The organism is Paraglaciecola sp. L1A13 (assembly GCF_009796745.1).
Taxonomy (GTDB): Bacteria; Pseudomonadota; Gammaproteobacteria; order Enterobacterales; family Alteromonadaceae; genus Paraglaciecola.
This window is the reverse complement of sequence record NZ_CP047024.1, coordinates 2,998,010-3,055,680: the sequence shown is the minus strand read 5'-3', so window position 1 is coordinate 3,055,680 and position 57,671 is coordinate 2,998,010. Positions and strand designations below refer to the sequence as shown.

Annotated in this window: 39 protein-coding genes (1 of these 39 cut by a window edge); 35 read left to right on the top strand and 4 right to left on the bottom strand. The window is 44.1% G+C overall.

Going from position 1 to position 57,671, the window contains the following annotated elements:
- The 6 genes from speC to nhaD all read left to right on the top strand — a co-directional run.
- On the top strand, positions 1-641 hold the final stretch of the coding sequence (gene speC / locus GQR89_RS12770; RefSeq protein ID WP_158770398.1) for an ornithine decarboxylase. It extends 1,708 nt beyond the left edge of the window; the window shows 641 of its 2,349 coding nt (coding positions 1,709-2,349); the start codon falls outside the window, past its left edge; its stop codon occupies positions 639-641.
- Between the two features lie 51 nt (positions 642-692).
- Entirely contained in the window at positions 693-2,072 is a 1,380-nt protein-coding gene (gene potE, locus GQR89_RS12765) for a putrescine-ornithine antiporter (protein WP_158770397.1), read from the top strand.
- Positions 2,069-3,037: an amino acid ABC transporter substrate-binding protein gene (locus GQR89_RS12760; RefSeq protein WP_158770396.1), complete on the top strand. Its 969-nt coding sequence runs from the start codon at positions 2,069-2,071 to the stop codon at positions 3,035-3,037. The genes potE and GQR89_RS12760 overlap by 4 nt, the downstream gene beginning before the upstream one ends.
- A gap of 90 nt (positions 3,038-3,127) precedes the next feature.
- Positions 3,128-5,314, top strand: coding sequence for an Orn/Lys/Arg decarboxylase N-terminal domain-containing protein (locus GQR89_RS12755; RefSeq protein WP_233268961.1), 2,187 nt, complete (start codon positions 3,128-3,130; stop codon positions 5,312-5,314).
- On the top strand, positions 5,289-6,773 hold the full coding sequence (locus GQR89_RS12750) for a TorF family putative porin (protein ID WP_158770394.1): 1,485 nt from the start codon (positions 5,289-5,291) through the stop codon (positions 6,771-6,773). The genes GQR89_RS12755 and GQR89_RS12750 overlap by 26 nt, the downstream gene beginning before the upstream one ends.
- A 204-nt stretch (positions 6,774-6,977) precedes the next feature.
- Complete coding sequence (nhaD, locus tag GQR89_RS12745) at positions 6,978-8,213, top strand: sodium:proton antiporter NhaD (protein ID WP_233268960.1); 1,236 nt, start codon at positions 6,978-6,980, stop codon at positions 8,211-8,213.
- Between the two features lie 51 nt (positions 8,214-8,264).
- Here the strand turns inward: nhaD and GQR89_RS12740 are convergent, their stop codons facing one another.
- Entirely contained in the window at positions 8,265-9,185 is a 921-nt protein-coding gene (locus tag GQR89_RS12740) for a cation diffusion facilitator family transporter (RefSeq protein WP_158770393.1), read from the bottom strand.
- Positions 9,186-10,164: 979 nt separating this feature from the next.
- Here GQR89_RS12740 and GQR89_RS12735 point away from each other — a divergent pair.
- Positions 10,165-12,483 (top strand): PAS domain S-box protein, encoded by a 2,319-nt coding sequence (locus GQR89_RS12735; protein ID WP_233268959.1) that lies wholly within the window; start codon positions 10,165-10,167, stop codon positions 12,481-12,483.
- Complete coding sequence (locus GQR89_RS12730; RefSeq protein ID WP_158770391.1) at positions 12,473-13,087, top strand: response regulator transcription factor; 615 nt, start codon at positions 12,473-12,475, stop codon at positions 13,085-13,087. The genes GQR89_RS12735 and GQR89_RS12730 overlap by 11 nt, the downstream gene beginning before the upstream one ends.
- A gap of 341 nt (positions 13,088-13,428) precedes the next feature.
- On the opposite strand, the gene ppsA is transcribed toward GQR89_RS12730, so the two are convergent.
- Positions 13,429-15,867 (bottom strand): phosphoenolpyruvate synthase, encoded by a 2,439-nt coding sequence (ppsA, locus tag GQR89_RS12725; protein ID WP_158770390.1) that lies wholly within the window; start codon positions 15,865-15,867, stop codon positions 13,429-13,431.
- Between the two features lie 548 nt (positions 15,868-16,415).
- Here ppsA and GQR89_RS12720 point away from each other — a divergent pair.
- Entirely contained in the window at positions 16,416-17,102 is a 687-nt protein-coding gene (locus GQR89_RS12720; protein WP_158770389.1) for a 2,3-diphosphoglycerate-dependent phosphoglycerate mutase, read from the top strand.
- Between the two features lie 37 nt (positions 17,103-17,139).
- Complete coding sequence (locus GQR89_RS12715) at positions 17,140-18,111, top strand: 6-phosphofructokinase (protein ID WP_158770388.1); 972 nt, start codon at positions 17,140-17,142, stop codon at positions 18,109-18,111.
- A 77-nt stretch (positions 18,112-18,188) separates the two neighbouring features.
- Here GQR89_RS12715 and pta read toward each other — a convergent pair whose 3' ends face one another.
- Entirely contained in the window at positions 18,189-20,333 is a 2,145-nt protein-coding gene (gene pta, locus GQR89_RS12710; RefSeq protein WP_158770387.1) for a phosphate acetyltransferase, read from the bottom strand.
- A gap of 9 nt (positions 20,334-20,342) precedes the next feature.
- Positions 20,343-21,539: an acetate kinase gene (locus tag GQR89_RS12705; RefSeq protein ID WP_158770386.1), complete on the bottom strand. Its 1,197-nt coding sequence runs from the start codon at positions 21,537-21,539 to the stop codon at positions 20,343-20,345.
- A 725-nt stretch (positions 21,540-22,264) separates the two neighbouring features.
- On the opposite strand from GQR89_RS12705, the gene betI reads away from it, so the two are divergent.
- From betI to GQR89_RS12580, 25 genes are all read left to right on the top strand, one after another.
- A complete protein-coding gene (gene betI / locus GQR89_RS12700) occupies positions 22,265-22,855 on the top strand; it encodes a transcriptional regulator BetI (protein WP_158770385.1) in 591 nt (196 codons plus the stop codon).
- Position 22,856: 1 nt separating this feature from the next.
- Entirely contained in the window at positions 22,857-24,320 is a 1,464-nt protein-coding gene (gene betB / locus GQR89_RS12695) for a betaine-aldehyde dehydrogenase (RefSeq protein ID WP_158770384.1), read from the top strand.
- Positions 24,320-25,990 (top strand): choline dehydrogenase, encoded by a 1,671-nt coding sequence (gene betA / locus GQR89_RS12690; RefSeq protein WP_158770383.1) that lies wholly within the window; start codon positions 24,320-24,322, stop codon positions 25,988-25,990. Before betB ends, betA begins: the two co-directional genes overlap by 1 nt.
- Positions 25,991-26,093: 103 nt before the next feature.
- A complete protein-coding gene (locus GQR89_RS12685) occupies positions 26,094-27,311 on the top strand; it encodes a BCCT family transporter (RefSeq protein ID WP_158770382.1) in 1,218 nt (405 codons plus the stop codon).
- 68 nt (positions 27,312-27,379) lie between these two features.
- On the top strand, positions 27,380-29,728 hold the full coding sequence (locus tag GQR89_RS12680; RefSeq protein WP_158770381.1) for a TonB-dependent receptor domain-containing protein: 2,349 nt from the start codon (positions 27,380-27,382) through the stop codon (positions 29,726-29,728).
- Positions 29,729-30,188: 460 nt separating this feature from the next.
- A complete protein-coding gene (locus GQR89_RS12675; protein ID WP_158770380.1) occupies positions 30,189-30,836 on the top strand; it encodes a response regulator transcription factor in 648 nt (215 codons plus the stop codon).
- 322 nt (positions 30,837-31,158) lie between these two features.
- Positions 31,159-31,764 (top strand): hypothetical protein, encoded by a 606-nt coding sequence (locus tag GQR89_RS12670; protein ID WP_158770379.1) that lies wholly within the window; start codon positions 31,159-31,161, stop codon positions 31,762-31,764.
- 1 nt (position 31,765) lies between these two features.
- The gene (locus GQR89_RS12665) at positions 31,766-35,092 is read left to right on the top strand and encodes a hypothetical protein (protein ID WP_158770378.1); all 3,327 of its coding nucleotides are present in this window, start codon (positions 31,766-31,768) and stop codon (positions 35,090-35,092) included.
- A gap of 2 nt (positions 35,093-35,094) precedes the next feature.
- A complete protein-coding gene (locus GQR89_RS12660; RefSeq protein WP_158770377.1) occupies positions 35,095-37,773 on the top strand; it encodes a zinc dependent phospholipase C family protein in 2,679 nt (892 codons plus the stop codon).
- 2 nt (positions 37,774-37,775) lie between these two features.
- Positions 37,776-38,606, top strand: coding sequence for a hypothetical protein (locus tag GQR89_RS12655; protein WP_158770376.1), 831 nt, complete (start codon positions 37,776-37,778; stop codon positions 38,604-38,606).
- Positions 38,607-38,691: 85 nt separating this feature from the next.
- Positions 38,692-40,071: a phage tail sheath subtilisin-like domain-containing protein gene (locus GQR89_RS12650; protein WP_158770375.1), complete on the top strand. Its 1,380-nt coding sequence runs from the start codon at positions 38,692-38,694 to the stop codon at positions 40,069-40,071.
- A 13-nt stretch (positions 40,072-40,084) separates the two neighbouring features.
- Complete coding sequence (locus GQR89_RS12645; RefSeq protein WP_158770374.1) at positions 40,085-40,582, top strand: hypothetical protein; 498 nt, start codon at positions 40,085-40,087, stop codon at positions 40,580-40,582.
- A gap of 3 nt (positions 40,583-40,585) precedes the next feature.
- Positions 40,586-41,071 carry a hypothetical protein gene (locus GQR89_RS12640; RefSeq protein WP_158770373.1) on the top strand — a complete coding sequence of 162 codons (486 nt, stop codon included), beginning with the start codon at positions 40,586-40,588 and terminating at the stop codon, positions 41,069-41,071.
- Positions 41,068-42,243, top strand: coding sequence for a hypothetical protein (locus GQR89_RS12635; RefSeq protein WP_158770372.1), 1,176 nt, complete (start codon positions 41,068-41,070; stop codon positions 42,241-42,243). Before GQR89_RS12640 ends, GQR89_RS12635 begins: the two co-directional genes overlap by 4 nt.
- Positions 42,240-43,256 (top strand): hypothetical protein, encoded by a 1,017-nt coding sequence (locus tag GQR89_RS12630; RefSeq protein ID WP_158770371.1) that lies wholly within the window; start codon positions 42,240-42,242, stop codon positions 43,254-43,256. Before GQR89_RS12635 ends, GQR89_RS12630 begins: the two co-directional genes overlap by 4 nt.
- Positions 43,253-43,915, top strand: coding sequence for a phage baseplate assembly protein V (locus tag GQR89_RS12625; protein WP_158770370.1), 663 nt, complete (start codon positions 43,253-43,255; stop codon positions 43,913-43,915). The genes GQR89_RS12630 and GQR89_RS12625 overlap by 4 nt, the downstream gene beginning before the upstream one ends.
- A gap of 2 nt (positions 43,916-43,917) precedes the next feature.
- Positions 43,918-44,253, top strand: a complete 336-nt coding sequence (locus GQR89_RS12620; RefSeq protein WP_158770369.1) for a hypothetical protein — start codon at positions 43,918-43,920, stop codon at positions 44,251-44,253.
- A 50-nt stretch (positions 44,254-44,303) separates the two neighbouring features.
- Entirely contained in the window at positions 44,304-44,780 is a 477-nt protein-coding gene (locus GQR89_RS12615; RefSeq protein ID WP_158770368.1) for a hypothetical protein, read from the top strand.
- Entirely contained in the window at positions 44,777-46,639 is a 1,863-nt protein-coding gene (locus tag GQR89_RS12610) for a baseplate J/gp47 family protein (protein ID WP_158770367.1), read from the top strand. Before GQR89_RS12615 ends, GQR89_RS12610 begins: the two co-directional genes overlap by 4 nt.
- Positions 46,636-48,393: a hypothetical protein gene (locus tag GQR89_RS12605; protein ID WP_158770366.1), complete on the top strand. Its 1,758-nt coding sequence runs from the start codon at positions 46,636-46,638 to the stop codon at positions 48,391-48,393. Before GQR89_RS12610 ends, GQR89_RS12605 begins: the two co-directional genes overlap by 4 nt.
- 86 nt (positions 48,394-48,479) lie before the next feature.
- On the top strand, positions 48,480-49,199 hold the full coding sequence (locus GQR89_RS12600; RefSeq protein WP_158770365.1) for a carboxypeptidase-like regulatory domain-containing protein: 720 nt from the start codon (positions 48,480-48,482) through the stop codon (positions 49,197-49,199).
- 16 nt (positions 49,200-49,215) lie between these two features.
- Positions 49,216-49,833 carry a hypothetical protein gene (locus tag GQR89_RS12595; RefSeq protein ID WP_158770364.1) on the top strand — a complete coding sequence of 206 codons (618 nt, stop codon included), beginning with the start codon at positions 49,216-49,218 and terminating at the stop codon, positions 49,831-49,833.
- 66 nt (positions 49,834-49,899) lie between these two features.
- Complete coding sequence (locus tag GQR89_RS12590; protein ID WP_158770363.1) at positions 49,900-51,573, top strand: hypothetical protein; 1,674 nt, start codon at positions 49,900-49,902, stop codon at positions 51,571-51,573.
- Positions 51,570-53,963 carry a hypothetical protein gene (locus GQR89_RS12585; protein ID WP_158770362.1) on the top strand — a complete coding sequence of 798 codons (2,394 nt, stop codon included), beginning with the start codon at positions 51,570-51,572 and terminating at the stop codon, positions 53,961-53,963. The genes GQR89_RS12590 and GQR89_RS12585 overlap by 4 nt, the downstream gene beginning before the upstream one ends.
- Complete coding sequence (locus tag GQR89_RS12580) at positions 53,956-57,603, top strand: hypothetical protein (RefSeq protein ID WP_158770361.1); 3,648 nt, start codon at positions 53,956-53,958, stop codon at positions 57,601-57,603. The genes GQR89_RS12585 and GQR89_RS12580 overlap by 8 nt, the downstream gene beginning before the upstream one ends.
- The last annotated feature ends 68 nt before the right edge of the window (positions 57,604-57,671 follow it).

Here is a 57,671-nt window from a genome sequence, read left to right as displayed (position 1 = left end):
CTGACTTTGGTGTACCCGCTACAGTTATTGCCAACTACCTGCGTGAGCAACACGTTATTCCTGAAAAATGCGATTTAAACAGTATTCTATTTCTTATGACGCCCGCAGAGGACAAAAGCAAGCTCAATACACTGATCGCTAAACTAGTCGGATTTAAGGAATTGTGGGACAGAGACGCACCTATGGAGGATGTACTACCTACCTTGCATGCAGCGAACAGCGAACGTTATAAAGACTACACCATTAGACAAGTCTGCAATGAAATGCACGATTATTACAAACGCTCAAACATCAAAGAGCTTCAGCGTCTATGTTTCCGTGCTGAAAGTTTCCCTGAGCCTGCGATGTTACCTCAGGATGCTTCACGAGCACTGATTGCAAACGATGTCGATTATGTATCGCTAGATGATATTAATGGGCGCATTGCCGCAACGCTTGCGTTGATATATCCCCCAGGGATTGGTGTGATTATACCCGGTGAACGCTGGGATAAACGGGCTCAGCCGATGCTCGATTATTTTCACAACTTCGAAGAGTCTTTTAATCTATTCCCAGGCTTTGCCTATGAAGTGCAAGGCGTTTATCAGGAACATGTCGAAGGTAAGATTAAGTTTCATACCTACGTAGTATCCGAAAAATAGTGAGGTCGCAGTGGGCCATTAACCCCCATTAACGATTAACAGGAAATAATTATGTCAGAACAAAAGTCACATAAAAAAATGTCGGTCACGCAGCTCACGGTAATTGTGGCTGTGAACATGATGGGATCTGGAATTATTATGTTGCCGGCAAACATGGCACAGGTCGGCGCCATTTCACTGCTGTCTTGGTTTATAACCGCTATAGGCTCAATGGCCATCGCCTATGGATTTGCACAAGCGGGTGTTTTCGACCGTAAAGCCGGCGGCATGCCAGCATATGCAGAGCAATCTCACGGGCGTTCAGGCTCCTTTATGGTGTCCTACCTTTATTACATTTCGCTAGCGATTGCGAACGTAGCAATCGCCATTGCTGCCTTAGGCTATATTGCTCCTTTCTTTCCTTGGCTTAACTCTTCGCCAATGGCCATTGTAATAGGCGTTATTGGGCTAATTTGGCTTACCACGGCTGCTAATTTTGGCGGTCCGAAAATAACCGGGCAAATTGGTACATTTACGGTATGGGGCGTGATCATTCCGGTTGCCGGCCTGTCGATAATTGGCTGGTTTTGGTTCAGTACCGAGACGTTTATGCAAGGCTGGAACCCTGGGGGGCTCACCCTTGCTGAAGGCCTCGGCTCTAGTATCACACTTACTCTCTGGGCTTTTCTGGGTATGGAGTCAGCTGCGCAAAGTGCAGGCGCCGTTGAAAATCCACGTAAAAATGTGCCTTTGGCCTGCATGCTTGGCACTGCTGGTGCTGCGGTTATCTACATCTTATCTACAAGCGTCATTATGGGTATTGTTCCAAATGCGGAACTCGCTAATTCCACTAGTCCTTTTGGACTTGTTTATACGCAGATGTTTAGTCCAATAGTGGGCAGCATAGTTATGGCATTGGCTGCTATGGCATGTGTTGGCTCATTACTAGGCTGGCAGTTTACAATTTCCCAAAGCGGTAAGCTAGCCGCTGATGCGGGAATGTTCCCCGCGTTTTTGGGAAAAGTAAACAAGATGGGCGCACCTGTGGTGGGCATGATCTTGATTGGTATCGTGCAAACTATTTTCGCTTTTTCGAGTGCATCGGCAAGTCTTACCGAGCAGTTCGCCGTGTTAGTTGATTTATCAGTCGTGACCAATGTTATTCCTTACATAATTGCGCTAACTGGTTTGATGGTAATGATGCGCAAAGAGGAAGTGACGAAAAATGTCTATATACGCAACTCAATAGTCGTTTCTGTCGCAGTGCTGTACAGCATTTATGCACTATATGCTTCGGGTGCGAGCGCAGTGGTCGACGGTATCCTGATAATGATGCTTGGCTATCTTATTTACGGTTTCATGTCACCAAAATTCGAAGTTAAGGGAAGTACTTTAGCGAAAACAAACACAAAATCAGAATCAAAATCAAGCGAACAAAAGGACGCGTCATGAAACTTTTAAAACAACAACAATGGCAACAGTTTAGCTTATGCGTGATGACTATTTTTGCACTCGCAACTGCGCCAGTAGTTAGTGCACAGATGCCGAACGAGGAGATGGCAGATATACCATCTATTAAGAAGCAAACCTTGGATCGGGTTAAAGAAACCGGCGTTTTTCGTCTAGGGTTTCGGCTTGACGACAGGCCATTCTCATATCGTGATAAAGCAGGAAATGCTGCTGGGTATGCGATTGAGTTATGCCGAAAAATAGTAGAGGAGACAAAGGCACAGCTAGGAATACCTGAGCTAATGATTGAAGAAGTACCAGTAACAGGAGAGGAACGTTTCGGTGCAGTAAACAACGGTAAAATAGATTTACTGTGTGGCGCTGCTACTGAAACCATCGCAAGGCGCAAACTAGTATCCTTCTCCATACCTATTTTTGCTAGCGGTATCAGTGCGTTGACGCGTGTGGATGCTCCGAAAAAATTTCGAGCCTTACTCGCCGGAGAGGAGCCTGCATTTAGACCTCGCTGGCGCGCCTCTTATGCTCAAATTTTAGAACAGCGCACCGTATCGGTAATAGCCGGTACGAGTGCTGAGGCTTGGGTAAAAGAGAGAATTAAAGAGTTTGCGATAATAGAAACTATTGTTGAAGTTGCTGACTATAAAGACGGCATTGACAATGTACTCAAACGCAGCTCTGACGTTATGTTCGGCGACCGCGCCATCTTGCTCGACTCAGTCATGCGTAATCCTGACAGCACCGATTTGATTGTGATCCATCGATATTTTACCCACGAGCCTATTACGCTAGCGCTAAAACGAGGGGATGAAGACTTCCGCTTGCTAGTTGACAGTACGCTCAGTGATCTTTATCACTCAGGCCAGATAAATGAGATTTACAAACCATTCTTCGGTCAGCCTGACGCTACCGCTGAAAGCCTTTTCACTCATTCAGCCCTACCCAAATAAATTTAGGAATTAACGATGTTAAAGCATGATTTAAACTTCCCAATCGCGATTATCGATAACGACTATAACTCTGAAAAAATGTGTGGAATTTTGATCAGGCTGCTCGTTGAAGAAATTGAGACTCAGGGTGTTAAAGTAATTGGCGGTTTCAGCATTGAGGATGCTGGGCAAACTGTCTTAACCTATTCAGAAGTATCGGCCGTTCTTATTTCCTTAGAAGGCAGTGAGGAGGGTCCACATCAATTCGAGACGCTACGTAGCCTCATTGCGCATATGCACCGTCGCAATGATGAACTACCGATTTTTCTTTTTGGCGAGCGACATTCAATTGAAGGACTACCAAGCGATCTGTTACCCGATATCCGTGGGATCGTATATCTTTATGAGGACACTAAAAGATTTATTGCAAAACAGATTATACACGCAGCGAACGAGTATATCGATCAACTGTTACCGCCATTTTTCAAAGCCTTGTTAAAACACACAGAGGATTCGAATTATTCGTGGCACACACCAGGGCATGCAGGTGGCGTGGCGTTTACCAAGGATCCCGTAGGGCTTGCGTTCCATCAATTTTTTGGCGAAAACACAATGCGTTCTGACCTATCTGTATCGGTTCCGGAATTAGGTTCGTTGATGGATCACAGCGGGCCTATCAAAGAAGCAGAACATGAAGCCGCGAAAACGTTTGGCTCAGATATGACCTACTTCGTTACAAACGGTACCTCCACCGCCAACCATATTGTTTGGCACGCCATTGCCACCGAAGGCGATGTGGTGTTCGTGGATCGAAACTGCCACAAATCCCTGCTATATGGCTTAATTATGACCGGCGCAACACCCGTGTACTTCGAACCAAGTCGCAATGCCTTGGGTATCATTGGTCCCATTTCTTATGAACAGTTCACGCCCGAGCATATGTCGCAGCGCATAGCTGAGCATCCACTCATTGATAAAGCACCTAAAAGGGCGCGTATCGCGGTAGTGACAAACTCAACCTACGACGGTATTTGCTACAACGTGAGTATGATAAAACGTGCCTCAGCAGAGGCCGTGGATTACCTACACTTTGACGAGGCTTGGTTCGCCTATGCAGCGTTTCATGAGTTCTACAAGGAACGCTTTGGTATGGCTGATGTGGATGGAACGGACATTGGGCCCGCTACTTTTACCACCCAATCGACGCACAAATTACTTGCTGCCTTTTCTCAAGCATCAATGATCCATATTAAGCAGGGAACGCGCAGTCAAGTGAACCCCAATCATTTTAATGAAGCGTTTATGATGCACACGTCCACCTCGCCACACTATGGCGTTATTGCGTCGTGTGACGTTGCCACCAAGATGATGGCGGGTAAGAGCGGACCTTCCCTAATTGACGACATTCACGGCGAGGCCATGGCATTTAGGCATGCAATGACCAATGTTGGCAGTGAGCAAGACAGTTGGTGGTTTACAGTGTGGCAACCCGATATTATTCGCGCTAAATCTAATGCTACGCCGGAAGCACCGCAAACGGCAGATTGGGTGTTTAAACCCGACGATAAATGGCATGGGTTTAAAGACTTAGCCGATGACTATGTGCTTCTTGACCCCATAAAAGTGACGTTAGTGACACCGGGTCTCACTATTGACGGACTAATGGAGGAGGAAGGTATTCCCGCTGCGATCGTTTCTCAGTTTTTGTGGGAGCGAGGCATCGTGGTAGAAAAGACCAGCCTCTACTCATTCCTTGTTTTATTTTCGTTGGGGATCACCAAAGGAAAATGGAGCACCTTGCTCACAGAGCTACTGCAATTCAAAAGACTTTACGACAGCGGTGCGAAGGTTAAATCTGCATTGCCAACACTGGTCGCAAAGTACCCAGATGTTTACACCGAGATGACCTTGCGAAACCTTTGCGACAACTTACACAAGTTCTATTGCGATCATAAAACACCCGAGGTGATGAATACCATGTTCAATCAACTCCCTGACATGGTGATGACACCAGCGCAAGCCTACCGCAAGCTGGTCGCCGGCGAGGTTGAGATGGTGTCCATTGACAAGCTCGACGGACGCATAGCGGCAGAGATGATTGTACCATATCCGCCGGGTATTCCGCTGATTATGCCGGGTGAGCGTTACAACCAAAAGTGTAAACCTATTATGGAATACTTGGAAATGGCGCGCGAGCAAAGTACCGAGGTTCCGGGGTTTGAAGCTGAAACACACGGCCTAACAATTGATAAAAATAATAAGGGGATGGAATATGCTGTTTCAGTACTTAAAAAATAACCAAAATCGGGGTCAAAATCACTACCGTTCTTGGAGTCACTCTCGACTTGCACTGGCGGTAATTATTGGACTTGCTGTTTCATTGTCCGTGCAAGCGCAAGATTCAGGTAAAGATGAACGCTGGCGCGTATCAGGCACGTTGTCTACCGATGATGTAGAGCATGGATTTAGCCGTACATTGGGCGATCCTGGCGCACAAGCTTGGATCGCCTACAAAGATCCGTCTGGATGGATAGCAGGATTTCAGGCAAAGACTATCGATTTCGTTGCCAACGGGCTACCAAACCAAGACTTGTATGTATCACTTCGCGGATTTGCCGGTTACGAATGGGCGATTGCCGATTTATGGAAAGTAAGAGTCAGTGGGCATTATATTAATTTTCCAGGCTCGACAACGGATAATTCGAGCTATGAGGAGGTATTTGCTGAGGTGTTCTATAGTGACCTGGTTAGTTTCAAAGCGGACTACGGTCACGATCGATATACCTTAAAAGAAGACAGCATTCTGTATGAGTTGGCTGGGCATTATCCCCTCATGCTAGGCTACACGCTTGATGCCATGTACGGATATCATGACGCAGACGACCTTTTAGGGGGGAGTTATAATTATTATTCAGTGGGCGTCAATAAGCGTTTTGGCCCTTTCGATATTGGGCTGAGGTACCATGACACAAGCAGCCGAGGAGATGAATTATTCACAGAGCTAGGCGTTGCTAATGGACTTGATTTGAGCGATGTCACAGATTCAGGCTTGTTGATGAGTTTCAGTGCGCGTTCAGATGTCTTTGAACAGGCTGAATGGGAACGCTGGGAAGGCTTTAGGGGCTTTAGTTCCAGTGTGGATATTGTGTCTAACTACGTGAGTAAGGGGGTTAGTCAAACCGAAGATAATCCCGCGGTGCAGCTCTCAGTAGACTATGGTTGGGACAACGGTATCTATACCGGTATTTGGGTCTCAAACGTTGATTACGTACCCACCGGAAAACCTAATGACGGCGCCGACTTTGAAGTTGACTACTACTTAGGCTACAGCTTCGAGCCAATGGAAGGATTTGGCTTAGACATAAGCTATGTTTATTACAACTATCCGGGCATAGAGGCCTCCATTGAGACAGATTTTGATTATGGTGAGCTGATAGTTGGCGCAAGCTATGGTCGTTGGGGTGCTAAAATTGGCTATTCAAACGATCAAGTTGCCAGCGACGAGACTGGAACTTGGTACCAAGGCACGGCCGATTTTGACCTAATAGCAAAACTTTCTCTCAACGTTGAGGTAGGTCACTATGACCGATCTAACTTTGGCAACTCTTATAATTGGTGGGGTGCGGGCTTATCATATGATGTAGGTGAATTTGATATAGGCCTTACGGCAACGCAAACCAGTTCAGCAGCTGATCGCGACAACACAGGCGGGGAGGCCGACGATAAATTGGTTGCGAATGTTTCTTACTCGTTTTAACAATATGATAATGACCGCAGGATGCGCATAACGTGACAATACTGTTCGTTGCATAACATAATTAGACAGGGGCTAAAGATCCTCATCATCTTGTGCTGTGCTTCATTTCTATCTTTTAATGCATTTGCCATCGAACCGCGAGACCAACTGCCTATTCAAGCTACGGATGACCCTTGGGCTATATTCTGTCTATTGGTGTTCGTAATGTCGTACCTCTTCGTGATTACCGAAGAGAAAACGCAGATACGCAAATCGAAACCCGTGATGTTGGGAGCTGGCATTATTTGGCTAATCATCGCGTACGCCGCACCGCAGTTTGGTATGAGTCGTGAGCAACTTGGTCAAGCAATCACTCACGACTTAGATCAATACGCGAGCTTGCTGCTTTTTTTACTTTGTGCAATGACCTACATCAGCATGTTAGATAAAACGAATGTGTTCGCTGCCATGCGCGCCTACTTGGTTAACAAAGCACTAAGTTACCGGCAGTTGTTTTGGGTCACTGGACTTATTACGTTTTTTCTTTCGCCATTTGCTGACAATTTAACCACCGCACTGGTGATGGGAAGCGTAGTACTAGCCATTGGTGCCAATAAACCGAAATTCGTTAGTGTTGCTATGGTGAGTATTGTTTGCGCCGCTAATGCTGGTGGCGTATTTAGTCCGTTTGGCGACATCACTACCTTAATGGTATGGCAGTCTGGTCACGTAGAGTTTACTCAGTTTTTCTCTCTTTTCGTGCCTGCGCTAGTTACCTACCTAGTGCCTACCGTAGTAATGAGTTTTTTTGTACCGAAGGGCGTTCCGCTTCCAACAAAGGACTGCACGTTAATGACGCGCGGTGCAAGGCGTACTATTTTCTTAGGTATTGTGACTATTACAATGGCAGTGGCATTTGAGCAATTTCTAGGTTTGCCCCCTTTCATGGGCATGATGATGGGCATGTCACTTTTAATGTTCCTGACATATTACTTAAGGCGTACACGCGTTGATACAGAACCTCAATATGATATTTTCGAAGCAGTACGTGCTGCAGAATGGGACACGCTGCTGTTCTTTTTTGGGGTTATGTTTAGTGTTGGTGCGCTGACGTTTATTGGCTACATGGGGCTTGCATCGCACTACCTGTACGGCACATTAGGTGCTACCCAAACCAATGCCATACTGGGTACTGTATCGGCAGTAATCGACAACATTCCCGTGATGTTTTCTGTGCTCAGTATGCAACCTAAGATGGACGTAAATCAATGGTTGTTAATTACGCTCACCTGCGGAGTAGGTGGTAGCTTGTTGTCGGTAGGTTCGGCCGCTGGTGTCGCCTTGATGGGGAGCGCAAAAGGACAATATACTTTTCTCGGTCATTTAAGATGGACGCCAGTTATTATGTTGGGATATATCGCCGGTATTGGTACGCATTTTCTGTTAAATAATTATAGGTAAAGTTTGTCGAAGCGCAGCAAACGTCAAATTTTTTAAGCGCCTCTTTAGTTATTACCCTGCGAGCAAACGGTCTCTGACGAACAACATGTCGATCATGATTGCTGGGTTCCACTTTTTCATTTCTTTTTCACTGTTGCGGCGTATTTCATCGAGCTGACTAACTGTCTCATTTGCGAATGAATCTGAGACCACGACATGTACCAATAAATAGAGATCTCGACCTCTTTTACTCACGCGTAACTCGACGTGATCGTAATTAATATTTAGCAAAGATTTTTTTAATCGTCGTTCAATTTCCTTAACTACTGTTTCCGGTGGGGCTTTGTTAACAACTTCTTTTAAGCTTTCAAGCAGTATCTTCCCTGGGATTGGTAATATCGCTAGCCCCAATATAATCAACAAAATCGGATCAACTTGCGGGGCGTATATCGATAAAGTTGAGTGCTCGAAGGACCAAGCGATGATAAAACCGAGCAAAATAGAGCCACTTAGCAGTCCATCTATAAACCAAGTTTTGGCTTCAACTCCGACTAAGTCAGATTTAAAGTGCTGACTACGTCGTTTCATTATCCATGCGACCAAAAAACAACCAATTGTAGCCAATACGCCATAGACAATGGCAAGCCCATATTCGGCTGAATTACCGCCGGCTAATAAGCGATTGAAGGCACCAAAAACTGCAAATACGCATGTTACGATCACAATAAGTGATTTAAAAAGATTAAGAGTGGGCTCCATAGCGGTATAACCAAAATGAAATCGTTCATCATCTGGTCGAGCAACAAGGTTAGCTACTTTAACGGTAAGTACTGTCATGAAGAATGAAATAAGTGAATAGATACCATCAAACAATATTGACCCTGATCTCGTTAGTAATGCGAAACCGAGTGCCATTAAAACAAATGCACCAGCTGCATAAAGTGATAACCGCAATAAACGTTGTTCATCGAGTGAGGCTGTGTCGACAACCATCAGAATAACCTCTTATTATTTTGTATGAATAAAACACTGAGTGTTTTAAAAAAGTAGACCGGACAAGCAGATGTTTGTGTTGGCCGTGTGGGATTTGTTTTACTTATAATTAACGGCTAAATGACACCTTAACTCTTGATCTGAACGCCGCTTAATTAGAGGATATATTTTAAAGCTAATTAAGCCGGAAACCAAGATAATAAAACGGTTTTAGTCTCAAAATTAGAACTGTTTTTGCTATTGCGTTATTAAATGGTAGTTAAGAACTCTAAGGGTCATTTACCTAGATTATATAATGACTAACACAGTGCTAAATCTGCAGATTAAATGTTTTTATTGTGCGCCATGAGGTTCCACTATATCGGGATAATTAACGTAAATATTAGTGTGAATAATTTAATTTTGGATCTAGCGTAAGTTCAAAATCATACAGTTTTGTATCATGTTTGGTGAGCATGGGTAGTTATCTTAATAACGTCCAGATTTTGATTTTTTCACCTTGGTAAAACAGGGTTAAATACTTCTTCACTAATATTATTATTATTTAATTTTAGCTCTAAGTTAGTTGTAATAGGTACGAAGAACGACTTCGTTGTTGGCTTGTTATTTAACTTTTCTATTGATACACATCAATACACTTCCATGGATAAGTTGTTAGAATTTTTGGTTTTAATCATCAATTAACTGGGTGCTCTGGCGTATTTAATAAAAATATAGTGAAACTCAATTTGGGGGGCACCGTTGATTGGGGGTCACCGTTGAATTTAACGAATAATTAGCGAAACAAAAATAGAGTTATTTTTACCGCTATTTCGTGTTTAGCCCTATAAAACAAAGTGTTAAAGGAATTAATCCAAATTTTTTATTCAATGAGACGCCAGTCTACATGATCATTAATTTTAAAAGGAGCAGACGGAAAATCCCCTTTTCTCCGGAAACGATTATTTTGTGGTGTTCGATAATCGCGGGTGTATTTTCTGTGTTCTTAATAACATTCGCCATATTGTATATAGAGACACAAGAGCGAGCGCATATCGATCGCGTTACGACAAGCAACGCCAATGGTATTAGAATATTGCTCGAAGATGATATACAGCGACGCATCACATCGCTGACTGAATTTGCTAAGTTGGCTAAAGTTGCATCAGATATGTCTGATGACGATTGGGCATTAGTTAGCCAGACTTTATATGATACTCATTGGGGCTATCAGGCTATCGGTTGGATTGATAATTCTTTTCATATCCGCAAAATAACGCCCATTAGCGGAAACGAAGTCGCATTAGATTTTGATTTGGCATTAACCCCTCTCGCATTGTCAGCAGTATTGAAAGCGCAAAAAAGCGACAGCGCTGTTATAACGACCCCAGTTGAATCGGTTCATGGAAAAACTGGATTGGGTATGTATGTTGCTGTTTTTAGTACAACGAAAACAGGCAGAGAATTAGAAGGTTTTATTGGGAGTTTACTACTTTTCGATTTATATATTCAGGCGGTTTTGCCAACTTACTTGCTCACTGAACATAACCTAACGCTATACATTAACGATCGAAAGATTTATTCAGATAAAGACAGCGAGTCACCGCTTGATAGCAGATGGCACAAGCAAACATTCTTTGAACTACAAGGCCTAAGCTGGAAAATTGACTTGGTGCCTGACAATGAGTTTCTTGTGCATTCTCATTATAAAATGATCAAGATATTAATTCTGCTTGGTATTCTACTCAGCCTTTTTATCGCGATAGCCGCCTATATGGCAATGTATTCGCAATATAGGGCAAAGCTAATCAAAGACGACCGTAAAAAAACTGAAAATCTCCTTAAGAACTTACCAGGAATGGCTTACCAAGCGTTTAATAAAACGAATTGGCCGATGATATTGGTCAGTGACGGTTGTGAGGCGTTGACCGGTTATAACAAAACTGAATTTGAACAACATAATATTTTATGGGGTGATTTAATTCACCCAGAAGATTATGCGCAAGTATGTCAAACCGTTAGCCGAGCGATAAGAACAAAGAGCCTATATGAGCTTGAATATCGCATTTTAGATAAAAATAATGACGTTCGGTTAGTCTGGGAAAAAGGAGAGTCAGTTACTTCCAGTTATCATGAAGAGGCAATACTTGAAGGTTTCGTTACTGATATCACGTCTATAAAACAGATAGAGATTGACCTTATTCAAAGCCATGCCTTTTCTGATGCGGTAGTAAACTCTATGGTTGAAGCGGTTATCACTACGGATAACAAAGGGTTAATTCAAAGTTTTAATGAGGCGGCACAAAAAATGTTTGGCTATGCCTTTGATGAAGTGAAAGATAAGAATGCCACAATCTTGATGCCTCATCCCTGTAGCGAGAACCATGAACAGTATGTAGCAGAATATTTAAAGACTAAACAGAAACATATTATTGGAATTGGCCGTGAGCTTACCGCTAAGCACAAAGACGGAACAATTATCCCAATTCATATATCAATTAGTGAAATTTATAATTGCGATAACTTGATGTTTGTTGCATTAATCAGAGACATTACTCAACAACTTGCTTCAGAAGAACAAGCACGTTTGCATACAGAGCAACTTGCACACTCTCACAGGCTCAATTCTATGGGGGAAATGGCAGCTGGAATCGCACATGAGATTAATCAGCCATTGACGGCTATTTCTCTTTTCTCACAGACCGCTAAAAATTTCTGCCAACTTGGTAAATACGAAAAACTCCCAGTATTATTTGAAAAGCTAAGCCAACAGGCGCTTCGCGCTGGTCAGGTCCTTGAGCGTGTACAAGTTATGACTAGGCAAGGCGATAAACAAAAAGAAGTTGTTGATTGTAAGGCATTAGTGGGTGAAGTTAGACACCTTGCAGAATCAGAAGCTCGCTTACGGGATATCAATATACGGGTAGGCTCCTGTGATTACGCGATAAACTTATTTGTAGACCGAGTGCAAATTCAGCAGGTGATTTTAAATCTACTGCGTAATGGTATGGAAGCAATGCAATCAATATCGTGTGCGAAAGGAGCAATCATTGAGCTGCAAACAAAAAGAGTTGCGAAAAATAATGTACAGATATCAGTAACAGATACAGGGTGTGGATTATCGAAATCTATGACTGATAAACTGTTTACACCGTTTTCATCAACTAAAAAAAATGGAACGGGGATTGGGCTATCCATTTCAAAAAGTATTATTGAAGAGCATGGCGGGCACATTCACTTTTCTGAAAATAAACCAGCGGGAGCAATTTTTTACTTTACGTTGCCAATTTACGAAGAGAAATATTTAGATGAAAACTAAACAAACTGTTTATATCATTGATGATGATGAAGCCGTCCGTGATGGGTTAGAAATGCTACTTGAATCAGTTGGGCTAGAGTCCCGAGGATTTGCATCTGGTAAGGCTTTTTTAAGGGGATACTGCGATGAAATGTCAGGATGTATCGTTTTAGACATACGCATGCCCAAAATGAGTGGACTACAAGTTCAGCGACGACTGAAACAACTAGATTGCTGTTTACCCATTATTTTTATCACGGGCCACGGTGATATTCCTATGGCAGTAGAAGCCATGAAACTTGGGGCGCTAGACTTTATGCGTAAACCACTCAAGGAACAGGACCTAATTGACCGTATCAATGAAGCCATGGAATTTGATGAAAATCAACGCACAATGGCGATCGACAATAATAAAGATAAGTGCAAAATGGATTTATTATCAGCACGCGAACGCGAAGTGTTTGAGCGAGTGACCGATGGCGTTATGAACAAAGTTATTGCGGCAGATCTGCGTATTAGCGAACGCACTGTTGAGGTTCATCGTTCACATGTTATGGAAAAGTTAGAAGCTGGGACGTTTGCTCAGTTGGTACGAATTAAAATTATGTCTGAGCAATTTGATTAGTGTCGTCTCTGATGATTTTTTAATTAAAATACTATTTATTTCCTTAGAAAAAAGAGCCCATCGAAGATTATTATCAATAGACTCCGAGATAGTCAAAAAGCTATATATTGAAAGGCTTATCAATGTAGTTAATTGATAAGCCCTTATATTAACGGTAAATATAAACGACTAAAATTGGGGATTTCTACATATTGGTGTTTATTGAATAGGGGATAACCACAATAATAAAACCTGTTACATGCCCGTTATCTCCAGCATTTTCATTCGGTTTTAGCAACAAAATTGGCAGCACTATAGTGCTGCCACTTCATTGTTTACAACGGTTTAGTGAATAACGCTTTTCATGCGGATTTAGCGGTTTGTGCTAGGCGTTTTTCTACTTCCAGTACATGTCGAGTGGTGGCTAGCACCGTATCTGGATTGAGGCTCATGGCATCAATGCCTAGTTCCACGAGGTATTCGGCTATTTCAGGATAGTCAGACGGAGCCTGTCCACATATTCCGGAATGACGGCCGTTACGTTTGGCGCCTTCTATCGATAGGCGAAGCATTTCTTTCACACCAGGATCCCGTTCATCGAAATCAAACGCAACAATTTGCGAATCGCGATCCACACCTAAGGTTAATTGGGTTAAGTCGTTTGATCCGATGGAGAATCCGTCGAAGAGTTTAGCGAACGCATCGATTTGAATTACATTGTTGGGGATCTCGCACATAACGTAAACTTGTAAGCCATTCTCACCGCGCGTAAGTCCATTTTTAGCCATCGATTCCAGTACTTTTTCCCCCTCTTGTACGCGACGGCAAAACGGGATCATCAATTTTACATTGGTCATGCCCATTTCATCTCGCACCCGTTTCATCGCTTGGCACTCAAGGGCAAAACCATCGGCGTATGCAGGGTGTGCGTAACGTGATGCGCCGCGAAAACCTATCATAGGGTTAGCTTCGTCGGGCTCGAAAAAGGTACCGCCTAACAATGTCGCGTATTCGTTGCTTTTAAAGTCGCTCATGCGCACCACACAAGGCTTTGGATACACCGCTGCTGCAATCGTGGCAACACCTTCAGAAAGGGCTTTGATAAAAAAGTCTTGGGGACTTTCATAGGCAATACACCGGTCATTAATTTTGCTGCGGGTGACATCATCGGTTTTATCAGGATGTTGTAGCGCCATCGGATGCACCTTGATGTATTCATTAATAATAAATTCCATCCGAGCCAATCCAATACCGTCTACCGGTAAAGAAGCCAGACTAAACGCCTGATCAGGATTACCCAAATTCATCATAATTTCTGTTTTCGGATGAGCCAGTTGACTGAGATCCGTTTTTTCAATTTCGAAATGTAGAATACCGTCATGGATATTACCAAATTCACCTTCTGCGCAGCTCACCGTAACGGCTTGTTCGTTTGAGAGTAGTTCAGTGGCGTCATTGGTTCCAACAATAGCTGGAATGCCCAGTTCTCTGGCCACAATGGCGGCATGACAGGTACGGCCTCCTCGGTTTGTAACGATCGCTGACGCGATTTTCATGACCGGTTCCCAGTCTGGAGTAGTCGTATCCGCGACTAATACTTCACCGGGCTTAAAGTCACTTAGAAGCGCAACATCGTTGATAACTCTGACGTTTCCGGCACCAATTCGAGTACCGACCGCCTGACCTCTAGCAAGGATCTTGGACGTTTCTTTGAGATGATAGATTTCAAGAACCGCGCCATTTTTTTGAGACGACACGGTCTCCGGACGGGCCTGTACGATGTAGAGTTCGCCGTCGAGGCCGTCTTTAGCCCACTCCATATCCATCGGTTTATAATGGCCTGCATTATCAGAATAGTGATTTTCAATTTTAATCGCATAGTCAGCCAATACCATGACGTCCGCATCAGAAATACTAAAATGCATTCTTTCGTCTTCGGTGGTGTCGATATTGGCGGTATATTCCACTGCAATATTATCTGTGTTGAGACTGTCGGTAAAAATCATCTTTAATTCTTTCTGACCCAAGCGGCGTTTCAGGACCGTGCGATGGCCTAAATTGAAGGTGGGTTTGTGCACATAGAAACTGTCGGGTTCGATGGTGCCTTGCACAATATTTTCGCCTAATCCTAGGGCACCATTAATGAATACTACATCTTTAAATGACGTTTCTGTATCCAGGGAAAACATCACGCCACTGGCACCAATATCACTGCGTACCATTTTCATTACCACGACAGAGAGAAAAACAGTGTAAACGTCAAAGTTGTTATCGTATTTGTAATGAATTGAACGGTCGGTAAAGTTTGAGGCCAAGCAACGTTTATAAGCATCAAGCAATGCTTCGTCGCTGCTAATGTTGAGGTAACTGTCATTTTGACCCGCAAACGAGGCTTCAGGGGAATCTTCAGCGGTGGCCGAGGAGCGCACAGCCAAGGAAATGTCACTTCCATATTCTTCTTTAAGCTGAGCATATCCGTTTAAAATAGCGCTTTTAAGATCATCTGGCAGCACACAGTCTAATACGATCTGCCTTGCTTTTTTGCCCCCTGACTGTAAGTCTTTGATATTATCTGGGTCGAGTCCATCGAGAGCGCCATGTAATAATGGCCAAGCCTGATTAGATTCAAGTACATAGTTGTAAGCCTCAGCGGTCACTGCAAATCCGTTTGGTACGCGCACACCTTCTGCCGTTAGGTTTTGGTACATTTCACCTAATGAAGCGTTTTTTCCGCCTACTAAAGCTACATCAGAATTGTTTAGTTCCTTGAACCAGCGAACATATTGTGTTGAATCTGTCATAAAAGTGTACCTTGTGCTGAAGATTAGAATTTAGCTGGGCATTGTGTCGCCTGACGATGCCTAGAGCCGATACCCTTACAGCTTGATTAGCGTTTGCGATTGCTCTTTATACTGCACTGACTCCATTCACCGCATAAATCCACTTGCTGAAGCATCGAGCAATACTGCCGAGCCCGTCAAAATCGTTATGTATTACGAGTGCATGGGTAATATCAACGAATTTGTCGTCAAATTGACCTTAATTTAATAAGCGAAAGACCTAGGTAGTCAGCGGGTCGTTTCCTTACTCTATCCTCAATCCTCGGGGGTTTGCATTCGTAATTTCACTTAAAAACTAGTGGCTAATACCTAGAGGTTTGAGCGTCTTAAAAAGCGATTTATTCGGTATTATAAAACACGTCGATAGAGCTTTTGCTTTTGTCGCTAGGCAGGGGGCTTGTTTGTTTAGAAATTGAATGAATGAGCAAAATAGGTATAACCCCTCATTATTTTTACGTCGCTAGCACGGCATAATTGACGACTTGTTGAATTCATTTATGAGATAAAACATGTCGTTACTGACCTTGGTCCGCCACGGGCAATCTATCTGGAACCAGCAAAACCGTTTTACAGGATGGGTGGATGTCTCGCTGAGCGAGGCAGGAGTTAAAGAAGCGCAGCGGGCAGCGCAAATGCTAGCTGAACAACGGTTTGATCTGGCCTTTACTTCTGAGCTACTACGCGCGCAAGACACGCTATATGAGATACTCAGGCACAATCATTTATGTAACCAATATTTACGCATTCATGATGTTGGCAGTGAATGGTATGAGCATTTTGAATCATCGAAAACCAACACGCCAGAATTGAAAATCTACGTTTCTCAGCAGTTGAATGAGCGATTTTACGGTGATCTTCAAGGGCTCAACAAAGATAAAGCCAGACAGCAGTTTGGTGACGAGCAGGTACATACTTGGCGGCGCAGTTATGACGTAGCTCCTCCCAATGGCGAGAGCCTTGCAATGACTGCCAAGCGGGCGATTGCTTATTATCAGTCACATATTGTTCCGCATCTACAACAGGGTAAAAATGTGTTGGTATGCGCCCATGGTAATTCATTGCGAGCAATCATCATGCACATTGAAAAAATGACAGCATCACAGATTGCTGCGTACGAGTTAAAAACAGGCTGCCCACATATTTATCAGTGCAATGCACAAATGGAAATACTCAGTAAACAAGTACTTGAAGAATAAGTGGTCAACACTTCCCTAATCATTGTGGTGAAATAAAATGGCAAAGAAAATCAAACACATTGGTATATTTACCTCAGGCGGAGATGCCCCTGGTATGAATGCGGCTTTATATGCAGCGGTAAAAACGGCCACTGCCAATGGCATTGAAGTCAGTGGAATTCGCAAGGGTTTTGAAGGCCTGATAGACAATGACTTAATCTCGCTAACGACCAATCAATTGCAAAAAACAATGCACCTCGGTGGTACGGTTCTTAAAACGGCTCGCAGTGATCGTTTTCGGACGATTGAAGGGCGAAAAGTTGCACTACAGAACATCCATAAAAGTGGAATAGATGGGCTGGTGGCTATAGGGGGCGACGGCACTTTTCGGGGCGTTTCGCTCCTGGCAGACATCAGTGATATTCCATGTATTGGTATTCCTGGCACCATAGATAACGACACCGTTGGCACTGATTACACCTTGGGATTTGATTCTGCGGTTAATACAGCAATGGCGTGTATCGACAACATAAGAGATACGGCAGAATCCCATAACAGGATGTTTGTTGTTGAAGTCATGGGCAGAGACTCAGGGTATATTGGTGTGTATTCGGGTTTAACCTCGGGAGCTGATTCAATATTAATTCCGGAAAGTCCGCAAGATCTCGAGTACCTCTTGGATAAAATTAAGGGGTATAACAGCGAAGATGCGTTTATCGTTGTGTTGTCTGAAGGCAATAAATTAGGTCTTAATTATGTATCGTCAAAAATACGCCAAGTTAATGATGAAATAGACTTACGCTTTTGCAAACTTGGGCATATTCAAAGAGGAGGCAATCCTTCAGCCTCTGACCGAATGTTGGGTATAAGGCTGGGCGTAATGGCAGTCAATGCGCTTATCCAAGGTGAAAGCAATAAAATGGCCGGTATTTGTGATAATCAGCTCGTCTTGACGCCTTTTTCAAAGATAGCAAAACAACATAGTATCGATAAAGAGCTGCGAAGCTTAGTAGAGTTATTTTGTCATTAACGGTAGTAGTCAATACTCGTTGACCACTACCTGATTGCCTTTTGTTACGGTTTTTTACTTATTAGCTATTCAGCTATTCAAGTGTTTTGCTGGGTGGCCTGAATGGCCGTCAGTGCAATGGTAAAAACAATATCATCTACTAGGGCTCCACGACTCAAATCATTCACTGGCTTACCCATACCTTGAAGCATGGGGCCAATACTGACCAAATTAGCACTTCGTTGTACGGCCTTGTAGGTCGTGTTCCCTGTGTTGAGATCAGGGAATATAAAAACGGTAGCTTGACCAGCCACTTTGGAATTTGGGGCTTTTTTACTGGCAACGTTTTCCATAATAGCCGCGTCGTATTGTAACGGCCCATCAATCAATAGGTCGGGCCTTTTTTGCTGTGCAAGTTGCGTCGCTTTCTTAACCTTGTCTACGTCAACCCCAGTACCTGAATCGCCCGTACTGTAACTTATCATGGCAACTTTAGGTTCAATGCCAAAGGCAGCGGCTGAATCGGCAGATTGTATGGCAATATCCGCTAATTGCTCAGCCGTAGGGTCGGGGTTTATTGCGCAATCTCCGTACACTAATACTTGTTCAGGTAGCAGCATAAAGAAGATTGACGAGACCAACGATGCGCCGGGCGCTGTTTTTATCAATTGCAGTGCTGGCCTGATAGTATTTGCGGTAGTGTGTACTGCGCCCGAAACTAATCCGTCTACGTGACCTTGGTGCAGCATCATTGTACCAAGTACAACGTTGTCGAGCAGTTGTTCTTGAGCCACTACAGCAGTTAAGCCTTTGTGTTTACGCAGTTCTACTAGCGGCGCAACGTATTGGTTTCGCAGTTCTTCAGGTTGTTGAATTATTACGGAGTCGGGCAGTATTACACCTTGTTGTTCGGCGACTCTGAGGATCTCAGTCCTGTCGCCTAATAATACGCATTTAGCAATGCCGCGTTCAGCACAAATAGCGGCCGCTTTTATCGTACGCGGCTCATCACCCTCGGGTAATACAATGGTTTTATTAGCCGCTTTTGCCAACTGGGTCAATTTAAAGCGAAAAGCAGGCGGAGACAAACGCAACACTTTAGCTGCACCCTGCGTTATCGAGTTTATCCATTTAGGGTCAATGCAACTTGCTGCATGATCCATCACGCGGTTGATGCGCTGCTCATCATCGACAGGCACTTCTAAATTGTAAAAATGCAGATTTAATGAGGTTTGCCAAGTGTTGTCGTCGATTAACATTACGGGTAAGCCACTTTCCATGGCTTGTGAGCATAATGCCATCACTCTTGGGTCAGGCTCATATCCGCCCGTTAATAAAATAGCGCCAATCTTGGTACCATTTTGCGCGGCGAGACAGGCCATAACAAACATATCGTTACGATCCCCTGATATAACTAATAAGGCCCCTGGTTTTAGAACCCACACCATATTGTGGATTTCACGTGCACACAAATTCACACTACGCAATCTGCGATGTTTGTAGTCACCTTCATTTATCATTCTGGCATTGAGGTGTTTACGCACGTCATTCACTCGGGGCGCTATTAATTCGAAATTCCAATTTATACAGCCTAATAGCGCAAACGATTTGTTGAAAATAGCCAACTTCCCAAGTTTATCGATAATTTTTTCAGTTTGGCTTTCATCATGATGTTCGATCAGTTCGGTGCTCAAATGTCCTCGTTCATCAAGTGGTGCGTTGATTTTATTGAATATACAGCCAAGTACTTTTTTGTTTTTGTGACCGCCGTAGTTATCAGCGACAATTTCTAGTTTATCGTTTAGCTGAGTCGAACTTAAATTTCCCGGTGCGCTAACCAATACAATTTTGGCATCTAAGGCATTGCAAATTTCACGATTTAGCCGCACTGCGTAAGGATGGCTTGGGGTTGAAACAAGTCCCTCTATTATGCAGATGTCTTCGTCACTTGAATGTTGTTCATATAAGGCAATGATTTCTTCGAGCAATACATCCATTTTGTCATTGCTGATCATGTCTTCTACGTAGGCAGAGGTAAGCGGTATTGCTGGCTTTATTAAGCCTAATTGACTGATGATAGTAGTTGATTTTTCTGCTTCGTCATCACCATGACGCGGTTGCCCCATTGGTTTGAAAAAGTTAATTTTCAAACCTTGTTGTTGCATGGCTCTAACCAAACCCAAAGATACACTGGTAAGCCCAACACTGCTGCCCACTGGTATCAACATAATTCTGCGTGCCATGACTTCTCCTTACGCTTTAAATGCGTAGTTAATGGTCTCTTTTGCAATAACCCATTCTTCATTGGTGGCTATGGTATATATCGGTTTCGAGTGTTTACTGCTTATTAAGCCTGAGCGACCAAAGCGTATTTCGGAATTTAACGTGTCATCAATGGCTAAACCTAAGTGTCCCAATTGAATAATCGTTTGCTCGCGGATGTAACTAGAGTTTTCACCGATCCCACCGGTAAATACTAAAGCATCTAAGGGGCCAATCACGGCTAAATAAGAGCCAATGTATTTAACTAAGCGATAAATAAACATATCTAGGGCAAGCTTAGCTTGTTCGTTACCTTTGGCTTGCTCGTCTTCTAACGCTCTGCAGTCGTTCGTTAACTGAGAAATGCCCTGTAAACCAGAGTCTTTGTTCATCAGTGAACTGACCTGAGCCGCGCTATAGTCCAATTGCTCAATCATGTACGTGGCGATACTTGGATCAATGTCACCGCATCGTGTGCCCATCACGAGCCCTTCCAACGGTGTGAAGCCCATGCTGGTATCCACTGCTATGCCTTTTTTGATGGCAGTGATACTGCACCCATTGCCAAGATGAGCCGTGATTAAGTTACACTCTTCAATGTTTTTATTGAGTCGCTTGGCCGCTTCGCGAGAAACAAAATAATGACTCGAACCGTGAAAGCCAAACTTGCGTATGCCGTATTGCTCATAAAGCGAGTAAGGCAGGGCATATAAATAAACATGTTTAGGTAATGTTTGAAAAAAGGCGGTATCAAAAACTGCCACCTGTGGTAGCTCTGGAAAGGCCGCCTGTGCGCTTTCGATACCGGCAACATGGGCTAAATTATGTAACGGAGCCATTTTTGCTAAATCTCGGATCTGTTCTTTAACCGTGTCATTAATCAAACATGAATGAGTGAAAACCTCACCGCCTTGTACTACCCGATGCCCAACCGCAATAAGACTCGAATGCAGTTCATCAAATTTGTTTAGAACTGCGCCAATATTACTTAGCGCGTCTTTATGGGAGGCGTTATCTGGCAGTTCTATAATTGTTTTTTCTTGCCTAAAGGCATATCGCAGCAGACCATTAGTCGCGCCAAGATTTTCAGCAATCCCTTGCAAAGGAGTATCACCAGATTTGGCGTCAATAATGGCAAATTTAATAGATGAGCTACCACAGTTGAGCACGAGTACGTGTTGATTCATAAACGTTTTCTATCCTATTTGGATGAATGCGAAGCTAACAATATTAGCTTGTCTAATGCACTTTGGGTAATAATTGTTATTAACATCAACAGCTGAGTCCAGTTCAAGGGTGTACATTGTACAGGGCTGCATCAGTTGCCACTTGTCTATGATCAATAACGCTAGAAGAACGTACTTTGCTAAATATTGTGCTAGCTAATCTTAGTTAGACATACAGCGCTTAAAGCTGAGTTAATTGCTTAAAAAAGTTATTCAAATACCTTGTTTAGGCTTGCTTTACATACGCATTTATCACACCTATGTTCGACCGTAATGACTACTTCTTATCGATAATTTAAAGCTCGCATTAATGCGTACATTTCTGCCAATTCTTATTTCACTCATTGTATTAAAACTACTATTTAGAGCTGTTTTTATAAACACCATACTCATCATATTTAATAGATTAAATTAGTTAGTGCTCAATGTTATTTCTGGGTGTTTTGTTCGTGGCAAAAAATCTTTAAAAATCGCAGTTTTATTGGATGTTGCTGATTTTATTGGTTTTTGGTCATAAATTTGAATTTATTTTAATCTTTTTTAGATGACGGTATTTGTACGGCATTACAGTAACTTAGGTTCAATTCAACGCATTTGATATAGTCCATTCACAGTTTGTCAACATTGAATTATTAACTCTATTGCCCTAAGGTTTGTTTTTTATTGAACGTTCAATTAACAAAAATATGCCTAAAGTTGGAATGCAACCAGTTCGACGCCAGCAGTTAATAGACGCAACTATTGAGTCAGTGGCCGAATTTGGGTTACAGGCGACGACCATTAATCGCATCAGCAAAAAAGCGGGTTTATCGTCCGGCATTATCAGCCACTATTTTGCTGGTAAACAGGGCTTGATCGAAGCAACTGTGCGTTATTTGTTATCGAATTTAAAGAAGGTGCTGATAGAAGGGCTCACCCCGACGACGACACCAGAACAAAGGTTAATGCTAATCATTGAAGCGAATTTTTCTCGACTACAGCAGCAAAGCGAAACCACTAAAACGTGGTTAAGTTTCTGGTCGCAATCGATGCATGATTATGAATTACACCGTTTACAGATTGTAAATAGCCGACGACTTTTTAGTAACTTGGCCTGTTCATTTAAACAGTTAATGAGCGACGACGATGCCAAATTAGCAGCACAACTATGCGCAGCGATGATTGATGGCTTGTGGTTACGGGCAGTGCTAAGTAAATCTGATGAAAATGAATTTGAACACTGTGAATGTTTAGCAAAAAGCTATGTAAATTCACTTATCAAGCAGTATGGAGCTTAATTTGACAACACCGGTTTACCAAAACTTTATTCATGGCCAATTCTTAGGGAATCAAAGTGGCGACACTTTCGAGGTGAAAAACCCCGCCACCGATCAGGTGATTTACCGAGTTGAAGTGGCTGATGAGACTATTCAGGTCGCCGCCATTAAAAGTGCAAAGCAAGGTTTTGCCATTTGGTCTGGTATGACGCCCATTGAGCGCAGTCGTATTTTATTAAAGGCAGTGAATCTACTACGTGAACGTAATGATGAGCTGGCAAAAATTGAAGTGCTAGACACAGGTAAACCTTGGCAAGAAGCCGAGTGCGTTGATGTGCAAACCGGCGCAGATGTCATTGAGTATTTCGCCGGATTAGCTCCAGCACAAGTTGGTCAACAACAAATGGTGGGTGATGATTTTTACTACACCCGTAAAGAACCCCTTGGTATATGTGCTGGCATTGGCGCGTGGAACTATCCATTGCAAATTGCTTGCTGGAAGTCAGGTCCTGCACTCGCTGCAGGCAATGCACTTATTTTTAAACCGTCAGAAGAAACCCCGTTAGGCGCAATTAAGCTAGCTGAAATTTTTACTGAAGCGGGTGTGCCAGCAGGTGTATTTAATGTGGTGCAAGGTGCCGCAGAGGTGGGTCAATGGTTAACCCAAAGCTCCGATATTGAAAAGGTTTCGTTTACCGGCGAAGTAGGCACAGGTAAAAAAGTAGTCGCCAGTGCAGCTGGCTCGTTAAAAGATGTGACCATGGAGCTCGGCGGAAAGTCGCCCTTATTGGTATTTGATGATGCCGATGTATCTCAAGCTGTAAGCGCAGCTATGCTTGGTAACTTTTACACCCAAGGCGAAGTGTGTACTAATTGCACTCGAGTTTATGTGCATAAAGCCGTTTATCAGACCTTTATTGATGAGCTTAAAACCCGTACTGAACAAAATATTATCGCGGGCGATCCTCTTGATCCTAGCGTTAATTTAGGTGCGCTTATTTCAAAAAACCATCAAAATTTGGTGATGAGCTACATAGATAAGGGCATTGCAGAAGGCGCGACGGTATTAACTGGCGGCACAATGCTTAATCCTGAATCTGCTCCTAACGGCTACTTTGTTGCACCAACCGTGTTTGTGGATTGCCGTGATGACATGACGATTGTCAAAGAAGAGATTTTTGGACCCGTTATGTGTGTATTGGTATTTGAAGACGAAGAAGATGTTATTCAGCGTGCAAACGATACCCACTTGGGCTTAGCTGCCGGTGTGTTTACCCAAGACATAAAGCGCGCGCATCGCGTGATACACCGCTTGCAAGCCGGTATATGTTGGATAAACAGTTACGGTAACTCACCAGCAGAAATGCCTGTAGGGGGTTACAAACAATCGGGTATTGGCCGTGAAAACGGCATTGAAACGCTCGATCACTACACGCAAACCAAATCTATTTATGTGGGTATGAGCAACATTGAGAGCCCGTTTTAATGGCGGGACTTAATTACGATTACATCATAGTCGGTGCTGGCTCTGCGGGTTGCGTATTAGCCAATCGACTCTCAGAAGACTCTGATAAACGAGTTCTGCTGCTGGAAACCGGCGGTAGTGATAACAATATATTTATCAAAATGCCCACCGCGTTATCCATTCCCATGAACAGTGATAAATACGCGTGGCAGTTTCACACAGAATCAGAACCTTATTTAGATAATCGCAAAATGCATTGCCCCAGAGGCAAAGTGTTAGGTGGCTCGTCGTCTATTAATGGCATGGTGTACGTTCGCGGTCACGCCAAAGATTTTGACGAGTGGCAAGAGCACGGCGCCGATGGCTGGGATTACCAGTCGTGCTTACCGTACTTTCAAAAGGCAGAGTCATTCTATTTAGGCAAAGATGCGTACCGTGGCGATAGTGGGCCTCTTGGGGTCAATAATGGCAATGAAATGGCCAACCCACTTTATAAAGCCTTTATCGAAGCCGGACAACAAGCAGGCTACGCTGCAACTGATGATTACAACGCTGGGCAGCAAGAAGGTTTTGGCCCGATGCATATGACCGTAAAAGACGGTGTGCGCAGTTCGGCGAGTCGCGAGTACCTTGATCCGGTTAAGTCACGGAATAACTTAACCATAGTGACAGGTGCACTGGCTGAAAAAGTATTGCTCGATGGTAAACAAGCCGTTGGTGTCCAATACAGTGTTAACGGCAAAACGGTAGCAGCTAAAGCAAGTAAAGAAGTAGTGTTAAGTGCTGGCTCGATTGGCTCACCGCATTTATTGCAGCTTTCTGGTATTGGTGATAGTGAAATCTTAAAAATCGCTGGTATTGCAGTGAAACACCATTTACCCGGCGTAGGGCAAAACCTTCAAGATCACTTAGAGTTTTACTTTCAATATAAGTGCAAGCAACCCATTACCTTAAACGGCAAACTTGGTTTGATTTCAAAAGGCTTGATTGGCGCACGTTGGTTATTTACCCGTAAAGGTCTTGGGGCGAGCAATCATTTTGAATCTTGTGCTTTTATTCGCTCAAAACCAGGCGTGCAATGGCCCGATATTCAGTATCATTTCTTACCGGCAGCCATGCGCTACGACGGCAGGAGCGCGTTTGCGGGTCATGGTTTTCAAGTGCATGTAGGCCACAATAAACCGAAAAGCCGAGGTGCGGTGACTATTCAGTCAGCGGATCCTACGGTAGCACCAAAAATTCAATTCAATTACCTGCAACATCAAGATGATATTGAAGGGTTTAGAGCTTGCGTGCGTTTAACCCGCGAAATTATCGAGCAAAGCGCATTCGATGCATATCGAGATGATGAAATTCAGCCAGGTAAGCATATTCAAACGGATGAAGAAATCGATGCTTTCGTGCGTCAAGCTACCGAGAGTGCTTACCATCCTTCGTGTTCATGCAAGATGGGTGAAGACGATATGGCCGTGGTTAATTCAAGTACTCAGGTGCATGGCATTACGGGGCTGCGGGTGGTTGATTCTTCAATTTTCCCCACTGTGCCAAATGGCAATTTAAATGCGCCTACTATTATGGTGGCAGAAAAAGCAGCGGACATCATTTTGGGTAAACCAGCGCTTAGTCATTCACCGGTAAGTGTTGCTATTCCAAGTGATTGGCAAACGATACAGCGTAGTTCGAAGATTTAATTTGACCACATGAGTCGCAGCAAAATCGATATTTTGCTGCGTAATGTGAGTCACAAAACAGGAAGAAATATGCAGCATTATCGTTTATTTTGGGGGAGTTTAAATGACCTTATGGCTTAACGCAGGGATCATTTTTACGCTCTTAGCCATTGTGGTTATTTTGATTAAGTGGGGAAATGTACAGTGTATCGGCGTGACGCCGGTTAGGTTGTTTACCTTTATCGCGATCTTATTCACATCAGGCCTAGATGTTGGTTTGATTATGTTCCCGCTCACTGAGTTCGCCGGTTATGCCGACTTAAAAGCAAGCCCAGAGTATGCATTTACTAATCCAATGGCTATTGAGTTTGGTTATTGGGGGTTTCTGATTTGGGGATTTTATTTTGTTACCTGTTTCTATTTCTGCGTGGTTGAACCCAAAGTTAGATTTTTTGAAATTCCCTTGGTCAAATTTATCAATAATGTGGTGATTATTGGTACCTGCGCATTTACTGCTTCTTTGTTACTGGCGAACTTACCTTGGTATATCCCGGCTATTGGTGATGGGGAATCTGTTGTTCCTACCTTCTATTTCATCGTGTTCGCGGCAATCTGTTTCGCTGTTTACTCCAGTACTGACATTAAATACGTACGGTTGTTGAGTATCTCGACTACTTGGTTATTTATCGCCTTAATTGCCTTTATGTGGGCTGGTGCATTTTTGGGCAGCGAAAGCCAAATGGCCGCATTCACCCATAATTTAGAGCTGATAGGCAGTTACTTCGGCAACATAGAAGACTTTGTGCTGCCGCTGAATGTCTACCATGAGTTTTATTTATTTTGGTGGTTTGCGTGGAGCATCATGATTGGCCAATTTACTTCGCGTTTTGTCGGTGGTTTACGCACTTATCAGGTGTTAGGCGCCATGCTGATATTTCCTTCTATCCCTATCGCTGTTTGGTTTAGCGTACTTTATCAATATCATGAAGCGGGTATTCCTACTACTGGACTAAAGAATTTTGCGATGGCATTTGTGGGTGTTGTATTTGTGATCAATTCTCTCGATTCGCTCATTCGCTTATACACAGATAACTTGAATATGACGGTCAAGCGTTTAGGGAAATTCAATTATATTGCCTTAAACGTGGTCACGCTTTCCCTGTTAACTCTGCTGTTTAAATTAGAGTTTTTACAAATTCAGTGGGTTGGGGCACTGGTAATTGGGCTGTTCTTTAGTTGTGCCATTTTCATTGCCTATAGCAAACCTAAAACGGTGAAAAATATAGACAGCTCGCCTAAGGGCAACGAGATCGATTTCACCAAAATAGAATCAGATAAATAACTTAATAAATAAAGGAATTAACTATCAATTCACACAATAAAAACACAACACACAAAACAGGACTTTTTATGAATATTTATGTGCCTAAGAAGCAAAGCCTAATTGCACTGTCTGTGCTTTCAGCCATGTCGTTGCCAGCCATGGCGCAAGAGACGCCAGCAGATGCGACTAAAAAGCAAGAAGACGTTGAATCAATTATTGTTACTGGGCGTAGCGTTTCTTACGCAAATAGCGCCGCAACTGAAGAAATGAAAAAACAGCAAACGCCGATGACAAGTATCTTGTCTTTGGTTGATAACCTTCCTGGCGTATTGGTCACCGAAGGCGACCCGTTTGGCTCTGATGAGTGGTCTACAACTATCTCAATTCGTGGATTTCAGTTAAATCTTGAATCTCAGCAAATCGGTATGACGGTTGACGGTATATCAAATGGTAACTCTAACTACGGCGGCGGGACCAAAGCTAGCCGATATATTGATACTGAAAACTTGCGTGGTATTGAAGTATCTCAGGGCACGGCTGATATAAGCTCTCGCTCAAACGAAGCCCTTGGTGGAACAATGGATTTCACCACTATATTACCTGCGCTAGATGAGAAACTAACGGTCAGCACCACCCTTGCTGAACACAATGCTAGAAAATTTTACGTCCGTTATGACACAGGCGAAATAGCACAAGATACGTTCGCGTGGATGTCTTTATCAAGCCAGCAGAATGATGACTACATGGATGGGTCGATTACCAACAAACGTGATCACGCTGAAGGTAAAATAATCAGCACCATTGGTGAAGTCGATCTTACGGCATATGTTAGTTACGACGATGCTGAAGAATATACCTATCAACGTATTTACGGTTTAGCCCAGTATGAGCAAAATTCTCAATGGGATGGTCTGACTGAAGATTGGTCTGGCGTGCCATACCAAGACCAAGTTTTCCGTGAAGGATGGGTAACAGAGCGTGAAAACTTTTTCACTTATCTAAAAGCAGATTTTGCCGTGGGCAGTGTTGATTTCAGTACCAACGTTTATTACCACGAAAATGAAGGTGCGGGCAAGTGGATCCCATATTACATCGCAGATGTGACTGATGACGGGGTAGGTAACCCAAATTCTGAGCTAGATTCATCTTCTACAGCCTTTGGTGGTGCATCTCAGGGCTTAATTTATTTTGTTAATCGCGCAGGCGACGCGCTTTCACCTATCGATGGATGTGCTAGTTCTATTGGCTTCCCTTATGGTGGCGGCGGAGCAGAAATTGACCCAGGTTGCTACGAGCAAGGTGCCATACCAGTAAGCTCCAATCGTCACACCCATTATAATAAAAAGCGTTACGGCATAAATGGTGATTTTGTATGGCATACCAGCATTTCTGATATGGACAACGTGGTACGTGGTGGTTTCTGGTATGAAGATTACCAACGTGACGAGTATCGTGATTGGCATAAAACCATCGATGCAGCAACGAGCGCTCGCTACGATGAGACCCCTTATTGGGTGCAATACGATCGTGAATTCCCAGTAGAAACGTTGATGTATTACGTTGAAGATGAACTGGATGCCGGTTTTGCTAAATTCCGCTTAGGTGCAAAGCAATTTAATGTTGATGTGTCTAAAGATGATCAATTCGTTCCAGAGAACGATTTAGACATTTCATCTGACTCAGACGTGCTGATTTCGGCGGGCTTTGTGGCACCATTACCGCTAGAAGGCTTAGAGCTATTCGGTGGTTATGCTGAAAACTTTGCAGCTGTAAAAGATGCAGTACTGGAGCGTGATGATACAGATATTAGCCAAGTTGAACCTGAAACTGCGGATAATATTGACTTTGGTTTGCGTTATTCAACGCCCGGTTTTAATGCCAATATAACGTACTACAACATTAAGTTTGAAAACCGTATTACTTTTGTTAGCAATGAAAGTGTAAATGGTATCGACTTCTTAGAAGCCGCAGCCGGTGGATACGTTAACGAAGGTGGTATTGAATCGGATGGTATTGAAGCATCACTTGATTACAACATTACTGATACGTTCGGTGTGTATGTTTCATACACCAAAAATGACTCGACTTACACCGACGCAGCGTTCAGTGGGAAAACTGTAATAGGTAGCCCAGAAGATATGGCAGTCATTAGTTTTGACTATGCCAATAATGATTTCTACGCTGGTTTCAGTACTAAATATGTAGGTGAGCGTTTCTTAGACCAATTAAACACTCAAGAAACGGACTCTTACGTAGTAAGTGATTTATACGTCGGTAAAACTGCCTATGACATCGGTGGAAGCATCGAAAGCGTAGAGCTTAGCTTCACTGTAAACAACGTTTTTGACGAAGAGTATCTTGGCTCTATTGCGCCAAATGCTGGTTGGATTGGTGCACCGAGAATTGCATCATTTAATGTTAGATTCGTAATGTAACAATAGTCGCAATACGACGTAGCACAGATTCAAAAGGCCATATGCAATAATACTGCATGTGGCTTTTTTTTTTGCTTTCATAAAAAGCAAAAAGCACTAAATCTGTTCTGATATAACCATACAGAATACTCGGTTAGCCTAATGTAGTATTAAAAATGGCATTGCTTCGAATACGTCGGTGACAAATCCAAAAAAAGAATCTTAACCAATTTTTAAGCTATCTATCGCGAGTATCTAAACAACGAATCGCCGAGTCTTGACGCTATCTGAATGAGTTTAGGGATGATACGAATTTTGGCTATTTTAATGTTGTATGGGTTACCCAATAAAGGATTTTATCAAAATATAAACTATGCTTTGAACACGGGATTAAAAAATACTCAGTGTAATAAAATTACCTCGTCAGACGCGAGATGTTGAAGTAGGGCATAAACTGATAAAACATAAAGAATTAGCCAGAATGGATATCGAATTAAGTCTTATCATCGAAAGTAGAATTTACCGCGAAGTTATCTCCAGTCACCTTAATTCCAGCAAGGGAATTAAAGTTGCGAATACCTACAGCTCTAGCAAGCAAGCCATTAGAACGATTGATCAATGTTTCACTGATATTGCAATAATAGATGGCAGCATTAATGACGTGCTGCTGCTAATCACCACTATCAAAGAAGTCCAGCCTTTAACGAAAATCGTGTTAATTACTTCTTGCTTTGGAATGACATTATCGGGTGAATATATTGCTTTAGGGGTAGAAGGTATCATAACGAACAGCGATGGAGTGGACGACTTAAAAAATTGTATTGCAACGGTCCACTCTGGGCATTTGTGTTACCCCAAAGAAATAGCTAATTTGTTCCGAAGTAATATTTCGAGCGTCCGGGAGATTGGGACTCAAATTTATGACGGTCGCCCAGTGTTAACACGCAGACAATCAATTGTCATGCAGCTGATTGCGATAGGACTTTCTAACAAAGAGATTGCTCGAAGGTTGAATATTGAGGTATCTACCGTAAAAAATCATGTACATCAAATTCTTGAGCGCATGCACGTTAAAAGTCGTTCTGAAGCGGTTGCACGCTATAGTGTCAACGGTCACCCATCACACTAATTTTAATCCCTCGCGACCTCACTAACGCCATCGATAAATAAACATGATATTGCCATGTTTTTAAGCATGTAAAAGTTAATTCATATAGATCTAAAGGTTCATAAATCCTATATCTTCGTTTTAATTATAGATCTTATTGTAGTCTGTTTTATTCATGTCGTGATCCACTGCCATCCGCTAGTTTTATTACTCAGGTAATGATTCGGTGTAAAAGCTGACAAAGATTGCACAGTACAACTGGGTCAGTGAAATAAAATGTCCCACGTGCATATTTTGAAGGAACACGACGGATAAATATAAACGGATTTATAGGGAGATTGGCATGCTAATCAAACCCATGATCAATGGTTGGGAAATCCCCAGAATTTCTAATATCCAATCGCAGGAGTCTCGTCGATTATTGAGATTGCCTGTGCCTGGGTTATCTGGAGATTTACACCAAGATCTGGGGCGCGGGGCTTTGGTGGTCGATATTAGTGGCTCTTTGTATGGCGACGAGGCTCGGGATGAGTTTCTTACCGAAAATGTTAGAAAGGCATTTCTTGAAGCCAAACCGGTAGATTTCGTTGCTGACATTGTAAATGAGTCAGAATTGGAACAAGTCATTATTGAAACATTGAGCTTGGAAGAAAATGCTGATTACCCAGGACAATTCTTTTATTTCATACGTTTACGAGAATACACCGAGCCACCTGAACCCGCTAGCCCAGGCTTAGGTTTAGTCGCCCCTGACCTTAGCTTAGATATTGAGTTGGGTCTTGACCTGCTTGATTTACCCGGATTACTTGTGCCTCTACCTGATATAGGGGACTTATTACAACCTATCGAACCTGCGGCACAAACCTTAAAAGATGTACTCGCAGGTGCAGCGGATTTGTTTACGCCACTAGAATCCTTGTTTGACTCAACTCCAGCGGAAGGGGACTAACATGGGTCTCAGCATTGAATTAAGTGCTAAATTGGATACCAGTGGCCCTTTACTTAATTTAGAAGGCAATATTACTGCATCTTTAAACGATTTAGACGTGGTTAGCATTCCAGATATTAGCAGCCAATTTTCAATCGCATCGCGCAACAATGAAAGCATCGATTTATCGCTTATTACACAAGGTGTTCAGCAAGTACTGAGCAATCTTAGCCCAGTTATTAGTCATTTATCGGGTTCAGTCAATGTGGAATCCATCAGTAAAATAGTTGATTTGGCAAAGCAACTAAATGAATTAGATATCTCAAACAGTCTGGAGAAACTTCAAGCCGAGTTTGAAATTGGTTTAGCGGGTAACGAAGATTTTCTGGCTAAGCTAAGCAAGTTATCAGAGTTGATGGAAGGAAACTTAAGTATTCAGTCTGCCAAGGCGTTTATCGAAAGCCTTGCCGACATTACTGGCAGTAACATCGATATTAATCAGTTTAAGATGGCGGATTTATTACCGGCTTTTGATTCCATTGTTAAGCTTATTGGCAATTTAATGAGCGTGTGGAATCGTCTTGAAGACGGCGAAAAATTAGCTAAGGTGATTCAAGCTCAACTTGACCACGAACGCATTAATGCATCAATCGACGTTATAGAAAAACAATTAGGAGCCGGCAGCGTAGCTCCTTTAGTCGATTTTTTACAGCAGTTAGATATCAACGATGAAAACCAAGTAACTGCCGCTAAGCAGGCGATCGCCAACGTAAAATTATCGGTTAATGGTTTGCACGATGCCATTGCCGAAGGCATGGCTTTTGGCGAAGCGACTTTAGTACAGTTAAACCCTGGTGATTTAAAGTTATCGATTCACAATTCAGCGCTTGAATTAGGCAACCTTGATATCAGTCAGTTAGAAGATTTAGTTCAACAACTGGCTGATCAATTACAGCCGTTATTTATGGTGGATTTTGCTCAAGCGCCGGTCGAAACGTTAGACGGGTGGTTAACGCTATTAGAAGGTAAGACAGCCGAAGTGGCACAAGGTATTACTGCCTTTGACATTGACGCTTTAATGTCACCGATTCATCAAGCGCTAGAAGTGGTGTTGGAGGTGCCAACAGCATTAAATGAAGCCCTGCAAACGTTAAAATTAGAATTACAGCAAGGACTAAGCAGCATTCGACAAGCAGTGGCATCGGTTCCAGTCAATACACTGGTCGACACTATTCAAAATGTATTAGTACCAATCACAACAGCACTCAATTTTATCAGTGAACTTATTACGGAAATTCAAGCGGTGTTAGGAGCTGCGCTAGCATCACTTCAGGCGGCGTTGAATACTTCTGAAAATGCAGTTGATTCTGTTAAAGCTGAATTAGAGCAAGTATTCCAAACGGTCAAAAGCTATGTCGATTCGTTAGCACTTGAGGGGATAATTGGTGAAGTGGCTGAGAAAATTCAAGTTTTTGCCAACGCACTTGGTCAAGCTGATATGGCGCCGTATTTTGATACAGTCACTGAGGCTATTGATACAACCACTGGTGTTGTGGACAAGGTGCCATTTGATTTATTGCCAGATTCGATGGAGCAAGAGGTGGTTGATCTGGTGAAACCGATCAAGCAAGTCGATCTTGAAGAGCTGCAAAATGACCTCAAAAATCTTTTACAGATTGGCGATGATGGAAAATTCGAACTGCGTCCAGATTTAGAGGCCGCATTGAGCTCGATTCAAGCGAAATATGATGAGGTTTTAGATGTTGTGGCTCAAGGTGATCCTCAAGCTTTCGCCGAGCAAATTAACCAGCAGTTAGAAGGTGTGCAGAACAAAATTGCCGAGTTAACACCTACTGTGGCCTTAGATCCTATTCAACAAGCAATTGATTCAGTGAAAGATTTACTTTCTGGCTTTGATTTAGAGCATACCCTAGCACCTTTAAATGAGGGGTTTGATCAAGTCGTCGAAAAGGTAGATGAGTTTAAGCCCTCAGTGTTACTTGAAGATTTAGAGAATACACTGTCTGAGGCCAGACAAGCATTGTTTGCTAATCTCAAATTAGATGAGTGGAACGATAAAATACTTAGTTTGCGTCAACAAATTTTAGATCTTCTTGATCCCCTTGACCCAAACCAAATTGAACCATTATTAGAACAGGCCGTAAATGAAATAAAACAGCAAGCGGCTACCTTACCTACAAAAGAACTCGCCTACATAATTGGGAGTTTTATTAGTGGCGTTTTGGGGGGAAGAGCGGGGCAATCAAGGGCTGATAGTTTTGCCATTATTTTTGAATGGATGAGAGAAGGGGAAGGCACAAGTCAATTAGTCTCGTTGGCAAATAAAGCATCCGCACAAATAGATACTGCCTACCAAGCTGCGCAGCAAGTAGATCTAATTCAAATCATTGTTCGTCTGCAACCGCAATTAAACAACCTCAATTCAGCATTAATTGCATTCCCTGATGGGCGCGTTAAAACCGAATTATCGACATGTATTGCTGAACTCAATATCGACACAAAACTAACACCTTTCGTCGGTCTACAGCAGCGTTATTTGCTGGCACTTCAACAAGCTAGTAGCGATTTCACTGAATTGGCTAATGAAGGTCTATCTGAAGTAGATATTGCGGTAAGTAAGCTTCAACGCGTGTTTCAACCGATGGCTTTCGCCAAGACTTTTTTCGTAGAGATACTCACCTTATTGGGCGTGAATGACCTAGATAAAGGAATTCAGCAATTTGTCGCGGATATATTTGATACTGCCACGCCAGCAAGGTTGGCTGGAATAGTTACCCCTATTGTGAGCGCCCTAAAGGATCGTTTAGCAGATTTTGTTGATGGTTTCCTCAATCCAATTCTGGATGGCATAACGGAGATCCAGGCACTAGAGACACAACTAAGCTTAAATACGTTGATCGTCGATTTGGATGCCATACACCAAGCTACGCGAGATCAGATAACTAAGATGCATCCTGATGAAATATTGGGAGAAACCAAAGCATCGTTTATACAAACTCAATCAGACGTTCTGGCATTTGATCCGTTAGGCCCATTAACCGCTGCAATTGAGGCGTTGGAATCCAGTAGTTCAAGGGTATTAAGTAAATTAGATGCACAAGAGATACTGAAAACGCCGAGTGAAGTGTTTCAGGACATATTAGCTGCTCTTCAAATGATTGATTTACAAAATTTACTCAAACCAATACTCGATGTACTCGATAGCCTGAGTCAAAAAGTTAATACAGGGTTAGCGGATACAACCGAGGCTTTTACACGTTTACAAGATGCGCTTCCGGATCAAATAGGCAGTACATCAACTTCTCAACCAGTCAGTGTGAGTACCTAATTATGCCAGCCGTATTAACACATAAAACAATCATGTTATTGGCCAAAGAGCGGGTCAAAGATATCTACACCGTACTAAAAACCAAGGTTGAAGGAGACGGCCCAGGTCCTGTGTCCACTTTGGATAGACAGTTGTTGGCCATAGCAAAAGAGACACTAACCATTTTTACCAGTGAACCTCGTCCTCGCACTGAAATGAAAGGGCTACTATTTGCTGGACCCGTAGGCGAAGATCATGAGAGCTATCCCATATCTCAATATGCTGTGCTTGGTTCAATGGGGCCTGATATCACAGCCTTTTCAAGCGTTTTAACGCCTGGTAATGCGTGGGTTTTTGATACGATCCACAAAGGTACTCCATCCTCAGACAGAGAAATAGTCAATGCACAAACCTGCGATTTCATAATGCAATTTTGGGATCAGGTTAAAAATGGAATTAATTCCACAATCACTGATCCGACTGAACGAACAGCAAGCCTTCAAAAAATGCGAGCTTATGTGCTTGGTCACCTTTGTCATATCGCCGCTGATGTTGTTTCTCATCCTTATATCAATGCTTACGAGTGGAGTGGAGCGCCTAAGCCAGATGGTAATCAACATGCAATTGTTGAGGGGGAGATTGATGCTTTAGTGGCAAGAGATTTATTACAACGAGAACGCACCTTAAGTGGCAACGACTGGGATAAATGGTGGCCTTCAGAAAACCTACCTGAACCCTTCTTCGGTGCTTATGCTGGGGCATTAGAGCGCACCTATACAGCGGGAAGTAATCCTAGAAAAGGATTACATCAATTTGATCAGCATCTGCAATCGTTAGGGTCACATGTGGCCATGAATGCCAGTTTTGTTAAAGATGGCTATAACACGTTGCGCCATGGTGTAATTGCTAAGGGTTATGGTTACGGTTATTGGAGCGTATGGGGCTGGCTTTCGCTGTTTTTTGTGCCAGCATTGGCATTGCCTTTGATTACAGCAGTATTGCCTCACGGCAAACACATCTACCTCTCCGACAACAGCAAGCACACCGAACGTGCATGGATGGAATTCGTCTCAACGCCATTGATGTTCGGTACACCTTTTTCAATTGGCTTTGGTGCGTTACTTGGAAGTGTCACTACCCACGGAGTAGAAGGCCGATATTGGTTAGGTATGAGTGGTTCTATCATTTCGGCTGTCGCTGGTATAACGATGCTGTCTACGTTGGGTGTTGATGATTTGCCTGCCGGTTTATCATGGCCTGTTTTTTTCGTACTACCTCTGATATTTACCGGGTTGCAAAGCATTATCGGTATTGCGGAGTATTTCAAAGATCAAATGGCAAATATGGCGCTTGGTGCTATTCACAGCGGGCCGCTGGTGATGCTCATTTTATTTTTGCTATTTGTTTATATTATTCCGCTATTGGCGGATTCGAATGAAAATGCCACAACTGCATTTGAAGAACCTAGGTTCTGGTTTGGATTTGTATTGTGGGTTTTGATTATGATCGTTGCTTGGTTTGTCATTCCTCTTTTTATTAAAAACCCCAAAATTCCGGACAAGCCTGCTGGAGGGCTAGCCATACCAAGATTTGTCAGATTGTTTGATGACACAACCCTGCATCACGACCAACAACTTGCTGATGATAATATTCCTGCAACAGGGTTTCCAAGCGGATCTCGGGAGTTAGTAAAGCTATGGTGGACTGGCGCAGGTGATTTATATATCCGAAGCGATCGCTATCAACTTGTTTTTTCCTCGCACGAAGACGGCCGCAACCCACAAACGATCAGTGCTCCGATCACACCCATAACGTTACAAGACTACCTAGATTTTCTCAAAAATAACGTTGTGGAACCGGGTACTGGTACTACTGGTAAATTGGAAGGCGTTATCGTACATCCTGAGGATCCTGACTATTTAATGCCTGCTGGCGCGTTATTCGCCGATCATGGTGACACTGAAAAATCTGCAGCGGAACATGACGTGCAAGCTCAAGTTTTTAAGCAAATAGGCACAACAGAAGTTGATACTGACTACATTTTATTTCATAGCAGAAAGTCGGCTCAATCAATGAGATTTAGTAAACAGGGTCCTGTGCCGCTTGAGCGAAACTTAGGGAGTGCACCGTTTATTGAAACAGGTGAAGGGGAGCACGGATGGGACTACGTTCATAACTCCGATACCGCACTATATACCGATACGCTAATGAGTATTGCAGGGGATTTTGGCGCCATTCTGAGCATGAGTGCAGTCACTCATATGGTTGCTGATTTAAAAGACAGTAAAGATAATAACGTCAATAAAGTCTACCAAGTATTCAAAAACTGGAACCTCGATCGTCGCAGGTTAAATGAATGGCGCACGATTGTGTCCGGAGACGCAATTAACGAAAAAGGACCGAGTCACTCAGGCTACAGTAGTGAAATGTTGGGTGAAGGACTGCGTCCAGATAATCACGCAAGTTGGCAAGAAGCGCTGTTAAACGGCGGCTCAGATCAAGCCGCGTTTGACCAAGGAGAATTAACAGCTAGGCAGTTGGGTTGGACAACAGTACTGCGTGAATGGATGGAAGTAAGCCGCGTTACCACACAAGATACGTTGGCAACCACTAGTTTAAAACCAGGTAACCCCAGTAATAAAGCGCTCAGCAGAGCTATGGCTTATATTTTTGAGTTAACTGATCCAGAGGAGTCTGCATAATTATGGCTGTCTTGGCATTCATGCAACAGATGCAATCATATTTAACGGTTGAGCCGTTGCTGTCTAGCGCCACTGTGGGTGTGGCCTTGCCAATCATCAATACCGATTTGCCAGCAATTGTTTTGTCGCTCGACAATTTACAAATACCTTCCGTTGGCCTAGGGCAACATACTGAAATTGTATCTGGTGCTCTGGCGGTTCAAACCTCTATCGATTTATCCGACCCTTTGTTAAACGACGGCTCAGGCTTAAGTTTACTGAGTCCCGATAGAATGATGGCCACATTACAACATGGAGGGTTAGTAGACAGTGAAGGCTCTTCTACCGCCCTTACGACCGCAGATATTCAAGTTGATATTAATGGCATTCCACTCATCTTAAATCAGAACTCGCCTCGTGATGACGAATTCAGTGTATCGGCACTTCAAGGTCAGTTAGTGCTTGGTCGTCCTTTACCCCCGTTAGGTACGCTAACAGCAAGCTATTTTATTGGCCAATGGCAACGAATTGTTGAACAGCTATCTGGCGATTTAACAACCTTGGTTGTTAGTTCCAGTTCAGCAGTGTCTGAATCACTTAGTAACGCCGTGATTAACGTAGTGAGTTCAGCGCATCAAAATATTTCTGGGCTGAGACAACTAAATCTTAATCAGCTAAGTGCTGTAAACGCTTTCGATATGGGTGCTACACCAGCCAGTCAACGTGTTTTAGCTTGGCGGTTTACATTTGAGCATATTGTGAATAAACCGGAATCTTCAGGCGGCATTATCCAACGTATTATTTTGCGCACTCGTCGAGACAGCTTCCCGTTCGAAGAGGAAGATATTACATGAATATTTTAAGTAATCCGCAGACGTGTTGTCCTTATGTTGTTGAGGTATCCGCGTCTAAACAATCAGATTTATGGAGATGGCTAGCATGAGCGAAAGTATCGGTGAAATGATATTGCCCGGCACCTATATTGATGTTCGTGCTGAAGGCTTAATCGGAGTTGGTGGTATTAATACTGGCAACATTGGCATTGTTGGAACCGCAGATAGAGGGCCTGTTAACGTGGTTCAAATATTGGGTTCATACACAGAAGCGTTAGACGTTTTTGGTCAATATGATGCATGGCAACCGTCAGGGGACCCACTGAGTTTAACGCGTGCATTAGAGCAGGTATTTAAAGGCGGCGGCTCAACGGTATATGCCGTTAGAATTGCGAATGGTACACCAGTGTCTCGCGTATTTGCTGTTCGTGATGCTACCGACGCTGTTTTGTTTACATTAACCGCTACGTCTGGCGGCACATGGGCAACTGACATTGAAGTCACTTTGACCAACAACACGTTAGAAATGACATATCAAGGCAACAAAGAAGCATTTGAAGGAGCTACCGCTTTAGCGTTATTCGATGCTGTTGCCAGCGGTTCACGGCTTTTTATAGCTGCTGGTCTAGCCGAAGCTGACGAAGGAACAACGGCTACGAGCGTGATACAAACCATTGCGGGTTCTAATAATGGCGCCAATGCAACAGTGACTGAACTTGCCTCAGGCTTAACTGACTTGGCAACGCAACCAATCAATATAATTGTTGCTGCCGGATTCGGAACGCAAGAAGCAGCTGGGACGATGATCGCGCACTTAGAAGCCACAGAAAATGATGGGCTTGAGCGAATTGCGATAATGGGCGTCACCCAAGATGATGTAGCTGACATCATTAACAACGACGTAGGATCTGTTAGTAATAAACGCGTTGTTTTAGTGGGTCCAGGTATTAAAGCTAACGACGCGCGTAGCAGGACACAAGTTGATTTACCCGGCGCTTATTCTGCGGCATTAGTGGCTGGTAGGTTGTCTACATTGGCACCGCATATCAGCCTGACTAATAAAGACGTAGCAGCCGATGGACTCACCAGAGAATATACCCGAGCAGAACAAAAACAATTGCTACAAAACCGAGTCATGGTTTTGCAAAAACTGTTTGGTTATCGCGCTTTAAAAGGTATTTCTACGGATATGGGCGCATTTAAACAAATCTCAGTGCGACGCATTGTTGATTTTGCCAAGGCCGGTGTGCGCAAAGGTTCCAATCCTTACATTGGAAAGCTAAATAATGTTCGGGTAAGAGGCGCGTTAAAAGCTACTTTGGATGGTTTCCTAGCCAGCATGGTGCTCGATGAAATGTTGACGGAATATCAACTCGATGTCAGTGCCACAAGAGCACAGGAAATTAACGGTATTGCTTTAGTCACTATGACACTCAAACCGACTTTTTCAATTGATTTTGTCAAGGTCATCATGAACCTCGAATAAAGGAGCAATTATTATGGCTAACAATGTATATCGCGGTTCTGATGGAACTATATCCGTAGCGGCAGAAAATGGCGTTGAAGGTGATGCAGCCGCAGCAATAACTGAAGAGTTTGCCCTTACGCCAATTGGGCGTGCTACTGGGGTCACCATAAAGGTCACTAACGACGTGGAGCCTTTTCATGAACTTGGACAACGATTTGCGACTGAACTTAGACCTGGAAATATTAATGTTTTCGGCACAATTGATAGAGCGTACATCAATGGTGCATTGCTGAAATTAATGTTAGGTGAAGCGGCTGACTCTCGTCCCCAAGGCACCTTCACTAGTCCAGCTTTTAACTTAAATGTCAGGTTGGAAAATCCTGCATTACCTGGCAGCAGCGCTTCGGTTACTGCCATGGGAGTGAAGTTTAATGAGTGGAACTATGAATTACCTGAAGATGATTTTGCAATGGAAAAAGTAAGCTTTAAAGCACTTTGGGTCAAAGTTGAAGATACATCAGGGGGGTAACTTATGACAACGCTTAGCGCAACGGAGCTACTGGCGGGTGGCTCGCAGCAACATTTAGTCAGCATTCCTGATGAGTTGCTTGATGCAACGTCTGATTCAGGTGCACAGCAAGTATTACTGCGACCGCTTACCTTGAATGATGTGCAACTCATCAGCAAAGCAGCCAAAGAGCAAGGAACATTGAGCAGTATGTTGATGGTGCAGCGTGCGCTAGTAGAGCCAAGCATGAACATCGAAAATGTCGCAAAATTACCTGCAGGTCTAGTCCAGTTTCTACTTAAGGAAGTCAATCGCATATCTGGATTAAGCCTATCTCAGGACGAATTACAAAATGCGATTAAGGCTCCCCTTACCAAGGCAGTGTTTGTGTTAGCGAAAGAGTTTGGATGGACTCCTTCTGAATGTGCTGAGCTGACCGTTGGGCAGGTAATGCTGTACCTAGAAATGTTAAGCGCAGATACAAAAGGTAAAGAGGAGGACGTCGCTTGAAATCGAATCTAGAGTCTTTTGATTATTTGCTTAATGACCACATCATAGAGCAAAACTGGAATCAACTAACAGCGGGTTATCGAAATCTGTTAGTTGAGCAACAGTTGCAAACTGATTTTGTTGAATCATTCGAGTCTACTCAATCGTTGTCGGAACTTTATGAAAATAGCTTCACGCAATTTTTAGAAGAGGTGAACTTGACGGCTATCGAAAGACTAACAAGTTACATAGAAAACAAGGTTAGTTTGCCACAATCAAACGTTATGCCTGCGCCTAGACTTAGGGAAGAAAGCGCACCTCAAGTAAAGCGCAAAGAACCAAACGTAATAAAACCAAAGCTAATCGCAAAGCTAATCGCAAAGCAAAAAAAAACCATGGGAAATGCCTCACATAAAGTGGTTAAACCGTTAAAAAAACTGACGCTGATAAAAACACCTAAGAAAGAAATAAATCCACAGGTTACTGTTATTACAGCCGATTTTGCGCGGACTGAGTTGAATAACAGGGCGGTGTGTTCAGGCTGGGGTTATCAGTGGTCAGAGCGAAAGTTAGCGAGTCGTCACGAGGTTAAACCTGAAATAGCACAATACGAAGCGCAAGCCACTATTCGTGGCGTTGGCAATACAGACGCGATCCTAGGCGCGGTTAAAAAGGACGTCTTACATGCGCATAATAACAATACAGAGCTTACCAAAGAGAAGGGACTCACTTTATCATCCAATAAAACGATTGACCGATTAATAGATGAGAAGATTAAAACATTACAGTCCGCAAAAAAGACGGATTTTAACGTGATGAGTAACAGCACCCAGCATGCAAATAATATAGTCAAAGCTGCTAACCCGTCGCCAAAAAATGGATTATTGACCGACGATGGTTCATCGAATGTCCCCAGCGTTATCAGGCCTCTGAGCACAAGCTCGGGTGTGGGGGGCTTGAGAGGTTTAGCCGCATTAGCTAAGGTCAATGTCACAGCAGACGAACCATTACCACCAGCGACCAGCGAGGCTAATGAAAATCGAGCCGTGGCAACGTCAATGCAGAAGCCTTCGTTAAACATAGTGGATAACACGGCTTCGTCTTCGCAAATAACCACTGCTTCAAGTATTGCCAAACTACTTGCACAAGAAGCAAGAAGGGCCGGTATCGATTTGGAGAAATTCCAACCATGAGCCTAGCCAGACCAAATGCAATTATTACCATGGACGGACAAAAATTCACTTCTGCCGAAGCTGGACTTGTGAGCTTACGGCTAGATCTTGGCTTTAATACCCATGACAGATTAGAGATGACCTTATGGGCTGATTCTACATTATCCAATGTCAGCCCGGGGAGTGAACTCATCATAGAACTGAGCAATGAATTGGTGTCAGACAATTTACGTTCATCTGCGGGCGGATTACTCGGTGCGAGCAACGATAACGCCCTTTGGACTGGCACCATAGATATTGTGCAAAGTAACGCAGGGCAATTGCATTTGTCAGGGTTGGCGAGTTCCGCCCAATTGAGTCAATCAAGAATGTCAGCCACATGGGCTGACCAGAGTATTACCGACATAATCAAAGATATGGCGGGTGAGCTTGATGCAGAAATTGAAGCTGATCTGCAATTATCTAATTACAGCATAGATAACAGCCGCAGTGTTTGGTCGTACTTATACGATTTAGCACAACTAACAGGTGCTGAACTTAGCAGTGCTGGTAGTGGTGGACTGCGTTTTGTCTTGGCCGCCAAAGGTGGCGCGTCAATATCACTTCGCTATGGTGCTGATCTGATTGATTGGCATTTATCTGAAAAGCAAACTTCAATTCTTACCTTGGCAGCGGAGCATGGTGCATCTAGCTCACAAGGCAAAGAGAAGTGGCATTGGTTAGCGCATGATCCCGTTGGGGCAGGTGCTGATAGCACCGTCATCCCTTCGGCATTTTCGAGTCGCGAAGCGGCAGATTTATTTTCTAAAGCCGCGCAGTTAAGACAAAAACGTTCCTCAATGCAAGGAGAAGTTTGGGTCGGCGGGCGAATTGACCTGCGTCCAGGTGGTTTAGTCGAGTTAACTGGATTGCCTAGAGGTGACAGCGGAACGTTACGTATCAAGGCAGTGACACATCAGTTGGATGGTCAAAGTGGTTTTATCACCGCGTTGGCAGTGGAGGGCTACAGCGAAAGCTTTGGCATTGAGTTTTGAGCGAATTAATTGACACATTAAGAGCCATTGTTCGTGATGAAATGGCGCGCAACCGCTGTGCAGAATTGGGCATAGTAGTGCAAGTCCATGCGAATGGTGGCGATGGCAACAACCATCAGGTAGATGTGCGTTTACGCAGTTCAGGTGTGGAATTAAAACGCGCCCCGGTAACCGTGCAACGCTATGGCATATCAGCGTTGCCTAGGGTGGGTGACTTGGTGTTGGTGGTGTTTTTGCGGGGGGAGTTAAACGCGCCTATGGTTATTGGCTGCGTGTACGATGCAGGCGTGCAGCCTCCAGAAGCTGATGAAGGAGAAATGGTATATGTGGTGCCAGATGAAGGACGGGAGAAGCATTTACATATGGAATTGCCGTCTGGAACCACACTGACCTTTGGTGACGAAAAGGTCACGTTAGTCTCCGGCGAGACACAAGTCGAGATTGAAAACGATGGTTCGGTGAAAATTCACTCAGCCAAGAATGTGGAGTTAAGTGCGTCAGGTGACATCAGTTTGCAGGCTGACGGAGCGATAAAAATTGAGGCCGCGACCAATATTGAAATGAAAGCTAAGGGCGTAAATATCGAAGCCAGTACTGAGGCAAATGTTAAGGCCTCAGCCCTTAATTTTGCTGGGGTTGCCCAGTTCAGTCCGAGTTAATTGTGTCGAAACCTGCGGTGAGTATCGGTTGTGCTGTTTTGCTATCCCCCGGTGCTGCTGGTCCGCCGGATAGCGGGATGATAACCACTATCTTTCAAACAAGCTTTTTGGCTAGCGGTATGCCATTGGCAGTCAGTGGCTCACTTTGCCAAATGATAAATAGCGTAAGTGGTGTGCCATATGTACTGCCAATAGGCTCAGTGGGTAGCTCGAGTACATTAACAATATCAGGACAAGGATTAGTGCGAATGGGTGACCAAATACCCAGCGGCCCGGGTATTTTAACTATTATTGGTCCGCCAGCGAGTCCGGCGTTTTTAGATAGTGGTCCACCGTAAAACGTCAAGATTGTAGTTAAGCATTACAAATATTGAAAAGGAGATAAATCATGCCAAGAGAAAGTACTAACAAGCTAGATGAGCTGCTAGGGCTGGACTTATGGTTAGATTATCAAAGCTCTCCTGGTTTTTATGAAAATGCCGACTTAAGAGACGAATTACGGGGGGTTGGTGCTAGGGATATAAAAGTAGCTCGGGGTGTCGACACGTTGCGCCAAGCGATAGTTAACCGTATCAAAACTTACAAAGGTGAGTTATTACCTTTAGGGCATCCTGAGTATGGTTCAAGGCATCACGAGTTAATTGGTCAGCCCAATGTTGAACGCACTCGAAATCTCATAAAACTGTTTATTTTGCAGGCCCTAAAGCAAGAGCGACGTATCGAAAAAGTGCTTTCTGCCAATGTACTTGCTGAGCATGAACCACCTAGGGAAACAGTTCGAATTGAGCTTAAATTACAAATTCGCAGTGTTCCCCTACCGCTCAATATTATTGTACCTTTTAACCTAACGGAGAGTTTGATATGAGCTATGTCGCTGAACCTTATGCGCAGTTTGTTGATGATCTGTTAACCGGTTTTACAGGGGGGCATGTACGGGAAACATTTCGAATGCTGGAGGAACAACGTCCCTTTAGGTTATCGACAGATGGTGCTGCGCTACCTAATACCATACGGGTTTTTGGACAAAAAGAAGGCGCGATAAATAAGTTTGAGTTTTTTTTATTTAGACTCAACACTGACTACCAATTACTTGATGGCACGGATATCAAGTGGCTCAGTAAAAGCGATGGTTCGCCTGCTATTGATGCAATATGGCCAGCAGATGGCACTACATTCTACGTCAACTACGAGTCCACAGGTGGGTCGCAAATAGCACCGTTATTAACTGACCGTAGTCCTGGCAGCGTGACGCGTTTGTTGGCTGAAAGTGTCGGTCGAGAATATGCCGTGCTGTCTGGGCAGTTAGAAAAAGTATACGAGGCTGCATTTCTGAGCACCGCAGCAGGTAGAGATTTAGAAAACGTAGTCGCCCTAATTGGACTTGAACGTTATGGTCGCAATGTTGGCGAGGGTATGGTGAGTTTTAGCAGAACCACGCCATCGCCCGCCGATATTACCATTGCATCTGGCAAAAGACTCAGTACAGCAGATGCGCCAGCCGTTGCGTTCGAAACGACCAGAACCGTGACATTGCAACGAGGACAGCTAAGCGTTGACTCACCGGTACAAGCACTAACGCCCGATAGTAAAGGTATTGTTGCAGCCAACACTATCGTCGTCATCAATCGACCTATTTTAGGTATAGATAGCGTAAGTAATCCTGAAGCAACCAAATTTGCCGGTCAAAATGAAAGTGACGATGCACTTAGGTTAAGGGCTAAACGAGCGCTAGAAAGCGCAGGTCAGGCAACAGTGGGGGCTTTGCAAGGCGTGCTAACGGGATTACACGGTTTGCGTGAAAAAGACATGCGTTTTACCGAAGATCCAATAGAGCATCCGGGCATTGTTAACCTTGAAATTGCATTACCTGAACTTTCTCCATTGCAAACAGAAGACTACAAAAGGCGTGCAATGGCGCTGCTAGAAGAAACTCGGCCAGTAGGTATTCGCATTCGCCACAATATTGAAGCATTTCAGCCACCGGGACCCGCTCAACCAAGCACAGGTCAAGACAGCCCGATTGATGGCGCCCCTATTGTTTCAGCGGATGGTGTAGGAGAAAAGCTCCATATGCCTGTTGATTTCAACGTAACACTGCAGCCCACCACGTTGACACTCACCCCAGAAGAGCAAGAAAAGTTGATAGGCATGGGCATAAGCACAGTAAATGACTTCATTGCTGAGGCTGGCTTAGGCGAGACGTTGGTTTACAACCAACTTATTGCCGCATTAATGAATATAGACGGTGTGCTGGACGTTACGTTAGAAATGTTCCCCACCTGTAAGCCTGAAGCAAGTCGAACACGCAATGTTATGCCTAATCAGTTAGGTGCTAGGCCGATTGCTGGTGTGGTCGACGTGCAAATTGGTAACTCACTTGTGGCACTGGATATTACCGTGGCGGTTACCTTTAATGGGGCCGGTGAAATCGGCAATGTGGAAAGTAACGCCAATGCGGCAGCTAATGATATTCGCAGCGATTTACAACAAGCACTTAATAGTTTTACGGCGAGCCAAATCGACCCGGCAATATTGCTAGGGTTGATCCCAGGGTCTGATAGCTATGCACCTGATGAAGTACATTATCGTGTAGAATTTATGGGTGATGGTATAAGAATAAATCAGTCTGATATCGTTATTCCGTCTACCGGTTTGGAAAGATTCTGGATCCGCTCAGCCACTGTACTTGACCAAAGTGGTACCGTTTTGGGGAGTAGCGTATGACGGTAAAAGTCTCCGGGCGTGGGCAAAAAGTACTGCAGCGCTTTCCAAAGCATATGGAAGCTGAAGCGCGGGGTAAATTGCTTGCTAGTGTGGTCAATACGATCGTTAGAGATCAAGACGTTCAGTCTGCAGATATGCAGAGTATTCGGTGTGCCCACCGACTGCTCGAAGCCAAACAAATAAGTGATTTATTGCTACTATCGAGTCTGCATGGAATTAACCGTGCTGATATGTCAGTGCTTTATGCCCGCCAGCAAAAATCATCTGAATTGCTATTACAACTCAAGCAAAATGTTGAAGCAGATGGCGATGCCGCGGTGCGTAAAGAGCTCGCTGAATCGTTTATACAGCATTATGCCCTTGGGACAGAAACACCTCTTCGACTTTTTTCGCAAGCACATTTAGATGCTGATATTTCTGACGCTAATAGTTTTGATGTGAATGAAGCAATTGATCGACTCATTACCTCTGCTGTTCAGTCTTGCCAAACACATACCTTGCTAGAAAGTATTCGCAAACGAATTGTAGAGACCTGCGCTATTCACATTAAAGGCAACGGCACAATCGAAGCTCTGTTGCGCGGCGCGGCAAACGTATTAGATTTGAATTTGGGTGATATAGAGCACAGTGAAGATCGTTTCTGGCACGCAGGAGCGGTTCACGATCGCATTCAGCTTAGTTGCCTAGATGAAACCTGTACTACCCATAAAATCCTTCCTAAAACAGAATATATGGGCATTGAAGAAAACCCTAAGGTTATTGCGCAAAGAGGCCCAAACCCATATAAACATGCCGATCTATTTCATTATTTGCGCAAGGGATTTGATGATGCGGTCCTTGAAATCAGAGTATTGGGGAACCTAAATAGAACCGTCAGTCCTATGGTGGTTAATCGAGATGAAGGTCATGGCGTGGGTTTTTTTGGCTTAGTGCCAAATGGACAAGCGTTAATTTTTACCCAGGGCGGTCGTGTCTTGCTGGATGGAAAAGATGTCACTAGCAGATCCTATGCGTGGCAAGGTGCGTGTTTTGCACAGTACGATGCTACTTTGCTTGATACCGATGTCTCTGTATCGACAAACCGAAATGATTTTGTTTTTGCTGATGCGGATGCACCAGATACCGAAAATGACGGCAAAAGTAGGTTTGTAACCGTCTCGCCAGCCGGCGCGTTAAATCGAGATGCACTTATCCCTCATGCAGGTTCAAGTCTACCCATGCCGAACATTAGCGTGGGTAAAACTCGCTTTGCTTTTTTTGTTCAACATGGACACTTTTCAACAGAAATTGAAGGCACAACCGCGCCCGGTGCAAGCGCCTTTGACGATGATGTTTTTGCGTCAACCTCTAGTTCCGTGCGCGCTCACATTACGTTAGTTACTCCCAGGTTTGGTGTGGGTTTCGCAGACGCCTCAGTGTTTGCCACAAGAAATGGCAACGACAAATTACAGGCCGCTGGATTTATTCATTTACGTTGGCTAGAGCGCCAAGCTTATAAGGTGAAATTGCTTATCCCAAATCGCTTTCGACTATTTGATAACAGCAACGGCGCTCAAATTGCAGATTTAGTGAAACAAGGTATTAAACGTTTTCGTCCTGCTGGTGTTGATGTGGTTGTTGACTATGTTGAGCCTTATTGGATAGCGGGAGATGCTGCCTTGCCAGGGGACATTGATGGGATTAGTGCAATCGACCAAATACGCTCACAAACTGTATTGGCGCCACAATTGGACCCGGTACCGGTGGAGGTTTGATGTTGTGCCTTACGGATAAGACCTTCGATTCACCCAAAGCATTTTTGTAGATGTTGTTCATCTGACTTTACAAGAGAGATAAGTATATGGAACTTAATGAATTTACAGCAAAACCAGTATCACCTGGTGAACCTATTACGTCAGAAGCTTGGAATGAGTTGGTATCAGGCATCAAGGCGCTTAATGACTTTGTTTTAGCGAATCAATCGACGGCGTTAAATGTGCAACTCAGCAACACAGACATTTCACGAAATACCGTTCGGGTGACAGCGTTACGCGATGATGGCTGGTTAGCCCAGGCGGTTTCTCCGGTAAATGGCGGGGATTCGTTTGTGTTTACATCTTTGCCCCCAGGCGCTTACGTGATTATGGCTGATGCAGCTGGTTTTAAGGCTTCAAAAGAAAATGTCACCATACCTAGCGATGAAATCGTTAAATTGACCCTCGAACAAAATGGCGCATTTATGCCTAATTTAGTTGGTGTTGAGCTTGCGTCGGCGCTGGCCATTTTAGACGACAGCAGTATTACCGTAGGACGTTTAATCGATGTGTTCGGGCGTGAATTAGCCCCCGCTAAACCAACGTCGGAATACGCTAGCCAACCAATCGTTATGCAAATTCCGGATCCTAGTGATGCCGTGCCACCGGAAGGTAAAGTGCAATTAGTCGTTTCTGCAGCACTGCAACTAGATAGCTCAGTAGAAATTCCACCGTTAACAGGCTTGACCTTGACAGAGGCACGTAAAGCGCTTGAAGCCATTGGTCTTAAATTGGGTAAAGTTGAAACCAGACAGAAATCGGAATAATCAGGGGAGAATAATTATGGCTACATTTAGCACTAACAAACCGAGTTTGCTTAGTTCTACACAAACAAAATCGCTTATCACCGGAATACAGGGCAGGGAACAAGCAAACACGATTATTCCGGCTGCTCGAAATATTAATCAACCCATATTCGTTGATTTAGATGACAAACCGGCTATTGCCAGTGTCGTTAGAGGCGGATTTAAAGTGCCGTCCGTATTGCCAGATAATGGGCGACTCGAGGCTTTTTTAAGCGGCCTACAGATCAGAGAACCGACTAGGGAGCCTAGAGTGTTAGATCAAAATATTGCCGCGGGTACCCGAGTAAGTGTTGGCACCGAAGTGGACTTAATACTGGCACCACGAGAAGACATTAATATCGGTATTTTTGATGATATTCATATTGACGTTAAAGATACCAGTATTGGTGAGTTACTCGACCGGGTGAAAGATCAAAATGATCTGCGCGGCTTAGTGCTCAAATATGAAAATGCGAATGATGTAGAAGAAAACGACAAACTTATTTTAACCGATATGCTCGGGCAATTCGCAGGCATAAATATTAATGAAGGTAAACCGGGTCAGGGCTTTAGCAATGCCTTTAACAGTGTTCGAGTAGCACTAGCATTTAAGTAATTGTGCCTAATCGAAATAGGGACGTACTTTCATGTAGCTCATTTTTATAATGGGATAGATTACAATATGGCGATTAACATCACTCAATCAATTGGTATCGTTCAATGGGAGCTATCTCATGAGGCCACTTCTGGTCTTGTGGGACTCAACAACCAATATATTCATGAAATAGCCCCCCCAATACTAACTGGCCTTAGACCGATAAGTTTAGCTGACGGCACAAAGCACGTGAGTGTCAAATTGCTTGTTAAAGCGAACGCAATCATAGACAAACTTGATCTTATTCTGAGTGCTAACCGTGCCGATTCAATCGAAGCTAAACAAGTAGCAGATGTTAGAGTCGCAGAAGGCGACAACGAATCGATTATCATTGATTTTGGCATGATGCTAACGGTCAACTCAGTGAGTATTGCAACAGGTTACTCAATCTCAACGATATACCCTTGGTTAGGTACAAAATTTGATAAGAGTGATCCGCTTTTCGAGGGAGATGGCGTTCTTACTCATAATTCGGTTTCTTTTTCAGATGTAAAAACACAACGCCTAATGCTTACTTTGGGTAGTGGCCAAAATGCAGCTGAAGCTATTGATTTTATAAAATTATCATTACCAGATTTACCGTCTGGGCTGACGTTACGCATTAATGGTGATCAAGCCATTTGGCAGTACGACCCGATGATACAGTTGGGGATCAGTGAAGATATAACTGATGACGGATGGAATTCCCTAGGACAGCGCAGAGTTTCGTTAGCAAGTTCAGTTGCCCAGTATACCCAAGACCCAACAAAATCTGATGACGTTGAACTCGAATTTGTACTCAGTGCGATTGTGCCAGGCGCACTTAAAATCGAGCTTGAATCGGCTGAAAAACGTCATATTCATCGCATGTCTTTTAATAACAAAAGCGATTTAGCGCTGTCTTTTGAGCGTGAAGCAGAGCAACAACTCGTTATATTTCCCCCTAGCAACGTCACCGAGCCCATAAGCGGGATTGAATTGAGCATTTCCGGCGAGCTAGATCGACTGCGAGCAATTCCTGCTATAGCCCAAAAACCAAATGAAATTACCGAATTATCGCTTGGCAAGGGCAGAGCTGCTTGCGTGAGGTTAGATGCGAACTTAGGGTTAGTTGAATTAGCAGGTTTACGCTTTCCCTTTATTTCAGGCCCCAGTGGCGCTGAAGCGAGAGTGATTTTATGGCGAGAAAGGGACGGCGTGCCAATGGAAGCAATAACAAATGCGATAAGTGAACCGATTAACTGGACGGGGTCCGACGAGCAATGGATACGCTTTGATTTTAAGGAACCCGCCGCACTAGAAGAGAATGTAAAAATATGGGCTGCTATTCATGTTAATCGAGGTGAAGTCATTTGGAAAATGGCGACGGCAAATGAACGTAATGAATACCCCGTTAGAATTGGCTCACCTGGAGGCCCATGGAGAGCATTACCAGCGATATTTGGTAGTGGCACTTCACTAGGCAGTATTGCTGGTAGGGTGCATATGTTGGGCAATGCAGATCAAACGAAACCTATACCTCCTTTATTAATTTCATTGGATGACGATGAAACACAATTGACACTGACACCAACAAATGAAAATAGTCGAATTGGACTTGAATTCAACGCCCAAACTACTAAGCCTGAAACAAATAACATAGTGCTTAGAATCGTCAGTCGCAGTCAAGGTAGCATTAAAATTAGTGAGGTTGACGTAATTACTGGAGAGAAATTGTCATGACACAGGATGCTCATAGTCAGTTTGTAAGCGGTCAAAAAGTTACCGCGCTACATTTGCAACATATGCAAGACAGTTTAAGGGAAGGGTTGGCCGATATTCGAAGTTGTATTGGTTTAGGAAAGGTGGCTTGGGGTTTAAAGGCGGAACTGAAAAATGGCAATATTGAGCTTCAACCAGGCGCCGCCTTTACCTTAAATGGCCATCGATTATCGTTAGACAGTATCGCGCAAATACCGCTTCCGACTGAAAATAATCCGTGGAGTTTGCTTTTAACCGGACTGAATAACGATATAGAGCCCCTGCGCCATGACGGTGCGTCGACAATTATTAACCTAATTACTGCAGTGTCAGTGCAACCCCAAGCTGATGTAGACGGTGCTTCAATTGTCATCGCCTCAATCGACGTGCAAGAGGGGGAAGCGGTATTGACGCAAGACCCTGAATTATTTGCCGCAACAGGTAATCACAATCATAGCGGACAATGGCATCAAAATAGTTTAGGGCAATGGCTTTTCGATGGCAGTGCCTTGGAAGATCACAGCGACATTCCCGGTATTCCTGGCCCGAAAGGTGATCTTGGCCCGATTGGGCCGCAAGGAGCACAGGGCGAGATGGGGCCACAGGGTCTGGTCGGGGCGATGGGTCCGCAAGGGGCTAACGGTGAGAGAGGTGAAAGAGGGCCGCAAGGAGAACGCGGACTACAAGGCATTCCCGGTGAAAAGGGCCCAGCTGGAATCCCTGGCGCGGTAGGTGAGGTTGGCCCTGCTGGTGAAAAAGGCAGCCCAGGCGAACGTGGCTTAACAGGTTTAGCGGGGCAGGCAGGTCAACGAGGTCCCATTGGCTTAAAAGGCGATACTGGTCCACAAGGCAAAATCGGATCAATAGGACCAAAAGGCGATATTGGTGACGTTGGAGCATCCGGGGCTCAGGGGCCAAAAGGTGATGGGGGGCCCCAGGGAAAAACGGGTGACAAAGGCGTAAAAGGTGACAAGGGAGATATTGGCGGGACGGGTGTTCAAGGATTGAAAGGTGATATTGGGCCTCAAGGTAAAATCGGAGCGACAGGGGCAATTGGACCCCAAGGTCCTGTTGGCGCTAGAGGCGAAATTGGACCCCAAGGCAAAATCGGTGCGAGAGGTGATGTGGGGCCTCAGGGCAAAATTGGAGCAACGGGTGAAACTGGATTACCAGGCAAAATGGGTAAAACAGGTGATACCGGGCCCCAAGGTAAGGTTGGCGAAAAAGGTAACGCTGGGCCTCAAGGTCAAGTTGGCGTTAAAGGTGATGCAGGGCCACAAGGAAAAATGGGCGCCAAAGGGGGAAAAGGTGACAAGGGTGATACCGGCTCTATTGGTATTCAAGGGCCAAAAGGTGACATTGGGCCACAAGGAAAGATTGGAGCGACCGGCGGTATTGGGCCTCAGGGGAATGTGGGTGCTAAAGGCGAAATCGGGCCCCAAGGAAAAGTTGGTGAAAGAGGTGATATTGGACCACAGGGCAAGACTGGTGCAACAGGCGCGGTTGGGCCCGAAGGTAAAATAGGCGCAAAGGGTGAAGCTGGGCCCCAAGGCAAAGTTGGTGAAAGAGGTGATATTGGACCACAGGGTAAGACTGGTGCAACAGGCGCAGTCGGGCCCGAAGGTAAAATAGGCGCAAAGGGGGAAGCTGGGCCCCAAGGAAAAGTTGGTGAAAGAGGTGATATTGGACCACAGGGCAAGACTGGTGCAACAGGCGCGGTTGGGCCCGAAGGCAAAATAGGCGCAAAGGGTGAAGCTGGGCCCCAAGGCAAAGTTGGTGAAAGAGGTGACACAGGGCCACAGGGCAAGACTGGTACAACAGGTGCAGTCGGGCCTGAAGGCCAAACCGGCCCTATGGGGAAAACGGGACCTGCAGGCGCAAAAGGAGAGCAAGGTATACCAGGAGAAGGACTAAACCCAGACTGGCCAGCGATTGCTGAAATAAGCTGGCCTCATAATGGGCAGGTTTCCGCTGAAGGCGCCATTCAAATATTGAGTCGTTTGAATGTGGTGATGTCTGCAAGTATGTCACCAGAAACAACGAATGCTCAGCCTCAAGTTGTTCAAGTTTTATTTGAACCTGGATTCAATCAACAGCTTATTCTGATGCAAATGGCTTATATCCAAGGGGATTGCAAATTAGCAGCGCAAAAAATTGATTGGAGACCACGAGGGGACACCAGTCAATTGATAAAGGTTTTTTCGGGCAGTGGCGGACGCGTGTTTATTCGAGTTCATTGCAACGGACTTTTAGATTCTGATAAAAGACCCTTTTCTGCGAGTTGCGATGTATTGCATGGCACCAATACGCCGCATATACCTGGTGGTGTATTAGAAAGTTGGTTTACTATAGGTAGTGCAACAGATGCCTGAAATAGACGAGCCAACCGATAACCCTAGTCAAAGGGTTGCAGATCTACTCGAGAGAACGGGTACCGTTCATCAGATGCACTTTAGTGAGCAAATCGATCTTGCAACGCTGCACGCTGCAGACCCTATTCGACAAGATCCTGCCAACGCAAATCTAAATTGGCGACCATTGGGACCGCGCAATCTTGGTGGGCGTATCCGATGCCTGGCGCAAGATGAAAGAAACCCTCAAACCTTTTATGCTGGTAGTGCGCGGGCAGGCCTATGGCGCACAAAAGATAGAGGTGATAGTTGGACCGCATTGGATTATTTTTCACCACCAAACGCTAGGCAGTCGCTCGCTGTAGGGGCTATCGGCGTGAGCTATAGCAATCCGGAAATTATATATGTAGGTACAGGGGAGCCAACGCGCACAAGCGACGATCGTAGAGCTGACATTTTAGGTAATGGCCTATATCGTTCAAGTGATAACGGTAAATCATTTATACGGATTGATCATCCTTTAACGGGAGACTTAAAATTTGGGCAGTATGAACGTATTATTGTGGACCCATGGGAACCAAACAGAATTTGGATCGCGTCTTCAGATGGCGGCATAGGTCGTAGTGTTCCGTCAGCAGAAAACCCAAGGCAACTCATACTCAAAGCCGATCAGTTAGTGCACGCATCTTCTCCAGCAAACGGTAGCCAACGAGCGACAGATATTTTGGTTGATTTTGGGCCATCACGCACTACACCACCAGATATCGTGACGGTTTATGTCGCACTATTAGGAAATGGCATTTATAGAGCACAATATAGTAGAAACCAAGAACGTTATCTCACCGCTGCTGGCGTAACGTGGACCCCCATAACGCCAGGTTTTCCAGCTGGTTTTACACGGATTAAAATATCTCACTGTCGGACCCAACCTAACTGGATTTGCGCCGTAGCGGGATTAGCGGATGATTCAGCGTCACACGTTTTCATTTCTGATGACCGAGGATCTAGTTGGATTGATACCTTAGCTAGGCTGGGGGACATCGGTGATCATGCGTTGTATGACTTGGTACTGGAAATGCATCCGTTAAATCCTAGTATTTTTATAACAGGATCTTTCGAATTATTTAAATGTCTGTACGTCGCGTCGGCACCTGCTGCAAATCGATTTACATGGTCGAAAATTATCGATTGGGAACAGCATTACAAAGGGGACCGAGCCCAACATGCTGATCAACATGCTCTATTATTCGACTATGCCAATCCAATGAGTATATGGGTGGGTAACGATGGCGGTGTATCTGCCTCTTCGGATTTAGGTGACCACTGGAGAGACCGCGGACTAGGCATCAATGCCGCGCAATTTAACGATATTACGACTCACCCTAAGTACCCATATATTTACGCTGGGGGACTGCACGACAATGGCACTTGGTTAAGTTATGGAGGACAAACGTGGTTTCTAGTCGGTGGAGGAGATGGGGGGGAGGTCGCCTTCAATCCTGATGATCCAAGAGTCTTTCTCAGAACGACACAAAATGGTACTCATAGAGTAACAATTATAAATTCTACCGATGACTTTGGTACACAGTATTTTATGACCCAATTGCCTGATGTGCCAAAGGATGGTGACAAAGACGTTAACCACATGGCCATTGGCAACAAACTAGTCAATAATTTCCATGCAGATCACAAAGCCTTATTTGTGGGAGTTATGGATGCACATCCTGTAAAACCAAACCATATTATTGTAGGTAGGGAGGAGACTGCTTATCACACCATAGACGGGGATGTATTTGAGCAATTTAACAATATTCCAGCATTTACCAATACCACCAACAAAGTTACCAAGGTTTTACACTCACCGCAAACACCGGATCTAATCTGGTGGGTTACCACCTCACATGGACAGGTGTTTGTGACTAATGATGCAGATGCAACAACTTGGGATGAAGTATCGCCTTCGGAGTTAAGAGGTCAAAATGCTACTATCACTGGTATTGCTATTAATACTAGCAATGAGTCTATAGTCGCTATTTCTGTCACAATAAGAGTCAGTGCGTCAGAACATAAGGTGCAAGGAAGGATTTACCTTTCTGGGGATTCTGGCCAGAACTGGCTTGAGATTAGTGGCCGAATTGCACCTTGTGTTAGCAGTCCTGACAATCAATTCAGCCCTTCAGCGGCAATTGCCATTTTATTTGACCCCACAAGTTCAGCATCCGTTACCGATCCGCAAGTTATCTACTGTGCTTGTTTTGCTGGTGTGTATGTTATTCGTAACGCGGTAGCTCCAACAGTACCAACTCCAGTAGGTATTACGCCATTTGCACCCCAATGGCGAACGTTCAATAATAATCTTCCACTACCGTTAGTATTTGATTTAGAAGCAGTGACGTACACAAATTCCGCAGGGGAAGAAAAGCACTTAATCCGCTGCGCCACACACTCTAGAGGCGCTTATGAGTGTGATTTATCAGGTGTTGCAAGAGTCAAACTCATAATTCGAGACAACATAGTCGATGATGGAAACAGCTACGACCCTAAGCATAAACAGCCTCTTAATCATGATCCCAGAATGACGCCAGGGAATACTGCCATAATGGTGCTAAATCGCGCTATTGATATCCGTATCGACACGCCGCCCTACCGGTTTTTTGGTCCTGTTATTGAAGGCACTGAAATGGATGAACTGTTGCGCAGTGATGAGTTGTCGGCATGCATGATGAATATCATCTATGTGCAACTTCATAATAATGGTTATGGGATAACCAATAGCGCTGAATTACATTTATTTTGGGCAACAGTGCCTGCAACACCACCGGATCTTCAAGCAGACTTTTGGACACAATTTCCCAATGTGCTCGATGGTGGTACTTGGCAAAAAATCGATAGTGTGGAGATTGATTATCTAGCGTCAGGGCAACCTCGCGTGATGGCGTTTAATTGGCATGTACCAGGCGAACTCACTGGGAATGTCGCTCTGTTAGCAGTCGCCTCTGACTCAATTCATGATCCACTAGATATCAGTGTGTTGGGTAATGTTGTTGACCCAGCTCAAGCCGCTAGTTTTATCGGACAGGAACGACGCACAGCGTTATTTATTTCACCGGTTACACCATCGCCTGCCAACGCTTCTATGAGAGATGGGTTTGACGATACCGGATTATTGGGTGAAACCGCATGGGGAACGCAAAGCCACGATATTATTGTGGTTCAAGCTGCGCAAGGTGATCCTGACACTGCGTTTGCTGACATGAATGACAAACGCATTGCCGATGTGCTCGATGGCAGCGAAACAAATCATATTTACGTACGCGCGCGCAATCAAGGGGGCACTGCATTAAACAATGCCGAGGTTGAAGTATTTAGAATACCCGTCAGTTCGTTACAAGACCCAAATTCATGGGTATCAATAGGCACGGCAACGCTTACCACCATAGCGGCAAAATCTAGCGCTATCTTCCCCGCAATAACCTGGGCAAACCCACCGGATCCCGCGCCAGATAAATGTTACATATTAATTGCACTGATCCAAGGAGACGAAGATGCAAGGCCTGATTTTATTACTAGAGTGATGTCTATTCAGACATTCTGGAAACTGTTACTTGAAGATGCAGACAGTGGAAACGCTGTCGTCAGAGGACTGAATTGGCAACCCTAAGCTAAGCTACTAAGTGGAAAACCAAACATTCGAATAACTGCCACAAAGTGATTTTATAAATGCACAGT

Coding starts and splice junctions, on each gene's coding strand:
- betI (WP_158770385.1), top strand. CDS start 22,265: ATGCCTAAAGTTGGAATGCAACCAGTTCGACGCCAGCAGTTAATAGAC.
- GQR89_RS12720 (WP_158770389.1), top strand. CDS start 16,416: ATGTCGTTACTGACCTTGGTCCGCCACGGGCAATCTATCTGGAACCAG.
- GQR89_RS12715 (WP_158770388.1), top strand. CDS start 17,140: ATGGCAAAGAAAATCAAACACATTGGTATATTTACCTCAGGCGGAGAT.
- pta (WP_158770387.1), bottom strand. CDS start 20,333: ATGGCACGCAGAATTATGTTGATACCAGTGGGCAGCAGTGTTGGGCTT.
- GQR89_RS12750 (WP_158770394.1), top strand. CDS start 5,289: ATGCTGTTTCAGTACTTAAAAAATAACCAAAATCGGGGTCAAAATCAC.
- GQR89_RS12705 (WP_158770386.1), bottom strand. CDS start 21,539: ATGAATCAACACGTACTCGTGCTCAACTGTGGTAGCTCATCTATTAAA.
- GQR89_RS12685 (WP_158770382.1), top strand. CDS start 26,094: ATGACCTTATGGCTTAACGCAGGGATCATTTTTACGCTCTTAGCCATT.
- GQR89_RS12680 (WP_158770381.1), top strand. CDS start 27,380: ATGAATATTTATGTGCCTAAGAAGCAAAGCCTAATTGCACTGTCTGTG.
- GQR89_RS12740 (WP_158770393.1), bottom strand. CDS start 9,185: ATGGTTGTCGACACAGCCTCACTCGATGAACAACGTTTATTGCGGTTA.
- GQR89_RS12660 (WP_158770377.1), top strand. CDS start 35,095: ATGCCAGCCGTATTAACACATAAAACAATCATGTTATTGGCCAAAGAG.
- potE (WP_158770397.1), top strand. CDS start 693: ATGTCAGAACAAAAGTCACATAAAAAAATGTCGGTCACGCAGCTCACG.
- GQR89_RS12585 (WP_158770362.1), top strand. CDS start 51,570: ATGACACAGGATGCTCATAGTCAGTTTGTAAGCGGTCAAAAAGTTACC.
- GQR89_RS12590 (WP_158770363.1), top strand. CDS start 49,900: ATGGCGATTAACATCACTCAATCAATTGGTATCGTTCAATGGGAGCTA.
- betA (WP_158770383.1), top strand. CDS start 24,320: ATGGCGGGACTTAATTACGATTACATCATAGTCGGTGCTGGCTCTGCG.
- GQR89_RS12760 (WP_158770396.1), top strand. CDS start 2,069: ATGAAACTTTTAAAACAACAACAATGGCAACAGTTTAGCTTATGCGTG.
- GQR89_RS12605 (WP_158770366.1), top strand. CDS start 46,636: ATGACGGTAAAAGTCTCCGGGCGTGGGCAAAAAGTACTGCAGCGCTTT.
- GQR89_RS12645 (WP_158770374.1), top strand. CDS start 40,085: ATGGCTAACAATGTATATCGCGGTTCTGATGGAACTATATCCGTAGCG.
- GQR89_RS12600 (WP_158770365.1), top strand. CDS start 48,480: ATGGAACTTAATGAATTTACAGCAAAACCAGTATCACCTGGTGAACCT.
- GQR89_RS12670 (WP_158770379.1), top strand. CDS start 31,159: ATGCTAATCAAACCCATGATCAATGGTTGGGAAATCCCCAGAATTTCT.
- GQR89_RS12650 (WP_158770375.1), top strand. CDS start 38,692: ATGAGCGAAAGTATCGGTGAAATGATATTGCCCGGCACCTATATTGAT.
- ppsA (WP_158770390.1), bottom strand. CDS start 15,867: ATGACAGATTCAACACAATATGTTCGCTGGTTCAAGGAACTAAACAAT.
- GQR89_RS12595 (WP_158770364.1), top strand. CDS start 49,216: ATGGCTACATTTAGCACTAACAAACCGAGTTTGCTTAGTTCTACACAA.
- GQR89_RS12730 (WP_158770391.1), top strand. CDS start 12,473: ATGAAAACTAAACAAACTGTTTATATCATTGATGATGATGAAGCCGTC.
- GQR89_RS12615 (WP_158770368.1), top strand. CDS start 44,304: ATGCCAAGAGAAAGTACTAACAAGCTAGATGAGCTGCTAGGGCTGGAC.
- GQR89_RS12640 (WP_158770373.1), top strand. CDS start 40,586: ATGACAACGCTTAGCGCAACGGAGCTACTGGCGGGTGGCTCGCAGCAA.
- GQR89_RS12630 (WP_158770371.1), top strand. CDS start 42,240: ATGAGCCTAGCCAGACCAAATGCAATTATTACCATGGACGGACAAAAA.
- GQR89_RS12675 (WP_158770380.1), top strand. CDS start 30,189: ATGGATATCGAATTAAGTCTTATCATCGAAAGTAGAATTTACCGCGAA.
- GQR89_RS12655 (WP_158770376.1), top strand. CDS start 37,776: ATGGCTGTCTTGGCATTCATGCAACAGATGCAATCATATTTAACGGTT.
- nhaD (WP_233268960.1), top strand. CDS start 6,978: ATGTCGTACCTCTTCGTGATTACCGAAGAGAAAACGCAGATACGCAAA.
- GQR89_RS12665 (WP_158770378.1), top strand. CDS start 31,766: ATGGGTCTCAGCATTGAATTAAGTGCTAAATTGGATACCAGTGGCCCT.
- GQR89_RS12610 (WP_158770367.1), top strand. CDS start 44,777: ATGAGCTATGTCGCTGAACCTTATGCGCAGTTTGTTGATGATCTGTTA.
- GQR89_RS12580 (WP_158770361.1), top strand. CDS start 53,956: ATGCCTGAAATAGACGAGCCAACCGATAACCCTAGTCAAAGGGTTGCA.